Here is a 56833-nt window from a genome sequence, read left to right as displayed (position 1 = left end):
CAAGTGACTCGGCGCGCGAAATGGCGAGTCCAGTTTAGCGACGCATGTGAACATTCAAAATGAATTTGCACAAACGTCCGCTCGTGAATCTGACGAATTGCTTTCAAGGGTGGCGCGCAGCCGCCGCATCGCCCGTCACGACAGGCGTGCGAGCGGCCCGGCAGAGTATCGCGCCCTACTTTTACATGCAAGCGAATGCGCCGGTCGCGTGATCCGGCCGCCGCCCACAGCGCATTTTCCTTCAAGATTTTCGTCGCGCGCCCGTCTACACTCAGCCCGGAATTCAACAGTGTCCGGCCGGCGCCACGGTGCGCCGGGGCCGGACATCCTGCCGGGTGGACTGCCGCGTTCACCGGGCGGTCATCCTGAGGGACCCGGAGGCGGCCATGATCCAGATCGGAACGTTGTCGGTGGATTTCGAGCAGCGCGACATTCGCTGTCAGGGCGCGTCGTTGCGCATCGGCGCACGCGCGCTCGACATTCTCGAAGTGCTGCACCGCGCGAGCGGGGCGGTCGTGTCGAAAGACGACATCATGGACGCGGTCTGGCCCGGGCTGATCGTCGAGGAAAACCGCCTTCAGGTGCATGTGGCGACGCTGCGCAAGGCGCTCGGCACGAGCCGCGATCTGATCAAGACGGTGCCCGGGCGCGGCTACCTGCTGGTCGCGTGCGCGTCGCCCGGCCCGGAACCGATGCCCGCGGCCGACACGCCGGCCGCCGTCCCGGCTGCCGTACCGACCGATGCCCGCGCGTCGTTGCTGCCTGCGCCGCTCGTCGGACGCGACACCGAAATCGCGCAGATCGTCGAGATGCTCGAACGCACGCCGGTCGTCACGCTCGTCGGCGCGGGCGGGATCGGCAAGACGAGCCTCGCCGTACGCGTGGCCCACGCGGTGCGCAGCCGCTCGCGCGAGCGCGTGCTGTTCGTGGAGCTGGCGCGCGCGGGGACGCGCGCCGACATGCTGATCGCCGTCGCGGCCGAACTCGGCCTGGACACGCAGCGCGTGCCCGCCATCGAGGACATCGGCGCCGCATTCGCGGCGTCGCGCTACCTGCTCGTGTTCGACAATGCCGAGCACATCGTCGATCTCGTCGCGAGCCTCGTCGAAACGCTGACGTCGTGCGCCGGCTCGCTGCGCGTCCTCGTGACGAGCCGCGAGCCGCTGCATATCTCGGCCGAAGCGGTGCTGCGCATGAGCCCGCTCGCGGTGCCCGGCGACGACGCGCGCACCGACGAGATCGTGCGTTGTTCCGCCGTCGAGCTGTTCCTGGAACGGGTTCGCACGGCCGCGCCGGATTGTCCGGTCGACGAAGCCGGCACGCGGCTGATCGCCGATATCTGCCGGCGGCTCGACGGGCTGCCGCTCGCGATCGAACTGGCCGCGGCGCGCGTCGCGACGCTCGGGCTCGCGGTCGTCGCGTCGCGGCTGGACGACCGGCTGAACCTGCTGACCGGCGGGCTGCGCTCGGCGCTGCCGCGTCATCAGACGCTGCGGGCGACCTTCGACTGGAGCTACGTGCTGCTCGACCCGGCCGCGCGTGCGCTGTTCCGCCGGATGGGATGCTTCATCGGGCCGTTTACGTTCGATGCCGCGCACGCGGTCGCCACCGAGCCCGGCACATCGGCCGCGGACATGATCGCGGTGCTCGGCGAGCTGGTCGCCAAGTCGCTGGTGACCGTCGAGTTCCACGGCGCATCGGCGCGGTACCGGCTGACCGAGTCGACGCGCGCGTATGCGCTGGAAAAACTGCACAACGAGGGTGAGTTCGAGCGCATCGCGGCGCGTCACGCACGATACGAGCGCGAGCAAGGGCAGGGACACGAGCACGGGCACGCGGCGGCGAGCGTGGACGCGGCGCGGCGCAACGATGGGGGCGCCGAAGCACTGAACGACGCATCAGCGGAGGTGGGCACCGGGGCACTGAACGACGTGACAGCCGATGCGGTCACGGCAGTGCCGAACGACGCACCAGCCGATGCATCGACCGACGCGCTCGTCCTGGCCGCCGACGCAACGCCCGTGCCCGAAGCGGAACGCCTGGCGCGCGCGCTGCTGGAGCCGGCACGGATGCACGAATGCGCGGCGCGGGCGCGCCAGGTGCTCGCCGCTTTCGACACGGCCGCGGCCGACCCGGTCGATGCCGCGCGCGAGATGCGGTTGCGCGCGGCCTGCGCGTCGGCGCTGCTGCATACGGACGGCGACGCCGTGGCCGCGGCCGCGATGTGGGACCGCACGCTCGGTCTGGCCGCGCATGTCGGCGACGATACGTTCGATGCGCGCGCGCTGGTCGGGCAGTGGCATACGATGCTGACGCTGTCGGACATTCACGAATCGCTGCGTTACGCGACCCGCTTCGAGCGCGCGGCCGAGCGGCGCGGCGACCGCGCGCAGCGGCTTCTGGCCAACGCGATGGTCGCCACGTCGCTGCACTACTTCGGCGAGCACGCGCAGGCGCGCGAGCGGCTCGAAGCGGCGACGGCCGAACTCGGCGCGGTGGGCGAGCCGCCGTGCGCGCAGGCCGCGCTCGGCGTCGACATGACGACGCTCGCGCGCACGATGCTCACGCGGCTCGTGTGGATTCAGGGCGACCCCGACCATGCGATGCGCATCGCCGCGCAAGCGGTCGAGTGCGCGCGCCGCGGCCCGTCCGCGCTCGCGCTGTGCGTGGTGCTGGGGGCGGCCGCCGTGCCGATCGCACTGCGCTACGGTGACCACGACATCACGTCCGACTATCTCGCGACGCTGCGCGCGACCGCGAGCGCGCACGGCTTCGACATCTGGCGCAATCACGCGGAATGCCTGACCGGCCAGTTCGACATCCAGGCCGGTCATCCCGGCGCGGGCCTCGCGCGGCTCGAACCCGCGCTGCGGCGTGTCGAGGCGAGCGGATTCCGGCGGCTGCTCGCCCCGTTGAACGTCGCGTATGCGGAGGGCCTCGTGCGCGTCGGCCGCGCAAGCGAGGCGCGCACGCGGCTCGATGCGACGCTCGCGCGCTGCCGTGCGCACGGCGAGCATCTGTTCGTGCCGGAACTGCTGCGCGTGACGGGTATCGCGATGCTCGAACAGGCACGGATTGCGGCCCCGGATGTCGCGCTCGCGTACGAGGCCGACGGCCATCGTCATCTGCAGATGGCGATCCAGACCGCGAACGGGCAGGGCGCCGCGATGTGGGCGCTGCGCGGCGCGCTGGATCTCGCCGATCACCTGATCGAGCGCGGGCGCACCGCGCACGCGTCGACGCTGGTCGCCGGCGTTGCGCGGCACTTCGATCCGCATTCGCGCGCCCATGATGTGCGGCGCTTGTTGCGTGTGCAGAATTTCGTCCGCCAGGACATGCCGCCGCCGTCCCGCCCGCCTGCGCGCCACGACGCCGCCGACGCGGCGCAGCAGGCCGCATAGCGATGCGCGAGTTCCAGGCAACAGCGCGACTGCGCGATCGCGGGATGCGTGCCGATGCGCGCGACGCAGCCATGTTCCGTCGTTCGACGACGCGCCGCACGCGCGGCGCGGCGCGGCGTGCGCATGCGCACGGGAGGCCCGACGGTGCTTAGAGCGACGGAACCCGCGCGCGCGGCGGACCTCGTCGTCTTCAACGGCAAGATTGCGACCCAGGACGAGCAGCGCTCGTTCGTCAGCGCACTGGCGGTGAAGGACGGGCGCATCGTCGCGACCGGCGACGATCGCGATGTGCTGCGTCATGCGCACGGCGACACGACCTGCATCGACCTGAACGGCCGCACGGTGATCCCCGGCCTCGTCGACGCGCACCTGCAGGCCATCCGCGGCGGCACGCACTTCAACCTCGAGCTGCGCTGGGACGGCGTGCCGTCGCTCGCCGCCGCGCTCGACCTGCTGCATCGGCAGGCCGTGCGCACGCCCGCACCGCACTGGGTGCGCGTGGGCGGCGGCTGGACCGCGCTGCAGTTCGCGGAAAAGCGCGGCCCGACGGTGGCCGAGCTGAATGCGATCGCACCCGATACGCCGGTGTTCGTCCGGCATCTCGGCGACAGCGCGTGGCTGAATGCGGCCGCGCTGCGCGCGATCGGCTACGGGCGCGACACGCCCGATCCGCCGGGCGGCGAATTGCGGCGCGACCGTCATGGGCGGCCGACCGGGCTGCTGCTCGCACGCCCCGATCCGGCCGTGCTGGCCGCGGCGCTCGCGCGCGCGCCGGTGCTCGGCGCGGCCGACCGGATCAACTCCACGCGGCAGTTCATGCGCGCGCTGAACCGCGTCGGCGTGACGAGCGTGATCGACGCCGGCGGCGACGGCCTGGCGTATCCGGACGATTACGCGGCGGTCATCGCGCTGGCACGCCGCGGCGAACTGACGACGCGCATCGCGTACGCGCTGGGCGCGCGGCACGCCGGCCGGGAAATCGACGACTTCGCGCAGTGGATCGCGCTGACCTCGCCCGGCGACGGCGATGCGTTCCTGCGCGCGAACGGCGCGGGCGAGCGGCTGCTGTTTTCGGCGGTCGATCTGGGGAATTTTCTCGAACCGCGCACCGAACTGCCCGCGTCGGTCGATGCGGAACTGGCCGCCGTCGTCCGGCTGCTGGTCCGCCACCGCTGGCCGTTCCGGCTGCATGCGACCTACGACGAGTCGATCGGCCGCTTCCTCGACGTGTTCGAGGCGGTGAACCGCGATACGCCGTTCGCCGGGCTGCGCTGGTGTTTCGACCGGTGCGAGACGATGTCGGATGCGAACATCGCACGCGTGGCGGCGCTGGGCGGCGGCGTGACCGTGCAGCCGCGCATGGCGTTCCAGGGCGAGGCGTTCATCGCGCGCGACGGTGCGGCCGCGGCGACGCGCGCGCCGCCGATCCGCGCGATGCTCGCGGCCGGGCTGCCGGTCGGGGCAGGCTCCGGCGCGCTGGATGCGGGGAGCTACAACCCGTTCGTCGCGCTGTACTGGATGGTGTCGGGGCGCAGCATCGGCGGCACCGTGCTGTATCCGGCGCGCAACCGGCTCGGCCGGATGGAGGCGCTGCGCCGCTACACGGTCGGCAGCGCATGGTTCTCCGCCGACGAGCATCGCAAGGGGGCGCTGGTGCCCGGCCGTTACGCGGACTTCGCGGTGCTCAGCGACGACTATTTCACGATCGACATGGCGCGCATCCCGCAACTGTCGTCGGTGCTGACGGTCGTCGACGGCAAGGTCGTGCACGCGGAACGGGAATTTGCGTCGCTCGCGCCGCCGCCGCCGCCCGTCAGCCCCGGATGGTCGCCGGTCGCCGAGGGCGGCGGCACGCCTGCGCCCGGAGCGAACGGACACGGCGGTCCGCGCGCATCGACGGGTGGCGACGCGTGCACGGAACCCGGTACCGATGCGTGCCGGGCACGCGGCCCCGGGCGCCGCTTCGCACGGCCGCGCTATCCGACGGCCAGCGCGGCCGGCGGCCGCTGCGACGCGTGCTAGCCGGCATGCACCGGTGCGCGCGCCGCCGTGACCGGCGCACGGCATGGCCTTGAACGATTTTTCGTCCCGTGCACGGGACAGGAAGGAGACACGATGAACGTTGCGCACACACGCGCACCGTCGACCGCCGACGAAGTGGCCGGCGTCAGCATTCCGCGCACGACGCTTGCGGTCGAGGCGGCCGACGCGGCGCGCGCATCGTTGCCCGCCGCGCTCGCCGATCATGCCGCGCGCGTGTTCGTGTTCGCGTCGCTCGCCGCGCGGCGTGCGGGCGAAGGGTGCGATGCCGATGCGCTGTACGTCGCCGCGATGTACGCGAACATGGGGCTGAGCCCCGCTTACTGCCGCTCGGCTGAACGCTACGAGCTCGACGGCGCCGATGCCGCGCACGCGCTGCTGGTGCGGCATCGGCGCGCGCGCAGCATGCGCGACGACGTATGGCACGCGATCGCGCTGCATACGACGCCCGGTGTGGCCGCGCGTGCGTCGCCGCTCGCCCGCGTGCTGGCACGCGCCGTGTCGACGGATCTGATGGCCACCGATTTCGACAGCTACACCGCCGACGAGCGCACCGCGCTGCTCGCGGCGTACCCGCGCGGCAGCGGATTTCGCGAAACCTTCCTGGCCGCGGTCGCGCGCGGCGTCGAGCATCGGCCGCAGTCGACGTTCGGCACGTGGAGCGCCGACGTGCTCGAACGTGCGGATCCGGATTTCCAGCGGCCGAATTTCTGCGGGCGCGTGCTGGGGGCGCGCTGGAACGACGCGTGACGGCGCCGTTGCGCCGCGCGGGAATCGGCCGCGCGAGCCAGGTATCGCAAGGGGAGCGCGACGACGCGTGCCGCGACGCGCCGCGTCCGGTCAGCCGCGCTTGCCCTGCAGCGTCGGAATCTGCTCGAACAGGCCCGCGAGCCAGTCGACGAACACCTTGAGCTTGACGGGCACGTGGCGATTGGGCGGATACAGCACGGAGATCGGCCGGGCCGGCGCGTTGAAATCCGTCAGCACCTCGCGCAGCCGTCCCGATTTCAGATAGGGCTCGACGAGGTACAGCGACGTCTTGATCAGGCCGATGCCCGCGATGCCGCACTCGATGTAGTTGTCCGCATCGTTGACGGCGACCGTGCCGCACATCTGCACGACGCGCGGCTCGCCGTCGACGACGTAGTCCCACACGCGGGGGCGCCCGGTATCGGCCGAGATGTGGCTGACCGCCACGTGCTGCGCGAGATCGTCGACGGTCTCCGGCTCGCCGCACCGTGCCAGGTACGCGGGCGACGCGCACGTGCAGGTGGTCAGGCTGCCGATGCGCCGCGCGATCATTCCCGAGTCGTCGAGCGCGCCGATGCGCACCACGCAGTCGACGCCTTCGCCGACGAGATCGATCTGCCGGTCGGTCACGCCGAGCTCGATCATGATGCCCGGATGGGCGTCGAGGAACGCGGGCAGCGCGGGCACCACGACCTGCTTGGCCATCGCCGGCGGCAGGTTCACCTTCAACCGGCCGCGCGGCACGTTGCGCGCCTGCGAGACCGACGCCTCCATGTCGTCGATTTCGCGCAGCACCGCGACGGAACGTTCGTAGTAAGCCTGGCCGTCCTCGGTCAGCGAGATACGGCGCGTCGTGCGGTTCAGCAGCCGGCAGCCGAGGTGCTGTTCGAGCGCGCTGAGCAGCGCGGACACGCGCGGCGTCGTGAGGCCGGTCGTGTCGGATGCGCGCGTGAAGCTGCCGGTTTCGACGATGCGCGTGAACACGCGCATCGAAAGCAAGGTATCCATCGTCGGGAGGGCTCCAGTTCTGTCGGGGCGCGGCGCCGTTGCATGCCGGCGCCGTCCGTCTTGTCGGGTGTGTCGGCCGCGCGTAGCGGGCGCGACCGAATTGCTATGCGTCGATGCGTCGTCTCAGCGCGTCGCCGGCGAACGGCATTTCGCGCATGCGCCGGCCGGTCGCGTCGAAGATCGCGTTGGCCAGTGCGCCGGCGGTCGGCCCCATCGACGCCTCGGCCGCACCGAGGAACGGCGCGCCCGGGCGATTGATCAGGTGGACCTTCACGCTTTGCGGTGCGGCCGAGAAGCGCAGGATCGGGTAGCTGCTCCAGTCGAAGCTGCGAATCCGTTCGGTGTCGTACTTCAGCGCCTCGTACAGCGTCCAGCTCGCGGCCTGCACGATGCCGCCCTCGATCTGGTTGCGGATCCCGTCCGGCGACACAACCTGCCCCGCGTCGACGGCGGCTTCCGCGTGCTCGAGCGTCACCTGGCCGGTTTCCGGCACGACCGACACCTCGACGGCGATCGCGACGTACGCCATCAGGTTCTTGTACTTGCCGAACGCGAAGCCGACGCCGCGGTTGCGCGCACGCGGCGGCCGCGGCCAGCCGAAGTGCTTCGCGGCGAGCTTGATCACCTGAAGCGCGCGATGATCTTCCATGTGGCGCAGCCGGAATTCGACCGGATCGACACCGGCCGCGTGCGCGAGTTCGTCCATGAAGCTTTCGATCGCCCACACGTTGGTGTGTGCGCCGAGCGAGCGCATCGCGGACGTCTGCAGCGGCATCGTCGGCGAGAAGTGGTTCACGATGTGCTGGTTCGGCAGCGCATACAGCGGAATCGCGTTGCGGTCGGCGCCGCCCTCCGGTTGCAGCATCGGCGTCGACGGCGCGGGTACGAACGGCGGCTCCAGCATCCGCGCCGGCAGCAGCCGGCCAGCGTTGACGATCCGCTCGTTGTGCGAACTGCTCCACAACGCATAGTTCCAGTCGACGATATGGCCACTCGCGTCGAGCGATGCGCTGACCTCCGTCACCATCGCCGGCGTGAAGTGATCCCACGTGTGTTCCTGTTCGCGCATCCATTGCACGCGAATCGGCTTGCTCGGCATCGCGGCGGCGATCAGCGCCGCGTGCGCGGCGGCGTCGTCGGCCCCGTTGTGTCCGTAGCAGCCGGACCCTTCGGCATGAATGCAGCGCACGCCCGCTTTCGGCATCGACAGCATCTCGGCCAGCGCGTCGCGCAGCGGGTAGACGCCTTGCGAATGGGTCCACACCGTCATCGTCCCGTTATCGAGGTGCGCGACCGCACACGACGGCCCGATCGAGCCGTGCAGCAGGTAGTTCTTCAGGAACGTCGCGTTCAGCGTTTTCACGGCCGGCGCGGTGGCCGCGTGCGTGTTGGCGATCTCGATGCGCTGCGTCGAGATCCGCTTCAGGTCGGCGTGCACGGTGACGCGATCGGGCAGCGTGCGGCCGGGCGACCAGCGGCACGCGGCGGCCAGCGCGCGCTGGGCGACCACCGCCTGCCATTCGCCCTGCGCGACCACCGCGAGCATGCTGCCGTTGCGCACGATCCGCACGACGCCCGGCAGCTTCAGGATCGCCGCTTCGTCGAACGACAGCAGCTTCGCTTCGTACACCGGCGGCATCACGACACGGGCATGCAGCATGCCGGGCAACTGCATGTCCTGCACGTAGCTGACGCCGCCCGTTACCTTGTTCGGGATGTCGACGCGCGGCAGCGACGTGCCGATCACCGTGAACGTCGCCGGGCTCTTCAGCGGCGACGTGGGCGCGGCGTTGCGATGCAGGTCGACGGTGCGGATCGCGTCGCCGTAGGTCATCGTGCGGCCGTCGGGCGCCTGGATGACTGCGTCGGCGGTCGTCAGCGTGCGCGCGTCGACGCCGAAGCGCTTCGCCGCGCCTTCCACCAGCAGCGCACGCACTTGCGCGGCAGCATTCAGCAGCGCGGAACCGCTGTCGGCCATCGTGTGGCTGCCGGCGGTCAACCCTTCGTCGGGCGAGGCGCCGGTGTCGGCCGTCAGGAACGTGATCAGCGACGGCTTCATGTCGAGCTCCTCGGCAGCCACTTGCAGCAGCGCGGTGCGCACGCCGGTGCCGAGCTCGACCTTGCCGGTGAATACGGTGACCTTGCCGTCCGGTGCGATCTTGATCCACGCGTCGAGCAGCGGATTGGTCTTCAGGCTGCCGGCGAGCACCTGCGTGGCTTTCGCCACGTGCACGGCGGCGCCTTCGTCGGCGATCACCAACTGCGCGGCCGCACGCGACGCGGGCGCGAGCGTGAACGCGACGAACAGCGCGCCGGAGACGATGAAATGCCGGCGGCCTTCGTCGATATCGTCGTGGGCATTCATCACAGTCCTTTGCTGATCGTAACGGGGGCGGAGGCGGGTTCCGGGGGCGGCAGCCCGGCGACCGAGCGCACGGCCGCGAGGATCCGCATATGCGTGCCGCAGCGGCACAGGTTCGGCTCCATGTGCGTACGCAGTTCCTGTTCGGTCGGCTTCGGGTTGCGCTCGAGCAGGGCCTGCGCGCGCATGATCATCCCCGCGATGCAGTAGCCGCACTGCGCGGCCTGATGCTCGACGAACGCGCGCTGCAGCGGGCCCGGATGCTCGGCGGTGCCGAGGCTCTCGATGGTGCGCACGCTGCGCGCGCCGACCGCGGCCACCGGCATCAGGCACGAGAACGTCGGCTTGCCGTCGACGATCACCGTGCAGGCGCCGCATTGCCCGAGGCCGCAGCCGAACTTCGCGCCATGCAGGTGCAGGTCGTTGCGCAGCGCGTACAGCAGCGGCGTGGACGGATCGATGTCCAGCGTGTGCCGCACGCCGTTGACGGTGAGGGTAATCATCGGGCGGTGTCCTCTTTTCTGAGCGTCGCGGCCATCGCGTCGACGCCGGACCATGCGGGGCGACCGGTGTAGGTCGCGCGCACGTACGCGGCGAGATCGGCGATCTGCGCGTCGTCGTACTGGTCGATGAACGACGGCATGTAGTTCAATGTGTCCTCGCCGTGCCAGCCGATGCCGTTGAACATCATCTGGATCGCATTGCGCGGCGTATCGGCGTTGACGGCCGTGCTGAACGCGAGCGTCGGCCGCTCGCCGATCGACTGCATCGGCGCGGCCGGCCCGTGGCACTGCGCGCACGATGCCTGGAACAGCACCGCGCCGCGCTGCGCGGCGGGTGTCGTCGCGGCACGTTCGGCCGGTGCGGCGGCCGTGGTTGCATGCCCGTTCGCCGGCTTCTGGATCGACAGGAGGTACGCGGCGATCGCTTCGACGTCTTCCACCGGCACCGTCGCGAGATCGCGCGTGACCGGCAACATCGGCCCGGCCGCCGCGCCGTGCTCGCTCGCGCGGCCGGTGCGCAGGTACGTGACGAGCTGCGCCTGCGTCCACGGCCGCACGGCCTGGCCGAGCGTATTGAGCGGCGGCGCTTCCCAGCCGTCGACGATGCCGCCGTCGAACGCACGGCCGCTTTGCTCGCCGCCGATCGCGTTCAGCGGCGAATGGCACGACGCGCAATGGCCGAGCCCGTCGACGAGCATCCTGCCGCGGTTCCATTGCGCGGACTGCGCAGGGTCGGGTCGATACGCGCCTTCGCGCAGGAACAGCACGTTCCAGAATGCGACCAGGGGCCGGAAGTTCAGCGGAAATATCAGGTCGTTGGCGGGCGCCGTCGCATGTACCGGCTCACGCGTCATCAGGTACGCATACGCGGCGGCGATGTCGTCGTCCGACATCTTCGTGAAATGAATGTACGGAAACGCCGGGTACAGCGGCTGGCCGTTGCGCCCGATGCCGGTGCGCAGCGCACGGGCGAACGCGTCGCGCGACCAGCGGCCGATGCCGGTTTCCGGATCCGGCGTGATGTTGGTCGCATAGATCGTGCCGAACGGCGTCGCGAGCGGCAGGCCGCCGGCGAACGGCTTGCCGTCCTTCGACGTGTGACATACGACACAGTCGCCCAGCGCGACGACGCGCGCGCCGGCGCGCACCAGCTGCGGATCGAACGAAGCAGGGGCGGGCGGATCGATCGGCGCGATCGACGGCCGCACCATGATGCCGATCGCGACGGCGCAGGCCGCGATCGCGATGCCGGCCGCGCCGATCCAGAGTCGTTTGTGCTTCATGCGCGCTCCAGGCGAAGTGGTGCGGCGCGACGCACGTGCGGCACGTGGTGCGTCGGCCGGTGCGGCCGCGAGCGCATTGCCGCGCGGCGGTGATGGGCAACAGGGGCCACGTTGTCACTCCGGAGGTCGAAAAGGTGCGCAGGCTCGCCTGCGCGGTCGCTCATGCAGTCAGTCTACTGACGCGCCCGCTTCATTTCCTGAAGGGCGGCTGAAACGTTCTGAACGCGCCGGCACGCCATGCTTCGCGCCACCCGGTTCGACCTGAGCGCTCCGGCGGTGTCCAGCCGCCGCCCAACGCGCGCACGAGACTCACCGTCGCGACGGCTAGCGCCTGCCGGCTGTGAATCGACTGGCGCCGCGCATTCAATGCATCGCGATCCGCATCGATGACTTCGAGATAGCTGACGTAGCCATGCGCATAGCGGCTCAGCGACAGCCGTGCGGCGGCGTCCGTCGCGCGTACCGCGTTGTCGTAGCGCGCGATCCGCGCCTTCTGCGCGGCGATATCGTTGAGCGCGTCCTGCACGTCGCGCAGCGCGCCGATCGCGGTGGCGCGATAGTTCGCGTCGGCTGCGTCCATGCCGGCACGCGCGGCGGCCACCGTGGCGTCGCGCTTGCCGCCGTCGAACAGTGTCAGCGCGACGTTCGCGCCGAGACTCCACAGCGAGCTGTTGCGGTCGAGAAACGTGCGTAGATCGCGGGTGGCGAAGCCACCGTCGGCGGTCAGCGTCAGTGTCGGCAGCCACGCGGTGCGCGCGATGCCCAGTGCGAGCGACGCCGCATCGGCGCGCCGTGCCGCCGCGAATACGTCCGGGCGTTGGGCGAGCAGCGCGGACGGCAGCCCGGCCGGCACGTCGGGCACTTGCACGGGCACGGGGCGCGCGTCGACGTCGAACGCGGTCGGCGACACGCCGGTCAGCACCGCGATGGCGTCGACGAGGTTCTCGCGCAGCCGGCGGCTCTCCGCGAGATCGGCGTGCGCGGTATCGAGATCGGCCGACGCGCGCAGCCCGTCGAGATCGCTCGCCGCGCCGGCCCGCACGCGGGCGGCGATCACGTCGAGCGCGGTGCGCCGCAGCCCGATCGCGCGCGTGAGCGTCTCGAGATCGTCGTCGACGTAACGCAGCGTCAGGTAGTCGACGGCCACTTCGGTCGCCACCCGCAGACGCACCGCATCGCGGTCGGCCGCCGCCTGCAGCACGTTCTGTTCGCCGATGTCGGCATCGCCGCGCAAGCGGCCCCATAGATCGACTTCGTAGCTCGCGGCGATGGGAACCGACCAGTTGTGCATCGTGCGCTTCGGCAGCGCGTTGTCGACCGTACCGGATACGCGCGTGCGGCTGAACGACGGATCGACGCGCACGGTCGGCGCGAGTGCGGCATCGCGCACGCCGAGCAGCGCCTGCGCCTGGTCGACGCGTGCGGCCGCCGCGCGGATATCGAGGTTGTGCGCGAGCGCGGCGTCGACGAGGGTGCCGAGTTGCGGATCGCCGAACCACGCGGGCCACGCGGCGAGCGACGGCGTGCGCGTAGCGGGCGACGTATTGGTCGACGTATTGGTCGACGGATCGGCATGGCGGAACCCGTCGTGTCCGACCGGCACGGGCGCGAGCGGCTGCGGCGCGATCGAGCACGCGGCGAGCAGGCTGGCGGCGAGTACGGCGGCGCGCTTCATCGCGATTCGCCGCCGGGTTGCAGCGTGACGACGACCGACAGCCCGGGCCGGATGCGCGGCTCCGTCGCGGCCGGGCCGTCGAGCAGGATCTTCACGGGCACGCGCTGCGTGACCTTCGTGAAATTGCCGGTCGCATTGTCGGGCGGCAGCAATGCGAACTGGGCGCCCGTCGCGGGCGACAGGCTGTCGATGCGGCCGGTGAACGCACGCTGCGGCAGCGCATCGAAGTGCAATTGCACGGCATCGCCGGCGCGTACGCGCCGAAGCTGCGTCTCGCGGAAATTCGCGACGATCCAGGGGTGCGGCTCGACCAGCGTGAGCAGCGCCTGGCCGGGCGCGACGTGCTCGCCGGTCTCGACGGTCTTCTTGCCGACGTAGCCGTCCGACGGCGCGAGGACCGCCGTGTAGCCGAGCTGCAGCAGCGCGTCGTGCAGCTCGGCGTCGTTCTGGCTCGCCGCGGCATCGGCTGCCTCGGCGGCGGCGACGGCGCTGCGCCGTTGCGCATCGGCCGCCGCGACGCGCGCGCGGGCCGACTTGCGCGCGGCATCGGCCGCATCGAACTCCTGCTTCGACAGGCCGCGCGGCGTCTCGCGGGTGAGTTCGCGTGCACGCGCGTAATCGAGTTCGGCCTTTTCCGCATCGGCGTGTGCGGACACGAGCGCCGCGTCCGCCTGTTCGATCAGCGCGTGTGCGCGGCTCGCATCGGCATGTGCCTGGGCGACGCGTGCGCGCTGCGCGGCGACCCGCACGTCGAAATCGCGCCGGTCGATCTGCACGAGCGCGTCGCCCGCGTGCACGAACTGGTTGTCGTCGACGAGCACGCGTTCGACGGTGCCGGCGACGCGCGGCGAGATCACGTGCAGGTGGCCGGTCACGTATGCGTCGTCGGTGCCGCGATCGCGCGCGTCGAACTCGTACACGAGCAATGCGACGAGCAGCAGCGCGAGCGTCGCGATCGCCGCGATGGCGGGCCGGCGCGAGCGAACGGGCGCGGCGGGCGGCGGCGCCGAAGCGGCCGGCGTATCGGCGGAAAACGAGGTCATGGTCGGCAAACTCCATCGTACGGACGCGGTTCGACGCATCGCGTTATGCTTGCGCCAGCTTGACAGCGGGGAGCCGCCTGACGATGAACACCACGTTTGCGACCGGTCGTGCCGCGCCGGCGGCGGCCCCCGACATACCGACGTTCCGCTCGATCGCCGCGATCGCGGCCGTATTGCTCGGCGCGGTCATCGCGACGCTGACCTCGCGCATCACGTCGCTCGGGCTCGCCGACGTGCGCGGCGCGCTCGGCGTCGGCTTCGACGAAGGCGCGTGGATCAACACCGCGTTTACCGCGTCGCAGATGTTCGTCGGGCCGCTGGCGATCGCCGCGGCATTCATGTTCGGCACGCGCCGCGTGCTGGTCGCGGGCGCCGTCGTGTTTCTCGGCGCCGAAACCGTGCTGCCGCTCTGCACGCAGTTCGGCGCGTTCGTCGTGTTCCAGGCGATCGCGGGGCTCGCGTCCGGCGTGTTCGTCCCGCTGACGGTCGGCTTCGTCGTCCGGACGCTGCCGCCGCGTCTCATTGCGTTCGGCATCGCCGCGTATGCGATGAATCTCGAGATGTCGCTGAACCTGTCGGCGACGCTCGAGGGCTGGTACAGCGAACACCTGAGCTGGCGCTGGCTGTTCTGGCAGAACGCGGTGCTGACGGTGCCGTTCATCGCGTGCCTGCTGCTGTCGCTGGCGGACGAGCCGGTCAAGCGCTTCGCGTCCGGCCTCGATGCGCGCGGGATGCTGCTCGGCGCCGGCGGCTTCGCGTGCCTGTGCGTCGCGCTCGACCAGGGCGAACGGCTGTTCTGGCTGCAGTCGCCGCTGATCGTCGTGCTGCTCGCGCTCGGCACCCTGATGGTCGCCGCGTTCCTGATTCATGAGCTCGCGTCGCCGCGCGCGGGCCTCGATCTCGGCTATCTCGCGCGGCCGAACATCGCGCTGCTGATCGTGCTCGTCGGCCTCGTGCGCTTCACCGTGCTCAATACGAGCTTCATCCCGTCGCTGTTCCTCGCCAGCACCTACGGGCTGCGGCCGTTGCAGATCGGCGATACGCTGCGCTGGATCGCGATCCCGCAGCTGCTGTTCGCGCCGTGCGTCGCGCTGCTGCTGCAGCGCGTCGATCCGCGCCGGTTGATCGTGGCCGGCTTCGTGACGGTGGCGATCGCCTTCGCGCTCGGCGCGCGCCTCACGTCCGCGTGGGCCGAACCCGACTTCATTCCGTCGCAACTGCTGCAGGCGCTCGGGCAGACGATGGCGCTGACGTCGGTGATCTTCTTCTTCGGCAAGCACGTGACGGCCGAACACGCGTTGACGTTCGGCGCGGTCGTGCAGACGACGCGCCTGCTGAGCGGGCAGCTCGGCACGACGTCGATCGCGGTGATTCAGCGGATCAGGGAGGGTACCCATTCGAATCTCGTCGGTCTGCATGTGTCGCTGTCGGATCCCGAGACGCTCGAGCGGCTGCGCGCCGGTGCAACCTCGCTGGTGACGCACGGCGCCACGGTCGCGACCGGCAACCAGGCCACGTACGCGCTCGTCGATCGGGCGGTGCGCGTGCAGGCGACCACGCTCGCGCTGGCCGACAATTTCCGCGTGGCGATGGTGTGCGCGCTCGCCGGTGCGCTGATCGGCCTCCTGTTGAGGCCGGTGCGGGCGCAGTGAGCGCGGCGCGGCTGAATTGTTCTGAAAAATCCTGAACGGCACGCCTGCCGAAGCGGCATGCGCGCCGCGACGGCAGACGGTGCGCTTACGCCTGCAGGAACGCGAGCAGCTCGGCGTTGATGCGATCGGCGTTCACGACGCACATGCCGTGCGAGCCGCCTTCGATCACCTTCAACTGCGCGTGCTTGACGATCTTCGACGACAGCCGGGCCGAATCGTCGATCGGCACGATCTGGTCGTCATCGCCGTGCAGCACGAGCGTCGGCACGTCGATCTTCTTGAGATCGTCCGTGTAGTCGACTTCGGAAAACTCCTTCACGCACAGATACTGGCCGTGAATGCCGCCCATCATGCCCTGCGACCAGAACGCGTCGATCGTGCCCTGCGACGGCTTGGCGTTCGGGCGGTTGAACCCGAAGAACGGCACCGCGAGATCCTTGTAGAACTGCGAACGGTTCTCGGCGACGTTCTTGCGGATGCCGTCGAATACGTCCATCGGCAGGCCGCCGGGATTGGTCGGCGACTTCACCATCTGCGGCGGCACCGCGCCGATCAGCACGGCCTTCGACACGCGCTTCGTGCCGTGGCGGCCGATGTAGCGCGCCACTTCGCCACCGCCCGTCGAGTGGCCGACGAGCGTGGCTTCGCGCACGTCCAGTGCGTCGAGCAGGGCGGCCAGATCGTCCGCGTACGTGTTCATGTCGTTGCCGCGCGACGGCTGGCTCGACCGGCCGTGGCCACGGCGGTCGTGCGCGATCACGCGATAGCCGTGCTGCACGAGGAACAGCATCTGCGCGTCCCACGCGTCCGCACACAGCGGCCAGCCGTGCGAGAACACGACCGGGCGGCCGGTGCCCCAGTCCTTGAAGTAGATCTGCGTGCCGTCCTGGGTGGTGATCGTGTTCATCGAATGGGCTCCTGGGTGGGCTGAAGCGGCGCTGCGGGCGGGGGTGCCGGCCGCGGCCGCGATCGCGGGCAGCGCGGCGGCCGCGACGGCCGTCGCGCCGGCAAGCAGCATGTCGCGGCGGCGCGCCGACGAAACGGCGTCGGTCTGTTCGGGGTGCATCTGGACTCCTGAAATATGCGGCGCAACGATGCCGCGCGGGATGGTGGATCGGTGACGACCGGCCGCGGCCATCCCGCCGGCAGCCGGTCCGCTTGCGTCGTCGCACGTCGGTTCGTGCCGCGTGGACGAACGAAAGCCGTCGGGAGCGTATCGCGGCGCGCCGCGCGCCGTACTGAAATCAGGCTGAATTTTCTTGAACGCGCCGCGTCGCGGACGGAAATTCGCCGGGCTGCAGAAAAATTAAGCGCGCGACCGGGACTCTTCAGCGCGCGGCGACTATCGTCGACATCGGATCATCCGCGCACCGTTCGCGCCGCGCGCACGGATCCGACCGCCCGCACCGCCCGTCACTCGCCTGGATATGCCGCCATGGATGCCTTCAATCGCTGGGAGCACATGATCACGTCGCTCGGGCCGCCTTCCCTGGCGGGCGTCCGATCGATGCCGATGCCGCGCGCGCGACAGGCGGACGGCCCGCGCCGCGGCCATCGCGGCGACGCGCCGACGCCGTCGAGCGGCGACATACGCCGCCGCAGCGCGATCGTCACCGCCGAGCGGCAGACCGATTCGTCGATGCTGGTGTCGTGGAGCGACCCGACGCACTGCCGCTACGACGAGCAGCGCTGGATCAGCGCGAAGGCGCGCGGGCTCGGGCGGTGCGCGCTCACCGGCGGGCCGATCCGGGTCGGCGATGCCATCTACAAGCCCCAGTGGCGCGGCGCGAAACGGCCGGCGAACTGCCGCGAGATGATTCTGGCGTCGGCGCTCGACGCGTTCGCCGCGCGACAGTCCCGGCCATGACGCCGGCAGCGCGGCGCTGCGCCGGTAGCGACCGGCGCGATACATCGTGAAGCCGCCAGCCGCGGAACGGGAGTGACCGCGACACGTTCGCCGATACCGCGACGAAGGGCCGCTGTTTGCACCGGCCCGATTGCACGGCTGCTCGAAGCGGGACTCGTTCCGCTATCGGTGCGGAGCGATGCTCGACCGGCGCAACATGCGGAGCCCGCGCTGATTCGATCGACCGGCCGAATCAAAAGGAAAATACGTCGAATTTTTCAGAACCGGCAATCATATCGTCTGATATATGGAAATCACATTTACAAACGAATCGGCCATTCGCACATGAATCGTGCGCTGCCGTGCCGAGCCTGCCGCATTGCAGTGCAGATGGCCACGCGCGTGCCGCACATCGTCACGGCGTTTTTCGTCATTTCAAAAAATTCGATCGCTTCATTCTGATAATTTGAATCATTCTGCTACGTAAATACCGTAGCATTGACGCGAAACCGGCGCGCGGTTTAAACCGTGCGCCGTTGAATGTCACCATCAAGAAATTGCGATGATCCGAATTGGAACACTTCACGTTTTTCTCGACAGACGTGAAATTCGTTCGAACGGCAAGCTGTTGCGCATCGGTAGCCGCGCATTCGAGATTCTCGAGCTGTTGATTCGGGCGAACGGCGCACTGGTATCGAAAGACGAAATCATGCAGCGCGTGTGGCCGCACACCGTGGTGGAAGAAAACAACCTGCAGGTGCACATCGCGTCGCTGCGCAAGGCGTTGGCCGACGACCGGAACCTGATCGTGACGGTGCCGGGCCGCGGCTATCGGCTCGTCACCGAGCAACATGACGACGGCGGCGCGCCCGTGCGCCCCGCGATGTCGCGGCCGTCCGCCGCGCCCGGCGCGCTGTTCGGCCGCGAACGCATGGTCGGCGAGGTGCTGGCCGCGTTGCAGGACGCCCGCATCGTGACGCTGGTCGGCGCGGGCGGCATCGGCAAGACGCGCATCGCGATCGAAGCGGCCGCGCGCGCGGACGCGCGTTTTCCCGAGGGCACCGTGTTCGTGTCGCTCGCGACGGTCGCGTGCCCGCGCTTCGTGCCGGATGCGCTCGCGGGCGCGTTCGGCATCGCGCAGCCGACCGGCGCGCTGACCCTCGAAGCGGTGCTCGCCGCGGTCGCACGCCGCCGGATGCTGCTCGTGCTCGACAATTGCGAACACCTGCTCGATGCCGCGGCGCGGATCGCGAGCGCGCTGACCGATGCGGACGACGGGCTGTGCGTGCTCGCGACGAGCCGGGAATCGCTGCGCATCCACGGCGAGCGCGTGTGCCCGGTGTTGCCGCTCGACGTGCCGGACGAAGGCGCGGCCGAACACGATGCGATGCGCGCGAGCGCCGTGCAGTTGTTCGCCGCGCGCGCCCGCGCGGCCGATCCGCGTTTTCCGCTCGATGCGCGCAGCCTGTCGCTGATGGCGTCGGTCTGCCGCCGGCTCGACGGTCTGCCGCTCGCGATCGAACTGGCCGCGGCGCGTGCCGCCGTGCTCGGCATCGACGTGCTGGCCGCCCATCTCGACGATCATTTCCGGCTGCTGACGGGCGGTTTCCGCACCGCGCTCCCGCGCCATCAGACATTGCAGGCGATGTACGACTGGAGCGACCGGCTGCTGGGCGATGCCGAGCGCCTGCTGTTGCGATGGCTCGGCGTGTTCCGCGACGGTTTCTCGATCGAGGCCGTGCGCGCGGTGGTCGGCCCGAACGGGCTGGCCGGTGCCGACCTGCTCGATACGATCGCGGGCCTCGTGTCGAAATCGCTGCTGATCCTCGAGACCGCGCACGGCGCGCCGCGCTACCGGTTGCTGACGACCACGCGCGCGTACGCGCAGCAGCAGCTCGACGCGCACGGCGACGGCGCGGCGGCCGCGCGCGCGCACGCCGGCTATTTCCTCGAGTTGTTCCGGCAAGCGGCGCATGGCGGTGGCGCGCGGGGCGGCGATCAAGGCGGCTCCACGCGGCTCGAGGCGGTGCGGCGTGAGCTCGGCAACCTGCGTGCCGCGCTCGACTGGGCATTCTCGGCGAACGGCGATGCGGCGCTCGGCGTCGCGCTCGCGGCGGTCGCGGTGCCTTGCCTGTTCGACCTGTCGCTCGTCGACGAATGCCGCGAACGGGCGCGCGTGGCGCTCGATGCGATGCGCGACGCCGACACCACGGCAGAGGCCGCCGATGCGCGCGTGCGCTTGCTCGCCGCGTATGCGGCGGCGCTTGCGCATACGGCCGGATCGACGCAGGCGGTGCACGACGCGTGGTCGGAAGTGCACGCGCTCGGCTTCGATGCGGCCGAGGCGGAGCTGCCGGCGCGCGACGGCTGACGGCGGACGGGCGGGGTGCCTGCCGCGCTTCAGAACGTTTCAGCGCGGCTCAAGGACACGGGCACGCGGCATGCGTAGAGTGCGAGCGTAAGGCGCGGCCATCCCGGCACGCTTGCGTGGCGATCCCGTGCGCGCGCCGAGATATCGCGACGCCATCCGCCAAGCGGGCGTCGCGACACGTGCGGCGCCCCCTGCGCCGCCGCGTGCCCGCCCAACCGGACGAACCGCCGCATGAAACTTCCCGAATCCGACCTTTCCCGCCACGCGACCGACCTCGGCCTGCTGTTCCTGCGCGTCACCGCCAGCGTGCTGCTGCTCGTGGTTCACGGCTTGCCCAAAGTCCTTCACTACACGTCGGAAGCCGCCGCCATCGAGGATCCGTTCCATCTCGGCCGCACGCTGTCGATCCTGTTCGCGATCTTCGCGGAAGTCGTGTGCCCGGTCTTCATGATCGTCGGCGTATGGCCGCGGCTGGCCGCGTTGCCGGTGATGATCATCACGCTCGTCGCGCTGGTGTTCGTCCATCCCGACTGGTCGCTGCGCGATGCGCAGTTCGCGTGGATGCTGCTGATCCTGTTCGGCACGATCGCGATCGCGGGGGCCGGCCGCTATGCGTTGCCGGGCGTGGTGCGCCGGCGCGCGTAGCGCGGCCGCGGGCGCGCCCAGCCTCTCGTCGCGGCGGCGACGGACCGACCGTCACGCTGCCGTCGCCATCGTTCCGTTCCGTTTCGTTTCGATATGCTGAATCTTTCCGACACGGCGCTCTACGGCGCGCCGATCGTGCTGGCCGATCTCGTCGCGTGGCGCCTGTTCGGGCGCGGCCGCGGCGCGACGCGGGCGGTGTGGCGCTGCGCGGCCTTCGCCGCACTGACTGCCGTGCTGTTCGCGCACGGCGTGAGCCCGCTCGCCGTTCCCGCGTCGGCCACCGGCCTCGACCGCATCGCGCTCCAGGCCATCTGCATCGCGTGGTGGCTGCAATGCGCGATCGTCTTCAGCCTGCTGCTCGATCATCTGCTGTTGCCGCCCGCGTGGCGCAGCCAGCGGCTCTTTCACGACATCGCCGCGGGCGTCGTGTTCGGCGCGGCCGTGGTCGCCGCGCTGGGCTACGTGCTCGGCCTGCCGTTGAGCGGCGTCGTCGCGACGTCGGGCGCGGTGGCGGTGATCCTCGGTCTCGCGCTGCAGAACACGCTGAACGACGTATTCTCCGGGCTCGTGCTGAACACCACGCAGCCGTTTCGTCTGAACGACACCGTGTCGATCGGCGAAATCGAAGGGCGGATCGTCGAGAGCAACTGGCGGGCGACGAAGCTGATCGACAGCCTCGGCAACCTGGTCGTCGTGCCGAACAGCGCCGCGGCCCGCGCCACCATCGTGAACCTCAGCGAACCGTCCGGCCTGCACGGCGTGACGCTCACGCTCGACGTCGATCCCGCGGTGCGGCCGGCGGTCGTGGTCGGCGCGCTCGAGCGCGCGGCGGCCAGTTCGCTCGACGTGCTCGCGCGCCCCGCGCCGGTTGCCGTCGTGAAGGCGTTCGGCACCAACGCGATCCGCTACGAGCTGCTCGGCTACGTCGACGCGCTGCAGAAGACGACGGCCGTGCGCAACGCGCTGTACGATCTCGCGCACCGGCATCTGGCCGCGGCAGGCACCGCATGGCGGCCGCTCGCGAGCGCCGCGCCGGCAACGGCACCGGACGGGCGCGATGGGCACGATCGGCGTGACGTATCGCGCCGGTTGCTGCTGTTGCGTGCGGTGGACCTGTTCGCGCACGTCGACGGCGACGATCTCGCCGCGCTGGCCGATGCGCTGGTCTCGCGCTCGTTCGGCCAGGGCGACGTGATCTACGCGTCGAATTCGGATACGCGCGTGCTGACGATCGTCGAATCCGGCGTCGCGGCCGTATTCGTGCCGGGCCCGGCGGGCGACGTCGAGGTGCGGCGCATGGCGCCTGGAGACGCGATCGGACAATCGGTCGTGCTGGCCGGCACGCGCCTGCATGCGACCGTGCATGCGGTGACCGCGATGACCGTCCTGCAACTGCGCAGCGCCGACCTGTCGGCGCTGATCCGCAGGAAGCCGGAGCTCGGCAGGCTGATGTGCGAATCGGTGACCGAGCACATCGCGGCCGAGGAAAGGATGATGATCCCGCCGGTCGAGAAGGCGCACGCGTCATTCAGCCTGATCGCGTGGCTCGAGAAGGAAATGAAGCGCGTGCACGACTCGATCGTCTGACGCGGGGGGGTGACCTTCGCTGGCGCCGAACGCGATCAGGCGAGCTGCAAGAGGCGATCGACGAGGTCGGGGCGATCGAGTTGCTCGACCCACCACAGGAGTGCACGGCCGGCCTCGTCGCTGCGCCACGCGAGATAGCAATGCGTGGTATCGCGCATGCCGGTCACGCGGCGGGCGACGAGCTTGCCGTCGGCGATCGCACGGGCGGCGATGCATTCCGGCAGCGTGCCCACCGCCAGCCCTTCGCATTGCGCATCGAGCTTGGCCGCGAGCGTCGGCACCGCGAGCGTCGGCTGGCCTGCATCGATCGCAACCGATTGCGGCGGCAACTCGCGCGACGTATCGCTGATCACCGCGCCGCGATACTGGACGACCGTTGCCATCGACAGCGGCTCGGGAAGCGCGGCGAGCGGGTGGGTCGGCGCAACGGCGAACACGTGTTTCAGCGCGCCGATCGGGCGCGCGATGATGTTCGGCAGTTCGGGCGGCGCGCCGGCGGCGCCGACGACGAGATCCGCGCGGCGCGAGATCAGCGCGTCCCAGGCACCGCCGAGCACTTCGGTCGACAGCCGCAGCCGCGTGTCCATCTCGAGCGCATAGAACCGGTGCACGAACGGCCACATCGCATCGAACGGCAGGATCTCGTCGATACAGATGCGGACCTCGGTTTCCCAGCCTTCCTGCGCGCGCTGCGCCTTCATCTCAAGTTGTTCGGCCGCATGCAGGAGCCGCCGGCCTTCCTCGACGACGATGCGGCCCGCGTGCGTGAGCTTCGCGCGTCGTCCGCTGCGGTCGAACAGCATGACGCCGAGATCGCTCTCGAGTTTTTGTACCAGGTAGGTCAGGGCGGACGGCACGCGATGCAGCAGTTCCGCGGCTTCGGCGAACGTGCCGGTACGGTCGATCGCATCCAGTGCTTCGAGCGCTTCGAATGACAGCTTCATCGCGAGTTCCGGGTGGAGGAGGCTGGCGCATCATACCAGCGCGTGCCGCGCGGAGGGCCGCACGCGTCATGGTGGTTTGCTAGACTGATGCTCCTCGTCATTCACCTGCTTGTCTCCACTCATGACTGCGCGTCAGCCGGACAACGCTTCTTCCGATTTCATCCCGGCCGACGTCCGGCAGACCGTCGTCGCGCAGGCGCTCCCGAAGGGACAGGTCAGCATCGTCCGGCTGAAGTCGCCGCGCCGCAACAGCGGGCTCACCGCGCCCTATCAACTGGAGAATTCGGATCTCATCGTGTTGCAGTTGCGCCCGTTCGGCGAGCAGGATCTGTGGCTCGACGGCCGCCGCGCGCCGTTCGTGCCGTACGGCGCGGGCACGGTCACGGTTTACGATCTCGATCGCGAGTGGGTAGCCGATCTGAAGGGCGCGTTCGACTGCCTGCATTTCCACATGCCGCGCCCGCTGCTCGAGGAAACGGTGGACGACCTCGGCGGCCGGCAGCGGCCGCGGCTTTACCTGCCGCCTCATCTGAGCGCGCACGACCCGATCATCCACTCGCTCGGCCAGTCGCTGCTGCCCGCGCTCGCGCGGCCGGGCGAGGCGTCGCAGATCTTCATCGATCACGTCGGGCTCGCGTTTCAGGCGCACGTGGCCCACCGTTATGGCGGCGTCAGCGAGCGACGGGAAAAGACGTACGGGAAACTCACGCCGTCGCAGGCGCGCCGTGCGAAGGAATTGCTGCTCGAGCATCTCGACGGCAACCTCGGGCTGGCCGACGTGGCAAGCGCATGCGGCCTGTCTCGCAGCTATTTCGTGAAAGCGTTTCATCAGACGACCGGGCTGCCGCCGCATCGCTGGCTCATCGTGCAGCGTGTCGAACGGGCGAAGGAGTGGATGCGCAATCCGAGCCTGCCGTTGAGCATGATTGCCGACGCGTGCGGTTTTGCCGATCAGAGCCACTTCTCGCGGACCTTCACGCGCCTGACCGGCGTCAGCCCTCGCCGCTGGCGAGCGGACCATACCTGAGCGTCGTGATGCGGGGCCGGGCAGGTTTCCGTGATGGCGGGTGGGCAGTTGCCCGGGGAAATTGAACCTGCCAGGCGCGCGCCCATTCGAATGCGCAGCAGACGCTGAGCGCAGCGTGCTTATGCATAGAAGCCGATCAGCATGTCGAGATTGCGTTGCGCGTGCTGCTCGAGCGGCGCGAATTCCGCCGATCGAAACAACGGGGCCTGCGCGCGCAGATGTTCGAGCGCCTGCCTGCGGCCGGCGCGGAAGGCTGCCGACGGCGCATCGGGATCCTGCGCCCACTCGCGCGCGATCGCGCGGTCGTATTCACGGAGCCGGTCGGGTGCGGCCGCGAGGATCGCGAGATCGGCGTCGAGAAAAATTTGCGCGGCGCGCTGCAATTCCGGATCGACGGCGAACCTGTCAGGCAGCCGGTGCGACTTCGTCGCCAGCACCAGGTCGCGGGCCACGGACACGTGCGATGCATGCGCATGCAACCACGCTGCGTCGCAATGCGCGTGCGTGACCTGCGCGAGCCATTGCGCGCTGAGCGCTTCGTTGTCCGCATACGCCGGCAGTGTCGTCGCGTAGACGATGTCGTGTGCCCACACGGCCAGCTCGATGGCCGGCCACAGCGGGTCCGCGCGATACGGCGCGAGGTGCGCGAACAGTTCCGCCAGATGGGCGAGCGTGTGGTAGAAGCGCTGCGGCTCGCCGTACGCGCGTTCGACGAGCGGCCACACGGCCGTCGTGCCGAAGCAGGCGTCGCAGGCCGCGCGCAGCGTGCGCGCGATATCGGGATCGAGGGCGTTCATGGTGGCGGTCGGCTCGGGCAGGCGGTGCGCGGAGCATAGCAAACGTGGCCGCGAGCAGGCATGCCGCTTGCGCACGCGCACGCATTGCACCGTATCGGAGGTTGCCATGAAACGCATCTGGCCGCGCTGCCCGCTGCTCGCGATCTGGGCGGTCGGGGCGCTCGCGCTGTCCGCAGACCTCGCATCGGCGGCGCCCGACGTCTCGATCAGCCGCGCGGATGAAGGAACGACCGCGGCCGGGCAGCCGGTGAGCGAGTACACGCTGGCGAACCAGCGCGGCGTGACGCTGAAAGTCATCACGTACGGCGCTATCGTGACCTCGCTCGACGTGCCGGACCGCGCCGGCCACGTCGCCGACATCGTGCTCGGCTTCGATTCGCTGCACGACTACGAAGCGCACAACGGCAACATCCATTTCGGCGCACTGATCGGCCGGTATGCGAACCGCATTGCCGGCGGGCGGTTCCCGCTCGATGGCCGGACGTGGGCGCTGCCGGTCAACGACGGGCCGAACACGCTGCATGGCGGCCCCGGCAGTTTCGACGCGAAGGTATGGACGGTCACCGGTACGCACAGCGACGCGAGCGGTTCGAGCGTCACGCTGCGCTACGTGAGCCCCGACGGCGAGAACGGCTTTCCCGGCACATTGACGACCGACGTGACCTACACGCTGACACGTGACAACCAGATCCGCATCGACTATCGCGCGACGACCGACAAGGACACGGTCGTCAACCTCACTAACCACAGCTACTTCAATCTGGCCGGGCACGCCGGCGGCAGCGTCGAGCGGCAACTGATCGAGATCGCCGCCTCGCGCTTCACGCCGACCGACGAGACGTCGATTCCGACCGGGCAACTGGCGAGCGTCGCGGGTACGCCGATGGATCTGCGCCAGTTGACGCCGATCGGTGCGCATTTGCGCGACGCCTATCCGCAGCTCGTCATGGCGCATGGGTACGACCAGAACTGGGTGCTCGACCAGGGCGGCCAGCCGGCGCCGGCGTTTGCCGCGCGCGCCTATGATCCGGCGTCGGGGCGTTTTCTCGAGCTGTACACGACGCAGCCGGGGCTGCAGTTCTATACGGCCAACGGATTGAACGGCAGCGTCGCGGGCAAGGGCGGGACGGTCTATCGGCAAACCGATGCGTTCGCGCTGGAGGCCGAGCATTTTCCCGATTCGCCGAATCATCCGGCATTCCCGACGACGGTACTCAAGCCCGGCGAGACGCTGCACGAAGCGACGGTGTGGCGGGTGGGGGCGCGATGAGCCGGGGCGCGGCCCGGATCGTCTCCGCTACAGGTTGACCACGCCGCGCCCGAGTTCGATCACGCGGCCGCCCACGCCGATCTCGCCGCTCGCACTGACCGACAGCCGCAATCGGCAAGGCCGGCCGATAGCGTCACCCTGTTCGACCTGAAACGCGGCCGGCAGGTCACGCTGCATCGCAAGCAGCCACCCGCCCAGGTTTGCGCAGGCCGACCCGGTGCCCGGGTCTTCCGAGACGCTGCCTTGCTTCACGAAGAAGTAGCGCGACACCACCGTCCCCGGACGCTCGGCATCGAACGCGAATACGTAGGCGGTCTTGCGGCCGAGGCTGCTGGTCGGCCAGATATCGAGGCAGGCGCTGTCGGGCTGCGCGCGGCGCACGGCGGCGGGATCCTTGAGCGCGACCAGCAACTGGTCGGCGCCGGTGTCGACCCAGATCGGCGGCGCGAGCAGATCGTCTTCCGTGAGCCCCAGCAAGGTCGCCGTCCGGGCGTCCGACAATTCGCACGGCGCCGTCTTCGGCATGCCTGCGTGCGGCGCGGTGAACGTCCACACGTCGTCATGCGCGCTCACGTCGACCACGCCTGCCTTGAACTCGAGCGCGAGCGCGTGGCCCGCACCCTGCAGGTCGCGCACGACATGCGCGGTGCCGAGCGTCGGATGGCCGGCAAAGGCCATCTCATGGCCCGGCGTGAAAATGCGAACCCGCGCATGGGCGCGCTCGGACGGCAGCACGAAGGTCGTTTCGGACAGGTTGAACTGCACCGCGAGCGCCCGCATGGTCGCGTCGTCCATGCCGCGCGCATCGTCGAATACGCAAAGCGGGTTGCCGCCGAAAGTCGATTCGGCGAATACGTTCAGCAGGCGGAAGGCGTAGGAAGGCATTTGAATCTCGTGTGGGTGCGGCAGTCGACGGACCGAGGGGGCACGTTTGTCGCCGGCTTGCGGCAGAGCGGCGGCGACATCGCGTCGCGATGCGGTGCGTCATTGTGCCCGCAAGATGCGATGAAAGGGCGGCATCCGGGTTGTCCGTTTTTCATGCATGATCGGGTATCTCCGGTTTGCCGATGGAGATTCGGTTCGATCATTCGACTATCCGCAACGTGCAGGTTCGAGCGTGCAGGGGAAAGACATGGGATCTGACGGAAGCGCTCCGGATACCGGCGGCGACCAACCGAATGCCGGCTCGCCGCAAACGCTCCTGGACGCGATCGTCCGTGGCGTCGAAGGCCACGGCATCCCTGCCGGCACCGATTGGCCGACCGCGAAGCAACTCCTCGCGGACAACGAGGGCCAGTGGAAATTCTCGGCGGTGCTGGTCGCGATCGTCGCGCGGCGCGAGCCGACGATCCTGTTGACCCGACGCGCGTCGGACCTCAGCGAATACTCGTCGCATGTGAGTTTTCCGGGCGGACGCCCGGCCGAGTCCGACCGCGATATCGGCGCGACCGCCTTGCGCGAGGCATTCGAGGAAATCCGCCTCGCGCCTGATGTGGTCCGCGTGGCCGGCAGCTTGCCGATCCACAAAACCAGAAAACGCAATCACGCGATCTTTCCCGTGGTCGGCATCGTGCCGGACACGGCGATATGGGAGGCGGCGCCCGCGGAAGTCGCGGAGATCTTCGAGTTTCCGTTCGCCGTGCTGCTGAATCCGGAGCTGCTGCGGCAATACACGGACGGCGAGCGCACGGGCGCATGGTACTGGGCGGAGCAGACGCAGGACATCTGGGGCGTGACGGCGCTCATCCTGAGGTCGCTCGCCGGTCTGGTGCGCGATGCCATGCGATGACGGCATGCGTTGACGGTCGCATGCCGACGCACGTCAATGCGACGACACGAACACAGCATCCTCGAAGGCTTCCGGAATCGCGAAGCTGTCGCGCATGCGCTGCGTTTCCTTCGCCGGCGTCAGGCCGAACAGGCGCTTGAATTCGCGGCTGAACTGCGACGGGCTCGCATAGCCGACCGCGTAGCCGGCCGCCTCCGCCGTCAGGTCTTCGCGCACCATCAGCAGGCGCGCCTGATGCAGCCGCGTCGACTTCAGGTACTGCATCGGCGACACCTGCGTGATCGCCTTGAAGTGACTGTGAAAGCTCGGCACGCTCATGCCGGCTGCGTCGGCCAGTTGCGGCACGTCGAGCGGTTGCGCGTAATCGGCATGGATCACGCGCAGTGACCGGCCGATCCGGCCGAACTGCCCGCGCATCGCCAGCGCGCTGCGCAACGCGCTGCCCTGCGCGCCGGTGAGCACGCGGAAATACAGCTCCCGCAGCAGGGCCGGGCCGAGCACCGCGGCGTCGAGCGGCCGGTGCATCGCCTCGACGAAACGCAGCACCGACGCATGCATCGTCGCGTCCATCGGCGTCGACATCATGCTCCTGGGCGCCTGCACGGGCTCCGCCGTCCCTTCGCGGTCGATCTGCGCCGCGAGTTCGGCGGCCAATGTGAAATCGAGGTGCAGGTACAGCGCGAGCAGCGGGCGCTCGGGCGTGGCGTCGGTTTCCATGCTGAACGGCACGGGGACGGACACCGCCAGATAGTGATGTTCGTCGTACAGATAGCGCTCGCCGCCGAAGTAGCCGCGCTTGCAGCCCTGGCACACGATCACGATGCCCGGGTCGTACAGCACCGGCGTGCGCGTCAGCGCGCGGTTCGAACGCAGGATGCGCACGCTCGGCAGCGCCGTCAGGTTGTAGCCTTCGTCGGGCGCCAGCGTGCGCAGCAGCGCCACCAGGCGCTTCCGGTCGCGCGGCGGCAGCGTCGGGGATCGGGCGGGGACGGGATCGGCGCTCATAGTTTTGTGCAAGAAAATAAGCGGAATCGGGCTTATTCGACGGGGTTCGTCAGACTAGTATGCATGCTCCAATCGACATTCGGGAGAAGCTCACATGGCATCCGGCAAGCTCATGCTCATTACCGGCGTCAGCAGCGGCTTTGGCCGCGCCCTCGCGCAGGAGGCCCTCGCGGCGGGTTACACGGTGGTCGGCACCGTGCGAAGCGCGCAGCCGGCGCAGGATTTCGACGCACTGTCCGCGCAGGCGTTCGCGCGGGTGCTCGACGTGACCGACTTCGAGCGCATCGACGGCGTCGTGGCGGACATCGAGGCGAACGTCGGCCCCGTCGACGTCCTGGTGAACAACGCCGGCTACGGGCACGAAGGGATCATGGAAGAGGCGCCGCTCGCGGAGATGCGCCGGCAGTTCGACGTGAACGTGTTCGGCGCGGTCGCGATGATGAAGGCGGTCATCCCTTACATGCGCGAACGGCGGCGTGGCCATATCCTGAACATCACGTCGATGGGCGGCCACATCACGATGCCCGGCATCGCGTACTACTGCGGCAGCAAGTTCGCGCTGGAAGGCGTGACCGAAACCGTCGGCAAGGAGCTGGCGCCGTTCGGCATCGCGGTGACGGCCGTGGCGCCGGGGTCGTTCCGCACCGACTGGGCTGGCCGCTCGATGGCGCGCACGCCGCGCTCGATCGCGGATTACGACGCGCTGTTCGATCCGATCCGCCAGGCGCGCGAAGAGAAGAGCGGCAAGCAGCTGGGCGATCCCGCGAAGGCCGCGCGGGCGATGCTCGCGGCGATCGCGGCGGACCATCCGCCCGCGCACCTGCTGCTCGGCAGCGATGCGCTGCGGCTGGTACGCGGCAAGCTGGCGGCGCTGGACGCGGAAATCCGCGCGTGGGAGGCCGTGACGGTGTCGACGGACGGTTGAAGTGCGGCGCTGGACGATCGTTCGCCCGTAGCGGGATCGTCCACGTCGTCGACATCGTCGACGGTCATTCGCAACTTGGCATCCTCGTTTAACAAACCTGTCCGATAATGGCTGCCGGCCAGTGCGCCGTTCATCCACCTCACAGGAGTCATCGCGATGCCATACGTCACCACGAAGGATCACGTCGAGATCTTTTACAAGGACTGGGGCCCGAAGGACGCGCAGCCCATCGTCTTCCATCATGGCTGGCCGTTGTCCTCGGACGACTGGGACGCGCAGCTGCTCTTCTTCGTCCAGAAGGGCTATCGCGTGGTGGCGCACGACCGGCGCGGCCACGGCCGGTCGGCGCAGGTGTCGGACGGCCACGACATGGATCATTACGCGGCGGACGCTTTCGCGGTCGTCGAGGCGCTCGACCTGCGCAATGCGGTGCACATCGGCCACTCGACCGGCGGCGGCGAAGTGGCGCGCTACGTCGCGAAGCACGGCGAGCCGGCCGGCCGCGTCGCGAAGGCGGTGCTGGTCAGCGCGGTGCCGCCGCTGATGGTGAAAACCGCATCGAACCCGGAAGGCTTGCCGATCGAGGTGTTCGACGGCTTCCGCAAGGCGCTCGCCGACAATCGCGCGCAGTTCTTCCTCGATGTGCCGAGCGGTCCGTTCTACGGGTTCAACCGCGAAGGTGCAACCGTGCATCAGGGTGTGATCCGCAACTGGTGGCGACAGGGGATGGAAGGCAGCGCGAAGGCGCATTACGAAGGCATCAAGGCGTTTTCGGAAACCGACCAGACGGAAGACCTGAAGTCGATCTCCGTCCCGACGCTCGTGCTGCATGGCGAAGACGACCAGATCGTGCCGATCGCGGATGCCGCGCTGAAGTCGATCAAGCTGCTGAAGAATGGCACGCTGAAGACGTACCCGGGCTACTCGCACGGGATGCTGACGATCAACGCGGACGTCCTCAACGCCGACCTGCTGGCTTTCGTGCAGGCGTAACAGTGTTGGCGCGGGCCCGCTTCGGCGGGCTGCGCCGCCATTGCGGGCCGGTGGCGCGCGGTCGCGCTGCCGGCCACGCGGCCGGATCACCGGCCGCTGTGGTTTAGCCCGGGCCGTTGAAGCGGATGCCCGGAAACGTCAGACGCGGGAGCCGGCTTTCCAGAAACGCCAGCAGTTCGCGCACCTGCGCGGCCTTGGCTGAATCGTCCGGCCACACGAGGTAGTACGCGTCCCCCGTATTGACGGCGGTCTTGAACGGCAGCACGAGCTGCTTCTCGTCGATGGCCGTCGCGCACAGCGCGAGATCGCCGATCGAAATGCCGTGGCCGGCAATCGCCGCCGCGATCCCCTGTTCGAGCATGTCGAACACCTGCCCGCGCGTGATGTCCACCTCGAGATCATGGCCGCTGCCCTTGAGCCAACGGCGCCAGTCGCGCCGGTCGGGCGACGGGTGGATCAGCTCGCACGCCGCCGGATTCGTGCGTGCGACCGTCGCGGTCGCTCGCGAGCACACCGGAATCAGCCATTCGTCGAACAGCTTCACGCACTGCGTGGCCTCGCCGAACTTGCCCGCGCCGAGCAGGATCGCGCAATCGTGGGATTCGCTGAAGAAATCGACGGTATCGACGTCCATCCACACGCTCGCGATCTGCACCTCGAACGCGGGCCGCGTGGCGCGAAACGCGGCCAGGGCGTCGAGCAGCCAGCGCATCGTGAGCGTGGACGGCGCCTTGAGCCGCAGCACGTCGCGTTGCGACTGGAACAGCACGCACGCTTCCTCGATCTGCCGGAAGCCGCGCCGCAGGCCCGACGCGAAGATGTGCGCTTCCGCCGTCACGGTCATTCTGGGGCCGTGCCGGACGAACAGCTTCCGGCCGAAGTACGCCTCGAGCGTCCGCACGTGCTTGCTCACCGCGCTTTGCGTGAGGCTCAGTTCTTCTGCGGCCAGCGTAAACGAGCCGGTGCGCGCGGCGCTTTCGAACGCGCGCAGCGCGTAGACAGGCGGGAGCGGTTTGGCCTTCATGGGTTTTGAACAGGAATAAAACTCATGTCATCCGGCAGGATTTTCCGTTTTTCAACGGCAGGCCGGGTACGCAATACTTCAGAAAACCGTGCAATCCGGTGCGCTGAAGCACGATGATGCCACCGTGGCGGGCACGCGCGTCAATTCACCCCACAACTTTTTGTCATGACACTTCATTACCCGCTGCTGTTCGCCTATCTCGCCGCGATCGTGCTGCTCATCGCGACGCCCGGCCCGGTCGTCATGCTCGTGGTCGGCACCGTCGCGCGGCGCGGCTTCCGCCAGGGGATGCTGACCGCGGTGGGCGCCAATGCCGCGAGCCTCGTGATGATCGCGGGGGCGATGCTGATGGTGTTCGGCGTCGTGCTCGTCAGCGAGCGCCTGTTGACCGGGTTGCATGTGGCCGGTTGCGTGTTCATCGCGGTGCTGGCCGTCCGGACGCTGCTCGGCGAATGGCGCGCCGGCCGCGTGCGTCACGGCAACGACGCCGCGCAACGCGAACCGGCGTCGCAGGCGCGCGGCTTGCCGGGCGTCGTGCGCGGCTTTCTCGTCGGCATCGCGAATCCGAAGGACCTGCTGTTCTTCGTCGCGTTCTTCCCGCAGTTCGTCGGCATCACGCCGGATTCGCGCGTGAGCCTGGCGATCCTGGCCGCCCTGTGGATCGCGGTCGATTTCACGATCCTGACCAGCTACATGGCCGCGATCAACCATCCGCTGATTCATCGCAAGCAGCGCTGGATCACGGCGTCGTCGGCGGGCGCGCTACTCGTGATTGCGCTCGCCGGGCTCGGCAGCACGATCGCGGGTGCCGCGTAAGCGGTCCCGATTGACCGCGCGAGTCACATCAGCCGTTGCGCAGGAACACGACGTAGCCGCGGAACCACGGATTCGTCGCGAGGTACGGCGGCGCGTCCCATTCGCCGCCCTGGATGATGCCGATGCGAAACGGCAACTGCAGCCGCGCGACGCGCGGCAGGTAGTCCGCATAGTCGGGGACCGTGCGGCGGCCCTGGTAGGTCTGCACGACCACCTCGTCGACGATCCCCCTGAGCTGGTTCACCTGGTCGGTATCGATGCGGCTGCTCCAGTCGAGCAGCCCGGTGATGCTGAGCCGATAGTCGGCGGGCAGCGTGTCGCGCAGCGACTGCAGGAATGCGAGGTAATCCTGCAGGTGGCGCGTGCGCGCATCGAAGTCGATCTGGATGCCAGTGATCGTGCGGCCCGACGCGCGCCAGCGCGTGAGCTGCGCGAGCATGATCTGCGTGACGCGCGGCGTCCAGCGCAGCGTATGCGCGCGATAGACGAGCCACACGCGCGCCTGCGGCGCGGGTGGCAGCGCGACGCCCTGCGCGATCACGCGGACCTGCGACTCGTCCCGCGGCGACGCCTCGATCTGCCCTTGCAGCACGTAGACGGTGCGCGCGCCGTGCACGACCGCCTGCGGCTTCACGCCTGCCCACAGCCAGAACGCGTCGTACCGCGCGGCATCGACGGTGCCGGCCAGTGCGACGCGTCCGGCCAGCAGCAGTGCGAGGCACGCCAGGCATGCGATGCGCGTCACGCGGCGCTTACCAGTAGTAGCGAAGCTTCTGCGCCCACGGGCTGCCCGCGTAGCTCGCCTTCAGCGTATCGAACCAGCGCTTGCGCACGTTCTTCGGCACGTCCTTGCCGCCGCATTCGTTGGAGCCGCCCGGTGCATAGCACTTGATCGCGCGGTAGTACGCGTAGGCGCGGTCGTTCGGGTTCGCCTGCGCATCGGCCATCACCGTCAGGTAGCTCGACATCCGCTCGTACGGTTTGCCGTCGAACTGCGACGGCCCCGCGCCGAGCGTCGGCGGAATGCGCGCGGCGGCCGTCGTCGATGCGTTGCGGATCCACAGCGGCACCGGATCGCTTTCGAGGCCGGGTGCGGGCGGGTGCAGGCGCACGAAATCGGCGAGGCAGTTCAGCCCTTTCGCATCGGCGGGATTCTGCTGGAGCGCCGTGGCGATGTCGTGCGCGGACGGGCACGTATATCCGTCATCGTTCCTCGCGCCGGCCGCGATGAACGGCTTCAGCGGATCGGCCGGCTTGCCGGACACCAGCGCGGCATCGGCGATGAACTCGGCGTAATGCGAGCGGGTGAGTTCCTTGTACAGCAGCGTGGTCAGCGCGGTGTCGCGCAGCGCGCCGCCGGTCGCCTGGTTTTGCGCCTGGGCGCGCAGCAGGTCCGCATTGGCCGAGCGTTGCAGCAGCACGGCGCGGATCGCGGCGTTCTGCACGGGCGAATCGTCGGCGAACGCGTCGTTGACGAGCCCGGCCTGCTCCAGGTTGATCGCGAGCGCGAGTTCCAGCGCTTCGCGCTGGAAGCGGAATGTCGCGAGCGGGATCAGGTCGCGCCACAGCTGGCGCGCCTTGTCGGACTGGCCGCTATCCTCCAGCGCGAACCCGCGCAGCGCCTGCTGGCTCAGGCCGAAGTAGTCGAGCGGCTCCGCGGGCGTCTGCGGCAGTAACGCGAGCGCGGCGTCCGGCTTGTGCCCGATCTGGACGTACCAGGTCGCGAGCAGGTAGTCGTAGAGCGCGGGCGCGTTCGCGAAGCGCGGCTTCTGCGCCTGCAGGTCGTCCAGCGTCAGCGGCTTGCGGTTCGAATCGCTGCTGTCCGACGTGCGCATGCGCAGCAGGTCGACGGTCGCGAGCACGGTCGGCGACTGGATCTGGCTCGCGTCGAATTCCGACCCGAACAGCAGCTTGCTGTCGAGTTCGTTCGCCAGCTGGATCAGCGGCACGTTCGACGTCGCCGGCGACCAGCGCGCGAGCGCGTGGCCGTACAGGTCGGCCTGCTGCGTCACGTTGCCGCCGAGCCATGCGACCCGCCGCAACAGCCCGTTTGCGGAGGTCGCATAGCGCCCCTGCGGGTACACCTTCAAGTAAGTGCGAAACACCGTGTTCGCGGCGTCGAGCGACACCTTCGTCACGCGGCCGCGCGTCGGCGTGGGGCTGTCGTGGTCGAACACGTTGGCCTGCGCGGCGTTCAGCTGCGCGCGCCCGGCCATGTAGAGCCCGGTTTCCTTCAGCCACGGGTTCGCGCTGTGAGAAGCGCTCGCGAAGGCCCGGGTCGCGGTGAGGAAGTCGGCGCGGTAGAACGCGTTCGTGCCGTCGAGGTACGCGGCGAACTGCTGGCCGAGTGGCGACTTGGCCGGCGGTTTGGTCCAGGCGGCACTCGCGCCGGCGGCGGCGCAGGTCTTCTGCGCGATGTCGGCACGCGCCGCGCGCAGCCGTGAGGCTTCGTCGGCGGGGAGACCGGCACCGCCCAGTGCGTCGTTGAATGCGTCGGCGCCCGAAGTCATGCTGCGGCAGATGCTGCCTTCGCCGTCGGCGTACTGGTTCGACGGCGCTTCGGCATCCGTTGCGCTGCCGGTCTTGTCGGGCTCCTTCTGCCCGATATAGATCCATCCGGAGAAGTCCATCTGGAACGGCACGATGATCTGGTGGATCCGGTCTTTCGCCGGGATGGTCTTCGGATCCGGAAACGCCTGCGCGACCTTGGCGCTGTCGACCATCATCAGCATCGCGTTGATGCGCGTGTCGTTGGCGGGGCTCAGCATCGGCACGTTGGCGCAGGAGTAGGTGGTCTGCCGGAGCGTGGTCGGCGCATAGCAGCCGTCGTCGCCGCTGGCATGGGCCGCCGGAATCCAGAACAGGCCGACCGCCAGCGCGGCGAACAGGTGGCGGTGCAGCAATGGGGTGTTGGGCATTTTTTTCTTGTGCCGGGTAGGGGGCCGCAGCGGCCGGGTCTCTCAGGTGAGGCGTTTCGCCCCGGCGCGTATCGTACCGCACCGATCGCTTCGGCCGCGAGTGCGCGCAGGCCGGCCGATCGACGCATCGAATGCGGGCCGGCGAAATGGAAGTCCACTTACTGTAGACGCAACGCCACCTTGAATCCGGATCGTCTGAATTAAGATGCAGCCGGCAGTGATGGACATCCGACGATAGACGACTTGTCGTCGTCGCTGCCCGACGGGGGGCTGCCGGAAGCGGCGTTCGTATCGATCCGCACGACGGAGTCGATCATGATTGACGGCGAGCGGCCGCCGGTTTCCATGCCTGTTCAATAGTATTGCTTATCAATAGGCCGATCGATGCGAGGCATCGTGAGGCGAACGGCAGACGAGAGTGCGCCGGCACACGAAAAGAAGAGGATTCCGATGAAACCCATTACATGGATGGTCATGGCAGTCGCGCTCGCGCTGTCCGCCTGCGGCGGCGACGACGTCGCCACGAACGGCGGCGCGTCGTCGTCGTCGTCGCCGAACACGCCCGGTTCGCCTTCCGGCCCGACGTCGCCCGGTGGCGGCTCGAACGGCGGCTCGAACGGTGGGCCGACGGGCGGCGGCGGGACGACGCAACCGCAGGCCGGCTGGTCGAAGGCTGCCGCCGTGGACGGCAAGGGGCCGGAGGGCCAGCCCAGCGTGACCATCGACGCGAGCGGCAACGCGCTCGCCACCTGGATGACCAATGGCCCGGCCGGCACGAACGGCAACGAAATGTGGGGCGCGCGCCGTGTGGCGGGCTCGGGCTGGGGCAGCGCGACGCGGCTCGACACGGGCGACGGTTCGCATGCGATGAACACGCTGACCGGCGTGCAGCCGAAACTGGTCGGCAACGCGAGCGGGCAGGCGGTCGCGTTCTGGACCGAATGGACGCCGGGCGCCAACACGTACGCGTTGTGGGCGCGCCCGTACAGCCCGGGTAGCGGCTGGGGCACGCCGGTCACGCTGGCGCCGGACATGGCCGGTTCGTCCTATTCGGCCGGCATGGACAGCCAGGGCAACGCGCTGGTCACGTGGACGCAGTCGATCAGCCTGCTCGATACGCGCATCGCGTGGACCCGCTATACGCAGGCCGGGCAGTGGTCACCGACGGCGCTGGTCCAGATGCCGGTGCAGAGCGGCCCGGACGCCGTGACCGGCGACACCGACAACGTGAGGCCGATGCTGTCGGTGCTGTCATCCGGCCGGGCGGTGCTCGCGTGGCGGCAGACCAACCATACGAAGTCGGCGCTGTGGACGGCCACGTACGACGCGACCAACGGCTGGACCAACGTCAACCCGGTCGTCTCGAACTCGAGCCTGTTCACGACGATCATCTCGCCGGTCGCCGGCATGGACGCGAAGGGCAACATCACGCTGGTTTGGGGGCAACTCGACGTGACGGGCGGCAAGCTCTACAACGCCACGATGTCGCAGCGCTATGTGTCCGGAACCGGATGGCAGCCGGCCCAGCCGGTCGCCCCGGCGATCGTGGTGCCCACGGGCTTCATCGCGACGCCGATGCTGACCGTCAACGAAAACGGCGTGGCCGCCGCGATGTGGGCGGAAGGCGGCGCGGTGCTGCAGGCGAGCGTGTCGGATGCCAGCGGAAACTGGGGGCCGCTGCAGAAGCTGACGGAACACCTGAACGGGGCGGCGCTTCAGTACCCGCCGCTGGTGATCGACCCGGCCGGCAACGTGACGGTCGCCTGGGAGGACACGGGCACGCCGAACGCGTCGGTCCTCCTCGTGGGCGGCTACCGCAACGGCGCATGGAGCACGTCGACCGCGGATCCGCAGGATGGAACGTGGCCGGCGCTGGCCGTCAACGCGGCGGGGGCGATGGCGCTCGTCTGGCAGGGGTTCGCCGCGAACATCGGCAGCCAGATCCAGTCCAGTTTTTATACGCCGGGCTCGTAATCGTGTCGCGTCGGGCATTCGAAGGAGAAGCCATGAAGCAAGTCTTGCAGTGCACCGTTGTTACCTTGCGGACCGCGCTGGGCGCGGCGGCCGCCGGCCTCGTGTTGTCCGCGTGCGGTTCGACGCAGATGAACATGGTCGACGTGCAGACGTCGACCGCGAAGACGCTCGGCCTCGCGTCGTCGGACGAGATCACGATTGCCAACGTGCAGTACGGGAAGAAGGACGGGCTGGGTGGCCAGAAGGTGGGTTACGACGCGACGACCGGCAAGGGGCGGCGTTTCGGCTGTACGGTGTTCATGATTCCGGGGCTCACGCCGATCGATCGGCCGACGTACAACAACTGGGAATGCCATCCGCAACGCTGATGGCCGCGAGATCGACGGCGCCCGTCGCAGGGCGCCGGTCGGCCGCTTCTGTGGACGACATGCCGCGCGGGCCTTGCGCCGACGCAATTTGGTCCGATAATCGACGAACCGATCTATCCTCTCGTGTCGGCTCGATAAAAAAACTGTCATGGATCAAGCGGCATTCGTCCCTGTTTTCAAGTTTCGCACGATCGACTACCCCGAACAGGACCGATTCCACGTCTGGGTCAAGGACATGCTGTGCGACTACCGTCTCGATGACGACGGCGGCCACGGCGTGTTCGACGCGGAAGCGAGCGGCGCGGCGCTCGGCCCGCTGATCCTGTCGGGCCGGCAATGGCGGTCGCGCGCACCGGCCTATCGGGTCAATCGCACCACGCGGCGAATCCGGCTCGACGGCCAGGACTCGATCCGCTTCACGCTGCTGCTCGGCGGGCGGCTGGCCAGCCACACCGGCGGGCCCGAACTGGTCAAGCGCGCCGGCGACGTGTTCGTCTACGACGTCGCGCAGGTCAACGACTGCCGGGTCGAGGCCGGCGACGTGATCAGCCTGGTCGTGCCGAGGTACCTGCTGCCGAGCCATGCCGCACAGGCGCACGGCCAGACGCTGACGAGCGGCGTGGGGCGGCTGCTCGGCGACCACATGCTGTCGCTGTTCCTCAACCTGCCGACTCTGCGCACGCACGAGATCCCGAGCATCGTGCAATCGACGTTGCTGCTGCTGGCCGCGGCCATTTCACCCACCACGCAGGCGCTGAACGACGCACGCGGCCCGATCGACGGGGCGCTGGCCGAGCGGGTCCGGCGCTACATCGACGTGCATCTGCTGGAGCCCGACCTCGATCCCGACCGGATCTGCCGTGACATCGGCGTGTCGAGAGCGCGGCTCTACCAGCTGTTCAAGGAAGACGGCGGCGTGATGCGGCAGATCACGCGCCGGCGGCTGCGCCATGCATACCACGTGCTGGGCGACCCGCAGCGCCGGCATCGGCGCATCGCGGAAATCGCGTGGGCGCACGGCTTTCCCGACGAGAAGTATTTCCACCGGCTGTTCAAGGCGGAGTTCGGCCACACGCCGAAGGAAACGCTCGAATGCGCGACCGCGCCGGTGCTGCTGCCATGCGATGCGGCCGAGGATCGATGGGCGGACGGCGGCCGCCTGACAGGATGGACGTTGCCGTTCGGCGTGCTCACCAACTGAGCGGGCGGGGCACGCCGGCCGCCGCACGGCGGTTCATGTCGTGCGTCACGCGTACGCGCTGCTCGCCACACCGCCTTCATCGACATCGTCGATCGCGGCCCGCCAGTCGTCGATCGCCACCATCAGCTCGCGCACCTGCCGCAACGACGGGTACTGGTGCAGCACCGCGTGCCATTGCGGTAGCGTCAGCAGCGCGTGCCAGACCACACCGAGGCCGCCCGGATCGGCATCCGGCCGCTGCGCGAGCGCGCTCGCGTATTCGAGGCTCGCCTGCGCCGACAGCAGCTGCATCCGGCTGGCGGCGCCCAGCAGGCGCGGCGTCGTGTCGGCGGACGCATCGCAGCAATAGAGCACTTCGCGTGGCAGCGTCGCTTCATCGGTCGTCAGCGCGCGCAGCGACGCGCCGTGCACGCGCACCGTGCCCTGGTGCGTCTCGAACGCATAGAGCGTGTCCGGGTCGGCCTGCGCGAGCAGGTTCAGGCCGCGCAGCAGCCGCGGCAGATCGGTCGTCGCGGCATCCGCGGATGCTTTCGCTTCGACGAGGAAGCGCACGTTCCACACGGGCACCGGGTCATCGCCGCGCGGGCGTTCGAGCAGGATCGCGTCCCATTCGGTTTTCGCGCGATCGTGGCGGCCCGGAATCGATGACGGCACGCGCATCGACGTCACCACCCGGTACGTGCGGCGGGCGTCGACGGCGTCGAGCCGGCGCGCCAGCGCGTCGAGCGCCTGCGCGGCCAGCGCTTCGACGGCCGCGCCGCGCTGCTGCGACGCGACGCCTTGCGCGACGGCGACGGTGCTGCCTTCGAGCGGGCCCTGGCGTACCCAGAGCGCCCGGTAGCGACGCACGTGCTCGTCCGATGCCAGTGCGTCGACGCGCAGCAGGCGTTCGAGCGCGGCGCTGTCTTTCAGCTTGACGATGTCCTGCTCGAACGCGGCGTCGGTCGCCATGTCGGGCAGCGCGAGCAGGTGCAGCAGCGTGTCGTGCAGGTCGGCCCACGACGCGGCGGTGGCGGCCGCATGCAGCCGCGCGAGCCCGTCGCGTTGCCAGGGGCGGGCGCTGCGCTCGAGCTTGGCCGGGTGCGCGATCGCGTTGACGGCCGAGTGCAGCGCGCGACGGTCCTGCTCGGCGTGCGCGGACAACGACGCGTATTCGCGCACGCTCGGCGCATCGTGCCGCAGCACCGCGGCCTGAAAGGCGGGATCGCCGGCGTGCGTGTCCATTGCATCGCGGATCATCCGCGCGAGGGCGTCGATGAAGCGCTGCCGCAGTGCCGCGTCGGGCGTCTGTCCGTCGCTTTGCATCCGGCGCGCTGCCTCGATCACGATTGCGAGCGTGGCGGCCGGGTTCGCGGCATCGGCCGGCGACAGCGTGCTGTCGAGCGGCGGCAGCCGGTAGCGGCGTGCGACGGTGCGCAGGGTTTCGTCGAGCAGGGCGGGAAGCGGTGTCAGCGACATGGTCGGTATCGGCTTGAAGGCGATGCGCGTGCCCGGGGTTGGGGGAGTGAAGTGGTGGACGCGATGATGTGCAACGTTATCACGCCGGGTCGGTCGGCACGACGGCGCAGGCGTCCCTGGGCGTCAGCGATCAGCGCAACCGCTCCCGCCCACCCCACGCATCACGCCGTCAACGTCACCGACAGGCTGCCGAGTTCGCCGAAGCGCACCGTCAGCGCATCGCCGAGCGGCACGTCGATCGCGCCGGCGTACGAACCGGTCGTCACGATCTGTCCGGCGCGCACGGCGTCGCCGCGCGACGCGAGGAAATTGACGAGCCACACCAGCGGCTTCAGCGGATCGCCGTCCGGATGGCGGCCGTCGATCGCGCGGTTCAGTGCGCCTTCGAACGACAGCGCGAGCGTCTCGAGCGGCACGTTCAGCCCGTCGGGCACGACCGGGCCGACGCACAGCCCCTGGTTGAATTGGCCGTCGGCCAGCAGCTCGAACTTCGACGCGCGCGTGGGCTCCGCATAGCGGCAACCGAGCACTTCGAGCACGATGCGCACTTCGCGGATCGCGTCGCGCACGTGCTGTTCGTCGTAAGGCTGTTCGCGCGCAGGCAGGTCGCGATCGAGCACGAATGCGATTTCCGGTTCGATCCGCACGATCGGGCCGCCGACGACGCGGTACGGCGCATCGGCCTCGCGGATCGTCGATGCGAAGATCGGCGCGAGGATCACGCGGTCGGGCGGCGGCAGCGCGCATTTCCAGCCGCCGACGGGTTCGCCGAGCAGGTCGGCCACGCGCTGCTGGATCGCGAGGGCGGTCTCGACGTTCTCGGGGCGTAGCGCATCGGGCAGCAGCGGGCCGGGCGAGCCGGCATGGCGGGCGGCGACGAGATGCTGGGCGGCGCCGTCCACGCGTTCGGTAGTCGTTGTCATGTCGGTTGAGCGAGTTGAAAGTGGGCCGGCAAATAAGGGCCGGACGAAAGTCGCACATTCGATGATAGCGCTTTCGGCACGATGACCGCTCGATCGCACCGCTTCGGCTGTTGTGTCAGCCGGGTTCGCGACCTGGCCGCAAGCGAGCGGTATCGGCATCGCGTCGCGACGCTTTGCCGCACGGACGTCCGCCGGTCGACCTTGATCGCCGTCAACATTCGAACCCGCCATCCGCCGATGATGGTGACAAGGCCGCGCGATCGGACGCGTGGCCACTCACCCCAGCGAGGTTCGCATGTACGAGAAGATCATGGTGGCCGTCGACGGCAGCGCTTCGTCGAAGCAGGCGCTTGCCGAGGCAGTGAAGGTCGCGTTGGCAGGCGACGCACACGTCAGCGTCGTGTATGTGGTGGACAAGTCGGTGCTGTTCACTTACGCGGGCCGTTTCGATCCGCACGCACTGGTCGAGGAGATCCGCGACGACGGGCGCAAGGTGCTGCGCGAAGCCGAGCAGATCATCGCGCTGGCCGGCGCGAAGGGCGAGGCCGAACTCGTCGAGACCGAAAGCATCGGCGAGGACATCGCGGAGCGCCTGCAGCGCTACGTGAAGGAAGGCGGGTTCGATCTCGCGGTGGTCGGCACGCATGGGCGGCGCGGAATCCGGCGCGTGCTGCTCGGCAGCGTCGCGGAGCGCTTCGTGCGCGGCTCGAAGTGCCCGGTGCTGCTGATTCGCGGCGACGATCACGACGTAGCGGCCGCCGCCGCGGCTGCCTGACGCGGCGCGCGATGATCCGCCGCCAGTCCCGCATCGTCGTCGCGGCGATCGCCGTGTTCGTGTCGCTCGCGGGGATGATGGCCGTCGTGTCGGGGCTGCTGTTCGACAACGCGATGGCGCTGCGCGGCGGCGCGATCGCGCTGGTCGTCGGCGTGGCCGGCTTCGTCGTGATGCTCAATCCGGGCGCGAAGGGCGAGGAGTGACGGAAGCGCGCGTGGCCGGCCTCGTCCGGTGAAGGTGCCGGACACGGCCGGCCACCGCGCTCCACGCGCCCCGCGACAGCCGCTGCAGCGCCAGGCATCCGCTTGCGTGTCCGCTCGCGTCGCCGGCTATTCGCTTGCCGTACCCGGCGCCTTCGCGCCATCCTGCCCGAGCGGGATCGCCAGCCGTTTCAACGTCTCCGCCAGATCGGCGTTCTCCGGCTGAGCCTGCCGCGCCTGCGCGAACGCCTCGCGCGCTTCATCCCGGCGCGCCAGCTTCCACAGCACTTCACCCTTATGCGTCAGCCCGCTTGCATAGGCTTCGCGCGCATCCTTGTCGATGTCGCCGTCCTTCGCGAAGATCGCGATCGAGCGGTCGAACCACGTCAGCGCGTCGTCGTTGCGACCAAGGCGATACAGTGCCCAGCCCTTGCTGTCGAGCGCATACGCGTCGTCCGGCGATTTCGCCAGGCGCGTATCGATCATCGCCATCGCACGATCGATCTTCAGGCCGGCATTGACGAGGTCGTAACCGACCGTGTTCAACATGCGATCCGTGAAATTGCCCACATCGAGCGCGGTGTCGATGCGGCCTTCGTCCCGTTCGGCAATCGCCAGCGCGACCATCTTGGCCGCGATCTGTTGCCGGAGTGCTCGGCCGAGATGCTGGCCGTCGGCGACCAGGCTGCCGAGGTACTGCGTGTAGAGATCGGGCGCGCCCGGATTGCCGGCACTGTTGGCGATGTTCGTGGCGGGCCCTGCGCACCAGTCGGTGTCCGCGGGCACGCGCAATACCGTGGGGTGCAACCAGAGCTTGCGGTCCTCGTGCGATTGCGCGAAGACGGTATAGCCGTTGGCGTCGATCTGTCCGCAGGCCAGATACGCGCCCGTCACGTCGAGTACGTACGAGTAATGGCCGTAGGGTCGCCCCGTATCGATGTCGATCACGCGGAACGTTCCGCCCATGTCGCCTTCGCCGACGATGGGCTGAAGCGCCCACTCACGCTCGGGATGACGGGCGGGCAGGCGGATCCGCGCCGTGCGTCCGGCGGCGTCGGTCGTGCCGAACACGACGCTTTCGCCGCCTTTTTCATGAGGCGGCAGCCCCGCGATCGCCTGCCCGGGCAGCAGCAGCCGGTAGCGCGCATTCGGCAGCGGCTGGTGCGTGACGGGGTCGCGCAGCACGAACCGGTGAACGTAAGCCCCGGTTCCGAGCGACGCGGTCGGTGCGACGTAGGTGCGTGCGTAGGCGACGGGCAGGGCGGCGCAGCTCAAGGCCGCGGCAACGAGCGCGGCGAGAAGGCGGGATGTCATGGAATTACGGTTCTTGTTGGTAATGGCGTGATTGACGACGGCCGGAATTGCATTGGACGAGCCACGCAGCCTTTGATATCCGGCTGCGCATTCCGATTCGGATGGCCGGATCGTCCAGCGCAGTTCAACGCGGAACCCGCCCGTCGCAACGTGATGCGAAGAAGCGGCAGACGAATGACGCGGGAATGCAGTGCGGAGCATAGCAGGCCGTGTCGAGCGTCACGCTCGTGAACGCGCCTCACGCCCGACACGCCGCGTACGACGTATCCGGCCGCGCGCGCTTCTGTCAAACTCGCGGTCATGAAACCGCGCCTCGCCTCACCGCCTTCCTCCGATTCCACCCCTGCGCCCGCAGGCTTTCCCGATGCCGACGAACTGGCCGCGCTGCGTGCGTGGTACGCGGGCATGACCGTGCGCCAGGCCGTCGAGCGCTACCTGCCCGATCGGCTCGGCGAAGGGCGCTCGGCGCGCGGCGTGATCGGCGGCATTCGCCGCCGCCTTGTGCGCGTCGCGCGGCAGGTGGGCCGGCCCGATCTCGCGGAGCGGCTCGGTCATCCCGACGGGGAGCGTATGCGGGAAGCGAAGGCGGCCGCCGAAGCGATCGGCCTGCTGCGTCATGCGCGTGCGCCGGTCCCGCAGATCAGCGACGACGTCGGCCTGTGGCTGCCCGCGCGTGCGGTCGGCGCGCTGCGTGCGCACGGGATCGCGACGCTCGCCGATCTCACGGTGCGGATTCCGCGGCGGCGCCAGTGGTGGCGTGCGATCGCGGGCCTCGGCATGGCCGGTGCGCGGCACATCGAGGCGTTTTTCGCCGCGCATCCGGCGCTGACCGAACGGGCGCGCGCGCTGATCGCGGCGACGCCGCGCGGCGCCATCGTGCCGTGGGAGCAGCTGAAGCTGCCGCACGAGGTCGACGGATCGGCCGGCACCTTCCGCGCGCCGCGCGCGACCAGCACGCTCGATGCCGACAACGATTACGCGGCCGTGCATGCGTGGCTGTCGCTGCACGAATCGGCCGCGACGCGGCGGGCGTACCGGAAGGAGGCCGAGCGGCTGATCCTGTGGGCGATCGTCGAGCGCGGCCGCGCGCTGTCGTCGCTGACGACCGAGGATGCGGTCGCGTATCGCGCGTTCGTGCGGCGCCCGACACCGCACGAGCGCTGGGTCGGGCCCGTGCGGCCGCGCAGCGCGCCCGACTGGCGGCCGTTCTCGGGTGCGCTGTCGGCGCGCTCGGCCGCCTACACGCTGTCGGTGCTCGGCGCGCTGTTCCGCTGGCTGATCGAGCAGCGCTACCTGCTCGCGAATCCGTTCGCGGGCGTCAAGGTGCGCGACACGCGCGGCCCGAACGCACTCGACACGTCGCATGCGTTCACCGAAGGCGAGTGGCTGCTCGTGCGCACGATCGCCGACGGGCTCGAGTTCCGCAAGGGCACGCCGGCCGCGCCGCAGTCGGGCTGGACGCCGGCCGCCGCGCAACGGCTGCGCTTCATTCTCGATTTCGGCTATGCGACCGGGCTGCGCGCGAGCGAGCTGGTCGGCGCGACGCTCGGCGACATCGAGACCGATGCGCACGGCGACGCGTGGCTGAAGGTGATCGGCAAGGGCAGCAAGGCGGCGCGCGTCGCGCTGCCGCCGCTTGCACGCACGGGGCTCGACCGTTTCCTGGTCGCACGCCGGCTGCCGGTCACGCCGTCGCGCTGGCGGCCCGACACGCCGCTGATCCCGAGCCTCGCGGAAGACGGTGCGGCCGCGATCACGAGCGTGCGGCTGTGGAAGGTGATGCAGCGCTTCTTCGCGCAGACGGCCGATCAGGTCGATGCCGACAACCCGGCGCTCGCGCAGAAGTTGCGGCAGGCCAGCCCGCACTGGATGCGTCATACGCATGCGACGCACGCGTTGGCGCGTGGCGCGGAGTTGACGACCGTGCGCGACAACCTGCGCCATGCGTCGATCTCGACGACGTCGATTTACCTGCATGGCGACGACGTGAAGCGGGCGCGGCAGATGTCGAGCGCGTTCGCGGCTGACAAGTAACGGCGTCTTGCCGATCGGGCAGGGGCTGCCTGTGCGTCGTCAAGACGCCCGTCGGCCTGCGTCCGGTTGCGCAAGATGCTGCGCCGCGCCGTCGACACTGCGTTCGTAGGCGGGCGCCGGCGCGCGACATGTCGCGCCGCTTTCACCCGCGGCTCAATCACCGGCCGGATCGTCACGCTCCGCCGCCACGCGGGCGAGCCATTCCGCAAAACTCGATGCGATCCGTTCGCGCTGCTCGTCGTCATGCCAGACCCGGATCACCTGCCCGACCGTGCCGCCTTCCGCGGGATCGAGGTCGACGCACAGATGATTGCCGCTGCCGTCGTGCGTGAACGGAATCCACTTGAGGTTGTACCAGTCGTCGCGGATGCCGGCGGCGGGGTCGGACGTCATGTCGTCGAAGTCGCCGCCGGAAACGAGCTTGTTCCAGATCGACCATTGCGCGCCGATCTCGTGTGCGCTCAGCATGGCATCGCCTTCGGCGAAGACGGCGTCCGGATCGGCTTGTCCGTCGTGCAGCCGGAGGCTTTCCAGCAGGTCGTCCGGCAGCGTCGTGCCCAGCGCGGCATGCAATGCGGCGATCGCGTGCCCCGGGGCCGGTCCGTTGAGTCCGCCGGGCAGGCGTGCCGGATCGGCGGCGATCCAGCCTTCGATCCGTTTCCACGATTCGCGAACGGCGGGGACGGTTGCGCCGGCAATGGATGTGTAGGGTACGTTCATCGGGTTCCTTGCAGAGATGCTTCGGGGCGCACCGCGATTCGGTGGGCTGGCCCGTGCCGCTCTCCCGGCACGTCGGCGAAGCACATTTTTTGTGAAGCGCTATTGGACGATTCACCGCGCGGTAATGCAACTGTCAGGGATATCAGGAGGGGACGGGCGATTGCGATGGGACGTGCGTGACCGGAATGCTCACGCCGCTTTCCAACGGATGATGCCCCGCAGCGCATCTGCCAATCAGGCGGAACGGTCGGCCACCCGCTGCGGTCATAAACGTTTTCAAAGGAACAGCGATGGCATCGAGCCAAGGCACAGTCGATTTCATCGTCGAGCAGATGGCGGCGGCCGGCACGGTATCGGCGCGCAAGATGTTCGGCGAATACGGCATTTATTGCGACGGCAAGATGGTCGCGCTCGTCTGCGACGATCGGCTGTTCGTCAAGCCGACGGCCGAAGGCCGCGCGTTTCTCGGCACGTGCGAAGAAGGTTCGCCGTATCCGGCCGCGAAGCCGCACCTCGTCATCGCCGGCGAGCGCTGGGACGATCGCGAATGGCTGTCGGCGCTGATCCGGATCACGGCCGCGCAGTTGCCGGTGCCGGTGAAGCGGAGCCGATAACGGCGCGTTCGCATGCGATGTTGCGCTGCGGCCAGGCGTATTCTGTGACACATGTGCGCGACCATCGCGCATCCGGTGGGAGCACAAGAATGAAGACATCCGGACATCCGCGCGGCACGCGGCTTGCTCGCCGCGCCCGGCACGCGCTCGTCGCGGCCCTGTGCGCGGGCTGGAGCGCGCTGTCGTTCGGCGCGGACGACGCGGCGACACTGCTCGAGCGGTACCGCAGCCTCGGCCCGCAACTGAAGGACAACGCGTTTCACCGGCCGCTGGTCCTGGAATCGGCGGAAGCGTCGTCGTCGCTGAAGGGCGACATCTACGCGGTGGTCGACTATCCGTATGCGGTGGTGAGCGGCCAGCTCGACGATCCCGCCCAGGGCCCCGCGAACTGGTGCGCGGTGCTGATCCTGCACCTGAACACGAAGTATTGCCACGCGTCGACCGGCAGCAACGGCCCGGTGCTCGACGTGAACCTCGGCCGCAAGATCCAGCAGAAGCTGCCGGACACCTACCGCGTGCAGTTCCGCTATCGCGCGGCGGCCGCGACGCCCGACTATTTCCAGGTCGACCTGACCGCCGACAGCGGGCCGATGGGCACGAAGGATTACCGGATCGCGCTGGAGGCCGTGCCGGTCGGCGCGTCGCGCACGTTCCTGCATCTGACGTATTCGTATGGCTTCGGCACGGTGGGCCGGATGGCGATGAAGACCTACCTCGCGACCGTCGGCAGCGAGAAGGTCGGCTTCACGACCGTCAGCGGCGGATCGGCCGCGCAGCCGCAGTACGTCGGTGGCGTGCGCGGGCTGCTGGAGCGCAACACGATGCGCTACTACCTCGCGATCGACACGTATCTCGCGACGCTCGACAAGCCGCTCGACCAGCGCCTCGCGCGCTGGTTCGACGCGACCGAGCAGTATCCGCAGCAATTGCACGAGGTCGAGCGCGGCGCCTATCTGCAGATGAAAGCGCAGGAGGTGCAGCGGCAGCAGGCGGCGCGGTAGGCGGTGCATGCCGCCGCATCGCCGCCTCAGTCGAGCAACCCCGCGACCACATCGACGATCCGCTGCAGCAGCGCTTCGTCATAAGGCAGCCACGGCACCGCGCGCAGCGGCGACGGCGGCGGTTCGATCGAAGGTTCGACGGGTTCGCCGTCGCGCATCACGCGCCCGGTCGCGCAATGCACCGACCACGCGCCGACGCGCACATGGCGATCGTCGAGCGTCACCCGGCCTTGCGCGATCGGTTCCGCGAACACGAGCGCGAGCACCTGCTTGCGATGCCGCGCCATCGCGCCGAGCGGCAGGTCGGACAGCCGGTGCAGGCGCTGCGCGCGCGCGTTTCGCGCGGCGCGCTGGCGCACCGGGTCCGCCGGCGTGTCGGCCGCGCGCGTCGCTTCATCGTCGAGCGCGAAGGCGGCGACGCTGACGAGCAGGTCGACCGCGCGCGCCACTTCCGAGAACACGACGGGATCGATTTCGCCGATCGGCGCGGCCATCCAGCGCCGCTCGAGCCTGCGTTCGACGTGCAGCCGGCCCGACGTGCCCTGGCCGTCCGTGCCGGGAAAGAGCCGCGCGGCGACGCTGAAGGTCGCGCGCACGTCGCCGAACTCGCGTGCAAGGCCGTCGTCGTACGCGCGGATCGACCAGCCTTCGCGGCGTGCGACGCCGAGCAGCGGGCGGCTCGCGAGGACATGACCTTCGAACATCGCGGAATGACTGATCGCGGTGTCTTCGTCGGCAGGCACGTAGAACTCGCGGAACGCCTGCCGAACGGGCTGCCGGATCGCACGGCCGACGATCGCGCGCTGCCACGCGAGCCGCTCGTCCGCATCGGCCAAGAGCGGATGCCAGAGCCGGATCTCGCTGTCGGCATCGAGTTCGCACGCCGCGCCGGCGGCGTTGCGCAGCACGACCTTGCCCTTCGCGATATCGGGCATGAACGAAACGGTCGCGCCGTCGCGCGCGCGTGCCTGCCAGATCGTGCGGGTCGAGAACGCGGCGCCGGCCGGCGCATCGACGAGGCGCTCGCGCCATTCGGCATGGCCGAGCGTCATCGACTGCCAGAAACCCGCTTCCATGCAGGTGGCGAGCATCGTGAGCTGCTTCTTGTCGGGCTTCGCGTCGAGTGTCATGCGCAGCGCGGTGTGCGGCCGTTCGCCGAGCGCGCGTTCGGCGGGCTTCAGGTTACGCGCGAGCTTCTTCTGCACGCCCGCGTGGCGCACGGTGGCCAGCGCATCGCGCAGCGCACGCACGCTCTCGGGTGTCGGGATCGTCTCGACCGCATGGCCGAGCGCGATCGCAAGCGATTGCGACGGCGCGGTTTTCGCGGCGGTCGGCGCGACGCACACGCCGGTCAGCAGCGGCCCGATCAGCGGGGGGAGCCACGGCGCGTCGCGATAGGCCGCGACGCGCGCCGCGCGCGCGACGACCTGCGCGTCGTCGGTCGTGAACGCGCGATCGGCCTGATAGGGGACGTCACCCGCGTGAATCGCGGCGACGTGCCGCGCCGCTTCGGTCAGCGTGTCGCGCGCGAAGTCGACGTAAGCGGGCTCCTCCGCGAGCGTGGCGGCCGGATCGTCGGCGTTGAACCACAGCCGCTTCGGCGCGAAATAACCGTCGTTCGTCGCGGCCAGCGCGAGCAGCGCCGCCGGCCCGAGTTCGGGCAGCACGTCGAGCTCGCGCACGCGAAACGGGGAATCGGCATTCGACTGCGCATACGCATCGCGCACGGCCGTGATGTCGCGCCGGCCGGCGAACGAATGGAGCGCATATTCGCCGTACACGGAGAGTCGTTGCAGGCCGTCGTTCTGCGGTTCGCCGAGGATGCGCGCGAGTTCGGCCTGCAGTGCGGGCGCGGGCAGCGCGTCGAGACACGACAGTTCCTGTATCGCGCGCTGCCACGCGCCGGCCGGAATGTCGCGGAACAGTTCGAGCGCGGCTTCGGCATCGACGAGCGGCGCGAGCTCGAGTGCGTCGATCTGGGTGCGTAGCCAGCGTGCGAATTCGGCGCGCGGATCGTCGTACGCGTAGTCGTGCTGCGCGACGTGTTCCTCGGTGCGGCGCAGCGCCGGCCACACCGCGCCGAGCGCGTGCGCGTCGAGCGTCGACAGGTCGAGCGGCGCGCCGGTGAAGCGCGGGTGGTCGGCGCTGCCGGTCAGTCGAGCGACGAGCGGGTCGACGATGGGCGGGCGGACAGATTGGGTCATGATGTTCGGCGGCCTTCGCGTGGCGGCATCGGATCGTCTTGGGTGGTGTTTGGCGTCAGCGCGGGCGCAGCCGCTCGACCATCTCGTGGATGACGATATGGCGGATCGCGCGCAGCAGGTGCATTTCGCCGCCGAGCGTCGCCGTGAGTTCGGGGCGGGCAGTCTTCATCGCGTCGTTGTCGGCGGCGATCTCGAGCAGCAGCGCGTCGGCCTGCGCCGGAATGCGCGCGAGCACTTCGTCGATGTGGCGATGCGCGGTCGCGCGCGTCAGCCCGAGCGTCGCGCCGGCCTGGTCGAGCACGTCGCGTGTGAAATCCGCATAGCGCTGCACACCCACGACGGGCCGCGTGAATTCCGTCAGGTCCGGCCAGCGGCTGCGCGCGCTATAAGTCGCGGTTTCGTAGACACCGTCGCACAGCAGGTCGTAGTGCGGTGCCAGCGCGAGCCCGCTGTCGGTGACGAGGAAGCTCAGATTCTTCAGGTGTGAATCGCCGTTGCCGACGACGATGCAGAACACGAGCCAGCGGAACAGGCGCAGGCGAACCGGTGCGGGCGCGCGGCACGCGTTGGCGAGCGTTGCGAGCGCGTCGAGCGACCAGCCCGTGTATTTCATCGTCGCGGGCAGGTTGAGCGCCTGGCAACCATCGATCGCGTGGCGTCGTTCGACGCCGGTATCCGTCTGCGCGCGGTCGAAGCGGCGGATCACGTACACGGGCGCCGGCACGTAGCGGCGCTCGACCTCGGGCACGTCGAGGCCGACGCGGCGCGCGAGCGTCATCACGAACCACTCGTTGATGACCGAATGCGGATAGTCGTGCGCGTGCGGATGATTCGGCTTCAGGATGTGCGTCGACACCGCCTGGCCGCTCGGCTCGAACAGCGCGCCGTCGCGCAGCACGACCGGCAGCTTGTGCTGCGCGCCGGCGAGCGACATCTTCTTCGGCGCGTCGTGCGTCAGCGGCACGGCAGGCAGGTGGCGGATGCGCGCGTCGAGTTCGGTATCGTCGAGCGGGCGCAGGCGCGTGTCCTCGTCGGCCGTGTCCGCCGGCAGGCGCAACGTCACCGAGCCGGCCGATTCGCGTCCGTAGTGCTCGAGCAGCGCGAACGCGTCGCCGATGTCGGGCAGGCCCGCGTCACGCGTCAGCAGCGCCCGCACCGATTCTTCCGGCAGCAGGTTGTCGAAATACCACTGGACGGGGCGGGTGGTCGCGCCGTCGCGCAGCACACCGGCCTGCAGCGGGAGATGCGGGCTCAGCGCGAAGCGGGACGCCTGCGCGAGCCACGACGGCGCGTATTCGAATGCCCACAGATTGCGGTTTTCATGCAGCGTGCCGATTGATTGGCCGTCGATGGCGGCGACGAGGGTGCGCTCAGTCATGCGACGCGTCCTCGTCGGCGGGGCGCGCGTGGTCGGGTACGGCTTCACCGGCGTCTGTCAGCACGCGGCGCGCGATCTCGATTGCACGGGCCGAGGCCTGACGGCCGGCGTCGGTCGTCCTGATCCGCGGGCGGCGCGTGTCGTCCGTCCCCACGCCGAACGCTTCGGCAGGCGACAGCACGAGACGTGCGGCCGAGAGCACGCGTGCGGCCGCGCGGGTGGGCGGCGCGGATTCGCCGGCCGGGGCCGGGTGCGCGGCGTCCGCGCGCAGCAGCAGGCGCTCGGCCGCGCGCCGTGCACGCACGCCGGCCCGATGGCTCGCGCGCGCCGACTGGCGTTCAAGCAGTTCCTCGCTGGCGTCGGGAATGTCGACGACGACCCGAACGCCGAGCCCCTGCAGGATCTGGAACACCTTGGCCCACTGGATGGTGTCCGCGCCGCGCTCGGCCTTGACCATGAACGACTCGCTGACGCCGACGCTGCCGGCCGCGTCGTCCTGGCGCAGTTGCTGCACTTTCCGCGCGGCGCGGATCACGCCGCCGATGTCGGATGCCTGTTCGATCGTGTATCGCATGGTGGGCCCTGCTACCGTTGCCGGCTCGGCAGGATGAAAACTGTGAGATCAAACAGTATTGCATCTCGATGCAAGAATTCAAGGGAAAACTGTGCGATCGACGAGTTTTGGCTCGTTGGCGACGGTATCGAACGAAAAACTGTTAGATCGAACAGTTTTTCATCTCCGAATGGCCGGCAACGTGTACCGGCCGCTCCGCGACCGCCTGGTGCATTCGCGGTCCGTTGTCGTGCCTTCCCCGAAAGCCCCGCGCACCGTCCGGCGTCGCTGCGCGCGATTCACCGCCCTCGCGGCCCATTCTTAAGACGTACAGTTTTCCTGCTGTGAGCGATGCGCGCCGAACTGTACTCTTGTTCGCGCGATCGATGTGTGTACTCGTCGCCAACTGTTCTGCTCTTAAGATTCCACCATCAAGTGCACAGTGCCGCGGATCCAGTCGCACCGGAACCCTGTCGGCGCATCTTCAAGAGAGAGCCAGTGCGATGGAAAAGGCAAAACCGGAGGGAAGGATCAGGAATCACGACGGCCCGGCCGGCGGGCGCAACACGGGCGTGTCGGACGCAAACGGCGGGGCAGCCCAGCTGCGCCGCCCGGCGGGAGGCACGCGATGAAACTCTATGAAAAACTCGCGGACGACATCGAGCGCCTGATCCGCCAGGGCGTGTACCGGCACGGCGACCGGATTCCTTCGGTGCGGCAGGCGAGCCAGCAGCACCGGATCAGCATCACGACCGTGCTGCATGCGTATCTGCTGCTGGAAAGCCGCGGGCTGCTCGAAAGCCGTCCGCAGTCGGGCTATTTCGTGAACCTGCGACGCGACGACAGCCATGCGCCGGTACGCGAGCTGCGGCCGTCGAAGCCGATCGCGATTTCGTCGTCGGTCGACGTGAGCCGGCTCGTGCTGTCGACGCTGCGCTCGATCGGCACCGACGATGCGGTGCCGCTCGGCTCGCCGTATCCGGACCCGAGCCTGTTTCCGTTCGAGAAGCTGAATCGCTACGCGTATGCGGCCGGCCGCGACAAGTCGTTGTGGGGCGTGACGGACGGGCTGCCGCCCGGCCATCCGCGGCTGATCCGGCAGATCGCGCGCCGCTACCTGGAAAACGGGATGTCGGTGGATCCGAACGAGATCATCGTGACGGTCGGCGCGACCGAGGCGATCAACCTGTGCCTGCAGGCGGTCGCGAAACCGGGCGACACGATCGCGGTGGAATCGCCGACGTTCTACGCGATGCTGCACGCGATCGAACGGATGGGGATGAAGGCGATCGAGGTGGCGACGCATCCGGAATACGGAATCGACATCGCGGCATTGGCCGCGATCGCGAAGTCGCAGCCGATCGCCGCGTGCATGGTGATGCCGAACTTCCAGAACCCGCTCGGCTTCCAGATGCCGGACGAGCGCAAGCGCGAGCTGGTCGAGTTCGCGACGAAGACGGGGATGCCGCTGATCGAGAACGGCGTGTACAACGAGCTGTATTTCGGCGATGCGCATCCGAGTTCGCTGAAGTCGTATGACCGCAGCGGGATCGTGCTGCATTGCTCGTCGTTCTCGAAGAGCCTGACGGCTGCATACCGGATCGGCTGGGCGCTGCCGGGCCGCTATCGTGACCAGGTCGAGAAGCTGAAATTCCTGAACACGCTCGCGACGCCGTCGTTGCCGCAGCTCGCGATCGCGGAGTTTCTCGAACGCGACGGCTACGAGCATCACCTGCGGCGCCTGCGCAAGGCGTATGCGCAGCAGGCGAACCTGATGCGCGCGATGGTGTCGCGGTTCTTCCCGGAAGGCACGCGCATCTCGAGCCCGGCGGGCGGGTACGTGCTGTGGGTCGAACTGCCTGCGCAAATCGATGCGATGCGGCTGTACCAGCTCGCGCTGGAGCAGGGGATCACGATCGGGCCCGGCTACATGTTCTCGATCACGGACAGCTACCGGAACTTCATCCGGCTGAACTACAGCAGCCCGTGGTCGCCAGAGATCGAGCAGGCGGTGATCACGGTCGGGAAGCTGGCGGCGGCGTGCATGCGGTGAGCGGGCACGCGCGGTATCGTGTGCTTCAACGACGAAGCCGGCCTGGTGCCGGCTTTGTCATTTCGACGGCATGCAGCGGTGGCCGTGCAGACGCCATCGCCGGCCGGGCGCGCGCAATCGCGTGCCCCGGAGGCTGGCCTGACCGAGGTTACCCGCCCGTCACCGGCGGGAAAAACGCCACCTCGCTGTCCTCCCGCACGACGAATCCCCCCGTCACCATCTCGAGATTCACGGCGGCCCGCACGGGCCGGTCCGTCCGCAGCGCTTCCGCGCTGCGCGCGTCGCGTGCGGCCAGCGTGTCGCGCAGCGCGTCGACGGTGAGTTCGCGTGCATCGATCTCGACGATTTCCTCGTCGCGCTCGAGTTGCTCGCGAATGCTTGCAAAGTATTTGATCGTCAGTTTCATTGCGATGTCTTGAAAGGAATCACTCGGCGGAATCGGAACATGCGCAGCGCATACGTTCAGCCCCAGCGTCGCATCGCCTGGTCGTCGTGCGCTTTCGCCTCGACCCAGCCGGATACGCCGTCGTGGCGGATCTCCTTCTTCCAGAACGGTGCGTGGGTCTTCAGGAAGTCCATCAGGAATTCGCACGCGTCAAACGCAGCGCCGCGATGCGCGGCAGCCACCACGACCAGCACGACCGCCTGGCCGAGCGGAATGCGCCCGACGCGATGCACGATCCTGATCGTTTCGAGCTGCCAGCGCGCGCTGGCTTCCTCGACGATGCTCCACAGCGCCTGTTCGGTCATCGTCGGATAGTGCTCGACCTCGAGCGCGATCACGTCATCGACGTCGCCTTCGTTGCGCACGACGCCGAGGAAATTCACGACCGCGCCGACATTCGGATTGCGAACGATCGGTGCGAGCTCGGCACCGGCATCGATCGACGCGTACTGCACGCGCACTTCGAAGCCCGCGGCGATCGACGGTGGCGGTTCGGGATGCGGGTCGGTCGCGTTGTCGGGCGCGGGGCTGCCCGCGTGCATCGGATCGTCCGGCAGCCCGGCACGGGATTCGGTGAAGCTCGTCATGACGATTCTCCTGTTGGCGGTGCGTCCTGGGTCGCGCGGCGGCCCGTCAGCCGCCGACCAGCGACATGCGCACGGTCGGATAGGTCTTGCCCGGCGCGCGGGCAGGCCGTGCGGCCCGGCGCTCGGAATAGCGGTCGTCGCGGTGCGTCCAGCGCTCGCGCACGGCGGCGGCGAGGTCGGCGCTCGACGCTGCGTCGTCGAGCCACGGCCGCAGGTCGGTGCCTTGCGTCGCGAACAGGCACGTATAGAGCTGCCCGTCGGCCGACACGCGGGCGCGCGAGCAGGTGCCGCAGAACGGATGCGACACGCTCGCGATGAAGCCGACTTCGCCCGCGCCGTCGATGTGCGCGCAACGAATCGCGGTCGCATCGTGCGCCGGTTCGCCGACGAGCACGAGCGGATAGTGTTCGTCGATCAGTTCGCGCATCCGCGCGGCCGGCACGACCTTGTCGCCGGACCAGAAGCTCGCGCCGCCGACGTCCATGTATTCGATGAAGCGCACGGCCACGCCGGTGTGCCGGAAGTGCCGCACGAGCGGGAGGATCTGGTCGTCGTTCGCGCCGCGCTCGATCACCGCGTTGACCTTGACCGGCGCGAGCCCGGCCGCCTGCGCGGCCTCGATGCCGGCCAGCACACGCGACACGGGCATGTCGGTATCGCTCATCCGGCGGAACACCTCGTCGTCGAGCGCGTCGAGGCTGACCGTCACGCGCGACAGGCCCGCGTCGCGCAGCGTGCGCGCCTTCGCGGCCAGCAGCGAGCCGTTGGTCGTCAGCGCGATCTCGACGGGCTTGCCGTCGACGGTCGTCAGCGCGGCGAGGCGTTCGATCAACGCTTCGAGGTTGCGGCGCAGCAGCGGCTCGCCGCCGGTGATGCGGATCTTCTCGACGCCGAGCGACGTGAACGCACGGGCGATCTTTTCGAGTTGCGCGAACGACAGCCGCTCGGACGACGGCATGAACGCATAGTCGGCGTCGAAGCTTTCGCGCGGCATGCAGTAGCCGCAGCGGAAATTGCATTGATCGATCACGGACAGGCGCAGGTCGCGCAGCGGGCGGCCGAGCGTGTCGGTCGTGCGGGGGAAAGCGCCGGGCGATGCGCCGCCGGACAGTGCGGCAGCGGCCGGCGCGGCGGAAACGATGGCATTCACGATCGGTTCGTCTGCCTGCAAGAAGTAAGCGGTGGGGCGTTGCCGGTCGGCCGTGCGTGTGCGGATGGGCAGGCGCACGGCGCGTGACGAGCCTCATCGTGAGGATAGTCCGCGGGGTTTTCGCGGCAGGGACACAATCGCGCCCGAATTGCAGGGATACAGTTCGCCGGCCGGCCGGCGTGGCCGGCGCGGCGGTGAAGGCCGCGA

At 69.1% G+C, this 56833-nt stretch carries 47 protein-coding genes; 23 read left to right on the top strand and 24 right to left on the bottom strand.

Annotated features, from left to right (window positions below; translation table 11 throughout):
• The first annotated feature begins 386 nt into the window (after positions 1 to 386).
• From LGM89_RS22690 to LGM89_RS22680, 3 genes are all read left to right on the top strand, one after another.
• Positions 387 to 3401, top strand: coding sequence for an ATP-binding protein (locus tag LGM89_RS22690; protein ID WP_226273942.1), 3015 nt, complete (start codon positions 387 to 389; stop codon positions 3399 to 3401).
• Positions 3402 to 3545: 144 nt separating this feature from the next.
• Positions 3546 to 5423 carry an amidohydrolase gene (locus tag LGM89_RS22685; RefSeq protein WP_226273941.1) on the top strand — a complete coding sequence of 626 codons (1878 nt, stop codon included), beginning with the start codon at positions 3546 to 3548 and terminating at the stop codon, positions 5421 to 5423.
• Positions 5424 to 5516: 93 nt separating this feature from the next.
• A complete protein-coding gene (locus LGM89_RS22680; protein WP_089498549.1) occupies positions 5517 to 6191 on the top strand; it encodes a phosphohydrolase in 675 nt (224 codons plus the stop codon).
• A gap of 90 nt (positions 6192 to 6281) precedes the next feature.
• Here LGM89_RS22680 and LGM89_RS22675 read toward each other — a convergent pair whose 3' ends face one another.
• The 6 genes from LGM89_RS22675 to LGM89_RS22650 all read right to left on the bottom strand — a co-directional run bounded on the left by LGM89_RS22675 (position 6282) and on the right by LGM89_RS22650 (position 14065).
• Positions 6282 to 7199 carry a LysR family transcriptional regulator gene (locus tag LGM89_RS22675; protein WP_089444081.1) on the bottom strand — a complete coding sequence of 306 codons (918 nt, stop codon included), beginning with the start codon at positions 7197 to 7199 and terminating at the stop codon, positions 6282 to 6284.
• A gap of 103 nt (positions 7200 to 7302) precedes the next feature.
• Positions 7303 to 9564, bottom strand: a complete 2262-nt coding sequence (locus LGM89_RS22670; protein ID WP_226273940.1) for a xanthine dehydrogenase family protein molybdopterin-binding subunit — start codon at positions 9562 to 9564, stop codon at positions 7303 to 7305.
• Entirely contained in the window at positions 9564 to 10064 is a 501-nt protein-coding gene (locus LGM89_RS22665) for a (2Fe-2S)-binding protein (RefSeq protein ID WP_039362674.1), read from the bottom strand. Before LGM89_RS22665 ends, LGM89_RS22670 begins: the two co-directional genes overlap by 1 nt.
• The gene (locus LGM89_RS22660; protein WP_226273939.1) at positions 10061 to 11347 is read right to left on the bottom strand and encodes a c-type cytochrome; all 1287 of its coding nucleotides are present in this window, start codon (positions 11345 to 11347) and stop codon (positions 10061 to 10063) included. Before LGM89_RS22660 ends, LGM89_RS22665 begins: the two co-directional genes overlap by 4 nt.
• Before the next feature lie 190 nt (positions 11348 to 11537).
• Positions 11538 to 13022, bottom strand: a complete 1485-nt coding sequence (locus LGM89_RS22655) for an efflux transporter outer membrane subunit (RefSeq protein WP_226273938.1) — start codon at positions 13020 to 13022, stop codon at positions 11538 to 11540.
• Positions 13019 to 14065 (bottom strand): HlyD family secretion protein, encoded by a 1047-nt coding sequence (locus LGM89_RS22650; protein ID WP_226273937.1) that lies wholly within the window; start codon positions 14063 to 14065, stop codon positions 13019 to 13021. Before LGM89_RS22650 ends, LGM89_RS22655 begins: the two co-directional genes overlap by 4 nt.
• An 83-nt stretch (positions 14066 to 14148) precedes the next feature.
• Here LGM89_RS22650 and LGM89_RS22645 point away from each other — a divergent pair, with 83 nt between their 5' ends.
• The gene (locus tag LGM89_RS22645; protein WP_226273936.1) at positions 14149 to 15717 is read left to right on the top strand and encodes an MFS transporter; all 1569 of its coding nucleotides are present in this window, start codon (positions 14149 to 14151) and stop codon (positions 15715 to 15717) included.
• Positions 15718 to 15802: 85 nt separating this feature from the next.
• Here the strand turns inward: LGM89_RS22645 and LGM89_RS22640 are convergent, their stop codons facing one another.
• Complete coding sequence (locus LGM89_RS22640; protein ID WP_089498554.1) at positions 15803 to 16783, bottom strand: alpha/beta fold hydrolase; 981 nt, start codon at positions 16781 to 16783, stop codon at positions 15803 to 15805.
• A gap of 369 nt (positions 16784 to 17152) precedes the next feature.
• On the opposite strand from LGM89_RS22640, the gene LGM89_RS22635 reads away from it, so the two are divergent.
• From LGM89_RS22635 to LGM89_RS22620, 4 genes are all read left to right on the top strand, one after another.
• A complete protein-coding gene (locus LGM89_RS22635) occupies positions 17153 to 17584 on the top strand; it encodes a DUF3331 domain-containing protein (RefSeq protein ID WP_089498555.1) in 432 nt (143 codons plus the stop codon).
• 541 nt (positions 17585 to 18125) lie between these two features.
• Entirely contained in the window at positions 18126 to 19934 is a 1809-nt protein-coding gene (locus LGM89_RS22630) for a winged helix-turn-helix domain-containing protein (RefSeq protein ID WP_226273935.1), read from the top strand.
• A gap of 231 nt (positions 19935 to 20165) precedes the next feature.
• Positions 20166 to 20579, top strand: a complete 414-nt coding sequence (locus LGM89_RS22625) for a DoxX family protein (protein WP_226273934.1) — start codon at positions 20166 to 20168, stop codon at positions 20577 to 20579.
• A gap of 93 nt (positions 20580 to 20672) precedes the next feature.
• On the top strand, positions 20673 to 22166 hold the full coding sequence (locus LGM89_RS22620; RefSeq protein ID WP_226273933.1) for a mechanosensitive ion channel family protein: 1494 nt from the start codon (positions 20673 to 20675) through the stop codon (positions 22164 to 22166).
• A 35-nt stretch (positions 22167 to 22201) separates the two neighbouring features.
• Here LGM89_RS22620 and LGM89_RS22615 read toward each other — a convergent pair whose 3' ends face one another.
• On the bottom strand, positions 22202 to 23110 hold the full coding sequence (locus tag LGM89_RS22615) for a LysR family transcriptional regulator (protein ID WP_226273932.1): 909 nt from the start codon (positions 23108 to 23110) through the stop codon (positions 22202 to 22204).
• Positions 23111 to 23231: 121 nt separating this feature from the next.
• On the opposite strand from LGM89_RS22615, the gene LGM89_RS22610 reads away from it, so the two are divergent.
• Positions 23232 to 24137, top strand: coding sequence for a helix-turn-helix domain-containing protein (locus LGM89_RS22610; RefSeq protein WP_226206350.1), 906 nt, complete (start codon positions 23232 to 23234; stop codon positions 24135 to 24137).
• A gap of 119 nt (positions 24138 to 24256) precedes the next feature.
• Here the strand turns inward: LGM89_RS22610 and LGM89_RS22605 are convergent, their stop codons facing one another.
• Entirely contained in the window at positions 24257 to 24934 is a 678-nt protein-coding gene (locus tag LGM89_RS22605; RefSeq protein WP_089498560.1) for a hypothetical protein, read from the bottom strand.
• Between the two features lie 106 nt (positions 24935 to 25040).
• On the opposite strand from LGM89_RS22605, the gene LGM89_RS22600 reads away from it, so the two are divergent.
• On the top strand, positions 25041 to 26204 hold the full coding sequence (locus LGM89_RS22600) for an aldose epimerase family protein (RefSeq protein ID WP_226273931.1): 1164 nt from the start codon (positions 25041 to 25043) through the stop codon (positions 26202 to 26204).
• A gap of 27 nt (positions 26205 to 26231) precedes the next feature.
• On the opposite strand, the gene LGM89_RS22595 is transcribed toward LGM89_RS22600, so the two are convergent.
• Positions 26232 to 27089 (bottom strand): PhzF family phenazine biosynthesis protein, encoded by an 858-nt coding sequence (locus tag LGM89_RS22595; RefSeq protein WP_089498561.1) that lies wholly within the window; start codon positions 27087 to 27089, stop codon positions 26232 to 26234.
• 157 nt (positions 27090 to 27246) lie between these two features.
• Between LGM89_RS22595 and LGM89_RS22590 the strand changes: the two genes are divergently transcribed.
• Positions 27247 to 27993: an NUDIX hydrolase gene (locus tag LGM89_RS22590; protein WP_226273930.1), complete on the top strand. Its 747-nt coding sequence runs from the start codon at positions 27247 to 27249 to the stop codon at positions 27991 to 27993.
• A 33-nt stretch (positions 27994 to 28026) separates the two neighbouring features.
• Here LGM89_RS22590 and LGM89_RS22585 read toward each other — a convergent pair whose 3' ends face one another.
• A complete protein-coding gene (locus LGM89_RS22585) occupies positions 28027 to 28998 on the bottom strand; it encodes an AraC family transcriptional regulator (RefSeq protein ID WP_226273929.1) in 972 nt (323 codons plus the stop codon).
• Between the two features lie 94 nt (positions 28999 to 29092).
• Here LGM89_RS22585 and LGM89_RS22580 point away from each other — a divergent pair, with 94 nt between their 5' ends.
• Together LGM89_RS22580 and LGM89_RS22575 are read left to right on the top strand one after the other, a co-directional pair.
• Positions 29093 to 29923 carry an oxidoreductase gene (locus tag LGM89_RS22580; protein WP_226273928.1) on the top strand — a complete coding sequence of 277 codons (831 nt, stop codon included), beginning with the start codon at positions 29093 to 29095 and terminating at the stop codon, positions 29921 to 29923.
• 156 nt (positions 29924 to 30079) lie between these two features.
• Positions 30080 to 30916, top strand: coding sequence for an alpha/beta fold hydrolase (locus LGM89_RS22575; protein WP_226273927.1), 837 nt, complete (start codon positions 30080 to 30082; stop codon positions 30914 to 30916).
• Positions 30917 to 31019: 103 nt separating this feature from the next.
• On the opposite strand, the gene LGM89_RS22570 is transcribed toward LGM89_RS22575, so the two are convergent.
• The gene (locus LGM89_RS22570; protein WP_226273926.1) at positions 31020 to 31940 is read right to left on the bottom strand and encodes a LysR substrate-binding domain-containing protein; all 921 of its coding nucleotides are present in this window, start codon (positions 31938 to 31940) and stop codon (positions 31020 to 31022) included.
• 165 nt (positions 31941 to 32105) lie between these two features.
• Between LGM89_RS22570 and LGM89_RS22565 the strand changes: the two genes are divergently transcribed.
• A complete protein-coding gene (locus LGM89_RS22565; protein WP_226273925.1) occupies positions 32106 to 32756 on the top strand; it encodes a LysE family translocator in 651 nt (216 codons plus the stop codon).
• 28 nt (positions 32757 to 32784) lie between these two features.
• Here LGM89_RS22565 and LGM89_RS22560 read toward each other — a convergent pair whose 3' ends face one another.
• Both LGM89_RS22560 and LGM89_RS22555 read right to left on the bottom strand, forming a co-directional pair.
• Positions 32785 to 33492, bottom strand: coding sequence for a DUF3142 domain-containing protein (locus LGM89_RS22560; protein WP_226274186.1), 708 nt, complete (start codon positions 33490 to 33492; stop codon positions 32785 to 32787).
• Positions 33493 to 33508: 16 nt separating this feature from the next.
• On the bottom strand, positions 33509 to 35674 hold the full coding sequence (locus tag LGM89_RS22555; RefSeq protein ID WP_089498568.1) for a hypothetical protein: 2166 nt from the start codon (positions 35672 to 35674) through the stop codon (positions 33509 to 33511).
• A gap of 450 nt (positions 35675 to 36124) precedes the next feature.
• Between LGM89_RS22555 and LGM89_RS22550 the strand changes: the two genes are divergently transcribed.
• The 3 genes from LGM89_RS22550 (at position 36125) to LGM89_RS22540 (ending at position 39217) form a co-directional block, all read left to right on the top strand.
• A complete protein-coding gene (locus LGM89_RS22550) occupies positions 36125 to 37648 on the top strand; it encodes a hypothetical protein (protein ID WP_226273924.1) in 1524 nt (507 codons plus the stop codon).
• Positions 37649 to 37680: 32 nt separating this feature from the next.
• Positions 37681 to 38016, top strand: a complete 336-nt coding sequence (locus LGM89_RS22545) for a hypothetical protein (protein ID WP_069249419.1) — start codon at positions 37681 to 37683, stop codon at positions 38014 to 38016.
• Positions 38017 to 38164: 148 nt separating this feature from the next.
• Positions 38165 to 39217, top strand: coding sequence for a helix-turn-helix domain-containing protein (locus tag LGM89_RS22540; RefSeq protein WP_226273923.1), 1053 nt, complete (start codon positions 38165 to 38167; stop codon positions 39215 to 39217).
• Positions 39218 to 39262: 45 nt separating this feature from the next.
• Here LGM89_RS22540 and LGM89_RS22535 read toward each other — a convergent pair whose 3' ends face one another.
• The gene (locus tag LGM89_RS22535; protein ID WP_226273922.1) at positions 39263 to 40675 is read right to left on the bottom strand and encodes a 3-deoxy-D-arabino-heptulosonate 7-phosphate synthase; all 1413 of its coding nucleotides are present in this window, start codon (positions 40673 to 40675) and stop codon (positions 39263 to 39265) included.
• Between the two features lie 161 nt (positions 40676 to 40836).
• Positions 40837 to 41598, bottom strand: a complete 762-nt coding sequence (locus LGM89_RS22530) for a 2-keto-4-pentenoate hydratase (RefSeq protein WP_226206372.1) — start codon at positions 41596 to 41598, stop codon at positions 40837 to 40839.
• 295 nt (positions 41599 to 41893) lie between these two features.
• Here LGM89_RS22530 and LGM89_RS22525 point away from each other — a divergent pair, with 295 nt between their 5' ends.
• Positions 41894 to 42373, top strand: coding sequence for a universal stress protein (locus LGM89_RS22525; protein WP_089498573.1), 480 nt, complete (start codon positions 41894 to 41896; stop codon positions 42371 to 42373).
• Positions 42374 to 42384: 11 nt separating this feature from the next.
• The gene (locus LGM89_RS22520) at positions 42385 to 42576 is read left to right on the top strand and encodes a DUF2964 family protein (RefSeq protein WP_089498574.1); all 192 of its coding nucleotides are present in this window, start codon (positions 42385 to 42387) and stop codon (positions 42574 to 42576) included.
• 126 nt (positions 42577 to 42702) lie between these two features.
• Here LGM89_RS22520 and LGM89_RS22515 read toward each other — a convergent pair whose 3' ends face one another.
• A complete protein-coding gene (locus LGM89_RS22515; protein WP_226273921.1) occupies positions 42703 to 43887 on the bottom strand; it encodes a tetratricopeptide repeat protein in 1185 nt (394 codons plus the stop codon).
• Between the two features lie 300 nt (positions 43888 to 44187).
• Here LGM89_RS22515 and LGM89_RS22510 point away from each other — a divergent pair, with 300 nt between their 5' ends.
• Complete coding sequence (locus tag LGM89_RS22510; protein ID WP_226273920.1) at positions 44188 to 45921, top strand: site-specific integrase; 1734 nt, start codon at positions 44188 to 44190, stop codon at positions 45919 to 45921.
• Between the two features lie 153 nt (positions 45922 to 46074).
• Here the strand turns inward: LGM89_RS22510 and LGM89_RS22505 are convergent, their stop codons facing one another.
• Positions 46075 to 46641, bottom strand: coding sequence for an SMI1/KNR4 family protein (locus LGM89_RS22505; protein ID WP_089498577.1), 567 nt, complete (start codon positions 46639 to 46641; stop codon positions 46075 to 46077).
• A gap of 290 nt (positions 46642 to 46931) precedes the next feature.
• Between LGM89_RS22505 and LGM89_RS22500 the strand changes: the two genes are divergently transcribed.
• Entirely contained in the window at positions 46932 to 47255 is a 324-nt protein-coding gene (locus LGM89_RS22500; RefSeq protein ID WP_089498578.1) for a TfoX/Sxy family protein, read from the top strand.
• A gap of 89 nt (positions 47256 to 47344) precedes the next feature.
• Positions 47345 to 48256 (top strand): hypothetical protein, encoded by a 912-nt coding sequence (locus LGM89_RS22495; protein ID WP_226206377.1) that lies wholly within the window; start codon positions 47345 to 47347, stop codon positions 48254 to 48256.
• 26 nt (positions 48257 to 48282) lie between these two features.
• Here the strand turns inward: LGM89_RS22495 and LGM89_RS22490 are convergent, their stop codons facing one another.
• The 3 genes from LGM89_RS22490 to LGM89_RS22480 are packed head-to-tail and all read right to left on the bottom strand — an operon-like array spanning position 48283 to position 52412.
• A complete protein-coding gene (locus LGM89_RS22490; RefSeq protein WP_226273919.1) occupies positions 48283 to 50460 on the bottom strand; it encodes a DUF4132 domain-containing protein in 2178 nt (725 codons plus the stop codon).
• A gap of 55 nt (positions 50461 to 50515) precedes the next feature.
• The gene (locus tag LGM89_RS22485; protein ID WP_226273918.1) at positions 50516 to 51838 is read right to left on the bottom strand and encodes a HipA domain-containing protein; all 1323 of its coding nucleotides are present in this window, start codon (positions 51836 to 51838) and stop codon (positions 50516 to 50518) included.
• The gene (locus LGM89_RS22480) at positions 51831 to 52412 is read right to left on the bottom strand and encodes a helix-turn-helix domain-containing protein (RefSeq protein WP_226273917.1); all 582 of its coding nucleotides are present in this window, start codon (positions 52410 to 52412) and stop codon (positions 51831 to 51833) included. The genes LGM89_RS22485 and LGM89_RS22480 overlap by 8 nt, the downstream gene beginning before the upstream one ends.
• Positions 52413 to 53019: 607 nt before the next feature.
• On the opposite strand from LGM89_RS22480, the gene LGM89_RS22475 reads away from it, so the two are divergent.
• Positions 53020 to 54444, top strand: a complete 1425-nt coding sequence (locus tag LGM89_RS22475) for a PLP-dependent aminotransferase family protein (protein WP_089429568.1) — start codon at positions 53020 to 53022, stop codon at positions 54442 to 54444.
• 148 nt (positions 54445 to 54592) lie between these two features.
• Here the strand turns inward: LGM89_RS22475 and moaD are convergent, their stop codons facing one another.
• From moaD to moaA, 3 genes are read right to left on the bottom strand one after another with little or no spacing between them, the layout of a single operon-like run.
• The gene (gene moaD, locus LGM89_RS22470) at positions 54593 to 54850 is read right to left on the bottom strand and encodes a molybdopterin converting factor subunit 1 (protein ID WP_039342384.1); all 258 of its coding nucleotides are present in this window, start codon (positions 54848 to 54850) and stop codon (positions 54593 to 54595) included.
• Between the two features lie 56 nt (positions 54851 to 54906).
• The gene (locus LGM89_RS22465) at positions 54907 to 55476 is read right to left on the bottom strand and encodes a molybdenum cofactor biosynthesis protein MoaE (protein ID WP_226273916.1); all 570 of its coding nucleotides are present in this window, start codon (positions 55474 to 55476) and stop codon (positions 54907 to 54909) included.
• Positions 55477 to 55522: 46 nt separating this feature from the next.
• Positions 55523 to 56647, bottom strand: coding sequence for a GTP 3',8-cyclase MoaA (gene moaA / locus LGM89_RS22460; protein WP_226273915.1), 1125 nt, complete (start codon positions 56645 to 56647; stop codon positions 55523 to 55525).
• Between the last annotated feature and the right edge of the window lie 186 nt (positions 56648 to 56833).

This window comes from Burkholderia sp. AU31624, from assembly GCF_020420065.1.
GTDB lineage: Bacteria > Pseudomonadota > Gammaproteobacteria > Burkholderiales > Burkholderiaceae > Burkholderia.
Note: the sequence above shows the minus strand (reverse complement) of the source record. Positions and strands in the feature narration are given on the sequence as shown.

Excerpts from the sequence above, each read along its gene's own strand:
- LGM89_RS22680 (WP_089498549.1), top strand. The coding sequence starts at position 5,517 with ATGAACGTTGCGCACACACGCGCACCGTCGACCGCCGACGAAGTGGCC.
- LGM89_RS22540 (WP_226273923.1), top strand. The coding sequence starts at position 38,165 with ATGGATCAAGCGGCATTCGTCCCTGTTTTCAAGTTTCGCACGATCGAC.
- LGM89_RS22580 (WP_226273928.1), top strand. The coding sequence starts at position 29,093 with ATGGCATCCGGCAAGCTCATGCTCATTACCGGCGTCAGCAGCGGCTTT.
- LGM89_RS22510 (WP_226273920.1), top strand. The coding sequence starts at position 44,188 with ATGAAACCGCGCCTCGCCTCACCGCCTTCCTCCGATTCCACCCCTGCG.
- LGM89_RS22535 (WP_226273922.1), bottom strand. The coding sequence starts at position 40,675 with ATGTCGCTGACACCGCTTCCCGCCCTGCTCGACGAAACCCTGCGCACC.
- LGM89_RS22660 (WP_226273939.1), bottom strand. The coding sequence starts at position 11,347 with ATGAAGCACAAACGACTCTGGATCGGCGCGGCCGGCATCGCGATCGCG.
- LGM89_RS22475 (WP_089429568.1), top strand. The coding sequence starts at position 53,020 with ATGAAACTCTATGAAAAACTCGCGGACGACATCGAGCGCCTGATCCGC.
- LGM89_RS22555 (WP_089498568.1), bottom strand. The coding sequence starts at position 35,674 with ATGCCCAACACCCCATTGCTGCACCGCCACCTGTTCGCCGCGCTGGCG.
- LGM89_RS22640 (WP_089498554.1), bottom strand. The coding sequence starts at position 16,783 with ATGCACCCCGAACAGACCGACGCCGTTTCGTCGGCGCGCCGCCGCGAC.
- LGM89_RS22625 (WP_226273934.1), top strand. The coding sequence starts at position 20,166 with ATGAAACTTCCCGAATCCGACCTTTCCCGCCACGCGACCGACCTCGGC.
- LGM89_RS22585 (WP_226273929.1), bottom strand. The coding sequence starts at position 28,998 with ATGAGCGCCGATCCCGTCCCCGCCCGATCCCCGACGCTGCCGCCGCGC.
- moaD (WP_039342384.1), bottom strand. The coding sequence starts at position 54,850 with ATGAAACTGACGATCAAATACTTTGCAAGCATTCGCGAGCAACTCGAG.
- LGM89_RS22480 (WP_226273917.1), bottom strand. The coding sequence starts at position 52,412 with ATGCGATACACGATCGAACAGGCATCCGACATCGGCGGCGTGATCCGC.
- LGM89_RS22485 (WP_226273918.1), bottom strand. The coding sequence starts at position 51,838 with ATGACTGAGCGCACCCTCGTCGCCGCCATCGACGGCCAATCAATCGGC.
- LGM89_RS22520 (WP_089498574.1), top strand. The coding sequence starts at position 42,385 with ATGATCCGCCGCCAGTCCCGCATCGTCGTCGCGGCGATCGCCGTGTTC.
- LGM89_RS22530 (WP_226206372.1), bottom strand. The coding sequence starts at position 41,598 with ATGACAACGACTACCGAACGCGTGGACGGCGCCGCCCAGCATCTCGTC.
- LGM89_RS22690 (WP_226273942.1), top strand. The coding sequence starts at position 387 with ATGATCCAGATCGGAACGTTGTCGGTGGATTTCGAGCAGCGCGACATT.
- LGM89_RS22645 (WP_226273936.1), top strand. The coding sequence starts at position 14,149 with ATGAACACCACGTTTGCGACCGGTCGTGCCGCGCCGGCGGCGGCCCCC.
- LGM89_RS22505 (WP_089498577.1), bottom strand. The coding sequence starts at position 46,641 with ATGAACGTACCCTACACATCCATTGCCGGCGCAACCGTCCCCGCCGTT.
- LGM89_RS22500 (WP_089498578.1), top strand. The coding sequence starts at position 46,932 with ATGGCATCGAGCCAAGGCACAGTCGATTTCATCGTCGAGCAGATGGCG.
- LGM89_RS22515 (WP_226273921.1), bottom strand. The coding sequence starts at position 43,887 with ATGACATCCCGCCTTCTCGCCGCGCTCGTTGCCGCGGCCTTGAGCTGC.
- LGM89_RS22575 (WP_226273927.1), top strand. The coding sequence starts at position 30,080 with ATGCCATACGTCACCACGAAGGATCACGTCGAGATCTTTTACAAGGAC.
- LGM89_RS22545 (WP_069249419.1), top strand. The coding sequence starts at position 37,681 with ATGAAGCAAGTCTTGCAGTGCACCGTTGTTACCTTGCGGACCGCGCTG.
- LGM89_RS22600 (WP_226273931.1), top strand. The coding sequence starts at position 25,041 with ATGAAACGCATCTGGCCGCGCTGCCCGCTGCTCGCGATCTGGGCGGTC.
- LGM89_RS22620 (WP_226273933.1), top strand. The coding sequence starts at position 20,673 with ATGCTGAATCTTTCCGACACGGCGCTCTACGGCGCGCCGATCGTGCTG.
- LGM89_RS22610 (WP_226206350.1), top strand. The coding sequence starts at position 23,232 with ATGACTGCGCGTCAGCCGGACAACGCTTCTTCCGATTTCATCCCGGCC.
- LGM89_RS22655 (WP_226273938.1), bottom strand. The coding sequence starts at position 13,022 with ATGAAGCGCGCCGCCGTACTCGCCGCCAGCCTGCTCGCCGCGTGCTCG.
- LGM89_RS22635 (WP_089498555.1), top strand. The coding sequence starts at position 17,153 with ATGGATGCCTTCAATCGCTGGGAGCACATGATCACGTCGCTCGGGCCG.
- LGM89_RS22495 (WP_226206377.1), top strand. The coding sequence starts at position 47,345 with ATGAAGACATCCGGACATCCGCGCGGCACGCGGCTTGCTCGCCGCGCC.
- LGM89_RS22525 (WP_089498573.1), top strand. The coding sequence starts at position 41,894 with ATGTACGAGAAGATCATGGTGGCCGTCGACGGCAGCGCTTCGTCGAAG.
- LGM89_RS22605 (WP_089498560.1), bottom strand. The coding sequence starts at position 24,934 with ATGAACGCCCTCGATCCCGATATCGCGCGCACGCTGCGCGCGGCCTGC.
- LGM89_RS22550 (WP_226273924.1), top strand. The coding sequence starts at position 36,125 with ATGAAACCCATTACATGGATGGTCATGGCAGTCGCGCTCGCGCTGTCC.
- LGM89_RS22490 (WP_226273919.1), bottom strand. The coding sequence starts at position 50,460 with ATGACCCAATCTGTCCGCCCGCCCATCGTCGACCCGCTCGTCGCTCGA.
- LGM89_RS22465 (WP_226273916.1), bottom strand. The coding sequence starts at position 55,476 with ATGACGAGCTTCACCGAATCCCGTGCCGGGCTGCCGGACGATCCGATG.
- LGM89_RS22650 (WP_226273937.1), bottom strand. The coding sequence starts at position 14,065 with ATGACCTCGTTTTCCGCCGATACGCCGGCCGCTTCGGCGCCGCCGCCC.
- LGM89_RS22565 (WP_226273925.1), top strand. The coding sequence starts at position 32,106 with ATGACACTTCATTACCCGCTGCTGTTCGCCTATCTCGCCGCGATCGTG.
- LGM89_RS22670 (WP_226273940.1), bottom strand. The coding sequence starts at position 9,564 with ATGAATGCCCACGACGATATCGACGAAGGCCGCCGGCATTTCATCGTC.
- LGM89_RS22630 (WP_226273935.1), top strand. The coding sequence starts at position 18,126 with ATGATCCGAATTGGAACACTTCACGTTTTTCTCGACAGACGTGAAATT.
- LGM89_RS22595 (WP_089498561.1), bottom strand. The coding sequence starts at position 27,089 with ATGCCTTCCTACGCCTTCCGCCTGCTGAACGTATTCGCCGAATCGACT.
- LGM89_RS22570 (WP_226273926.1), bottom strand. The coding sequence starts at position 31,940 with ATGAAGGCCAAACCGCTCCCGCCTGTCTACGCGCTGCGCGCGTTCGAA.
- LGM89_RS22615 (WP_226273932.1), bottom strand. The coding sequence starts at position 23,110 with ATGAAGCTGTCATTCGAAGCGCTCGAAGCACTGGATGCGATCGACCGT.
- LGM89_RS22665 (WP_039362674.1), bottom strand. The coding sequence starts at position 10,064 with ATGATTACCCTCACCGTCAACGGCGTGCGGCACACGCTGGACATCGAT.
- LGM89_RS22590 (WP_226273930.1), top strand. The coding sequence starts at position 27,247 with ATGATCGGGTATCTCCGGTTTGCCGATGGAGATTCGGTTCGATCATTC.
- LGM89_RS22675 (WP_089444081.1), bottom strand. The coding sequence starts at position 7,199 with ATGGATACCTTGCTTTCGATGCGCGTGTTCACGCGCATCGTCGAAACC.